Genomic DNA, 56123 nt, shown 5'->3' with positions numbered 1-56123 from the left:
GAGTTCGAAGCGGGTGTACTGGGCGCGCGCCGCCAGCGCGTCCTGGACGGCCTCCGTCACCTCCGGCGGGATCACCGCGTCCGTGCCCGGTACCGCGAGCACCGCCCGGCCCTCGTAGGCCCGCAGGGCCGTGAGAGCGGAGGAGTTCCGCCAGCTGCCGGGCGTACGGATGATCTCGCTGAACCTTCCGTCGCTGCTCCCGAAGGGCACGTCATGGGCCTCCGACGCGTACACGGCGGGCGCGCACAGGCCCACGGCGGCCACTCGCGGGCCGTAGTGCCGTACGAGATCCGCGACCGTCTGCCCGCTCATGCTGAACCCCACCAGGACCAGCGGGTCGTCCGCCGGAGCGTGCGCGTCGAGCACCGCCACCGCCTGCTCGAACCGCCGGCGCAGGCTCAACTCCGCGAGCGCGCCGGTGCTTTCGCCGTGCCCGGAGAAGTCGAAGGCCAGGGCGCGGCAGCCGTGCGCGGCGGCCTCGGTGAGCAGCGGCAGCAGCCGCTCCTTGCTGCCGTTGCCCGCGCCGTGCAGGAGGACGACGGTGGCCCGTCCGGGACCGCCGCCGTACAGACCGCTGAGGCGTTCACCGTCGTACTCGTGAGTGAAGGAGATCGGCTGAGTGAAGGGGATCGGCTCGCTCATGACGCCCATTCACTCACGGAAATCGGGATGCACTCCGAGTGACCGCGTCCCTACGCTGGATTCACGCCGATCACACATCCACGCGAACGGAGGACCGTCATGGGCACCGTCGTCCTGTCCGGGACCGCCGTCCTGGTGATCCTCGGATTCGGAAACCACACCTGGTGGCTCGCCGCCGTCGCCGTGCTCTTCCTGTACGTGCGGTACGGGCGGGGCGAAACCCCGTCCGCCGGGGGAGGACAGCCGGGCGCGCCCACCACCTACCAGGCCTACCGCGAGCGCCGTGACCGTCAGGCCAGGTGGGAGCGCCGCTACCGGCGCGAGCGGCCTTTCGAGTCCCGGCGTCAGGAGCGCGAGAAGAGCAGGTGAGCAGCGGAGCCCCCGGTCACAGGCCGGGGGCTCCCCACACCGGGAACCAGCGGCTCAGGTCCTGCTCGATCCTGAGGTCGTTCGCGAGCGCGGCCCTCACCTGCAACTCCAGCGCGCTGTCCCGGCGTTCGCCGGCGCCGGGCAGGGGCGCGAAGGGGTAGAAGGTGCCGCGCTTGTAGAGGTAGACGAGGGCCAGGCGCCGTTCCCGCTCGTCCTGGAACACGGCGAGGGAGCACAGCAGCTGCGGCCCGAAGCCGTTGACCTCCATCGAGCTGTTCACCGCGTGCAGGTCGTTGACCAGCTGGGGCAGCTGGTCGGGGGTCCGCCGGGAGAACAGCCAGGAATAGCCGTAGCCGTCCTGGGTGAACTCCACCGGAGGGCCGCTGCGGTCCGCGTCCGCGTCGAGCAGCGCCTGGACCTCCCGGTGGGTCTGTTCAAAGGCCGCGCCCTCGACCGTGGCGAAGCACACCGCGCCGTCGCCGGTCGGCGTGAACCCGGCCGCGGCCTGGAGCGTCACGGCCGCCGACGGCAGCGCGAACAGCTGGTCCAGGTCGGGCGCGACGGGCTTCGTACGCCCGAGCAGGATGTCCAGCAGCCCCAAGGTTCAGCCCGCCTTCCGCAGCCGTCTCACGTGTTCAGCCCGCCTTTCCGGGAGCGGCCGCCTCACCCAGCTCCGCGGAGATCCGCCCGAGCTGCTCCAGCCGCTGCTCCAGCGTCGGGTGGGTGGAGAAGAAGCGCTCGATGCCGGGCTCCTTGCCCGTCGCCGGGGTGAAGTAGAAGGCGTTGAAGGCCTGGGCCGTGCGCAGGTCCTCGGTCGGGATCCGGGCGATGTCCCCGGAGACCTTGGTGAGCGCCGACGCCAGCGCCGAGGGCCGGCCGGTCAGCAGCGCTGCCGCCCGGTCCGCCGCCAGCTCCCGGTACCGGGACAGGGCCCGGATCAGCAGGAAGCTGATCGCGTACACGGCCGCCGAGACCCCCATCACGACCGCGAAGACGACAGCGGTGTTCTGGTCCCTGCGGCCGCCGAAGAGCTGTGAGTAGAAGGCGAACCGGACGATCAGTCCCGCGATGACCCCGAGGAACGACGCGATCGTGATCACGGCGACGTCCTTGTGCGCCACGTGCGACAGCTCGTGCGCGAGCACGCCCTCCAGCTCGGCGGGCTCCAGGCGCCGCAGCAGCCCCGTGGTCACACAGACCACGGCGTGGTCGGGATTGCGCCCGGTCGCGAACGCGTTCGGCATGTCCATGCTGGAGACGGCGACCACCGGCTTCGGCATGTCCGCGATCGCGCACAGCCGGTCGACCACCGCGTGCAGCTCGGGATACTCCTCGCGCTCCACGACCTGCCCGTGCATGGCGAACATCGCGATCCGGTCGGAGAACCAGAACTGCGCCACGAACATCGCCCCGACCAGGACCACGACCAGCAGCCAGGACTTCAGCAGCACGATCAACGCGGCGACGAAGGCCACGTACAGCAGCCCGAGCAGGAACATGGTGACCGTCATCCGCACGGTCAGACGCCGATCGCTCCTAAAGCGGCTCTGCATCTTGCATCACCCCGCAGTCAGGCACTCGTCCCGATGTCCAGTGTGCACCTGCTCAATCCCATAAGGAGGTCGCGAGCAGACCTAGGGGCAGCAAAGGCTTCCTGTGAGTTCGGGGGTCTCAGCCCAGGTGGGCGCGGGCCCGGCCGAGCAGCTCAGCGACCTCGGCGTCCGCTCCCCACCACCGGACCCGCCGCACGGTCAGCTCTGCCCGTGTGCGCAGCCGCTCGTCCGCGTCACCGAGCAGCGCCACGGCCGCCCGCAGCCGTACGACGCCTCCGTGCGCGTCCAGCAGCCGGTACGCCGACACCCGTACCCAGCGCGGCCGCTCCGGCGCCAGCCGCTCCGCCAGCCATGCCTCGGGCAGCAGTCCGGCCGATGGGAGCAGGGCGAGGGTGGCCTCGCCGACGACCCCGGGCGCCGGATCGTCCAGCAGCCGCCGCATCCGCGGCAGGTCCGTCACGTCCAGTGTCCGCAGCCCGGTCACCGCCCTGGCCCGCACGCCGGGCAGTGGGTGGTCCAGCAGCGGCCACAGCAGGGCGGCGTCCGCGCGGGTCCCGCACTCCGCGAGCCCGATCGCGGCACCCGGCGGCAGCGCCGGGTCACCGGGGTCGGCGCACCGCTCCCGGTACCAGGGCAGCGGATCGGTCCCGTACTGCCGTACGACATACCGGGCACAGGCCCGCACCAGCGCGGACCGGTCCGCCAAAAACCCCATGGCCCGCTCGGGCCGCTCCAGGCGCCGCAGCGCGGTCACCCCGGCGGACCGGGCCCGAGGACTGCGGGCGCCGAGCAGTGCCCCCAGCACCTCCTCCGTGTCCCCTTCCCCCACGGCGGCCAGCGCGGCCTCGGCGCACAGGCTCTGGACGACGGCGTCGTCGTCCCGGGCGGCCGCGCGGGCCAGCTCGGCGGGGGAGAGCCGCCTCTCCTCGACGGCGAGGCCGTACGCGAAGCGGCGTACCGGGCGGTCGGGGGAGGCGAGGAGGGGCGCCAGTTGCTCGCCTGGCGCCCGCCGCAGCACCTCGCCCAGCAGGCCGAGGGCGAAGTCGCCCCGGTGGCGGTCGGCGAGGCGCCGGACCAGCGGGGCGAGCCGCGCGGCCGCCTCCGCATCCGCGTCCAGCGCCTCGACGAGCCGCTTCCTGGCCAGCTCCCGCACCGGCTGCGCCCAGTCGGCACACCGCACGGCCACCAGCGGCAGCAGCGCCGGTAGTCCGGCGACCCGCCCCAGCCCCCGGAGCCGGATCCGGCCGTCCCGGTGGCACAGGGCCAGCGCGAGCTGACCCTCGGTGAGCGGGCCGTCGGCGCGCAGGGCGGCCGTCAGCGAACGGCCGCCGGCTGTCTCCTCCCAGGCGGGGACGACGTACGGAGGGAAGTACCACTCGTCCGCCCGCACCTGCTCGTCCAGCCACAGCCAGGCGCTCGGGTCGCTCGGGTCGATCACGTCCCGCAGCACCGAGCCCTCGGCCAGCCGTTGCGCGGCCCGAGTCCCCTCCCGCATCCCTTTGCCCCCGATGCTCCTAGTAGGGAGAACGCATCTGCGCGTACCCGAGCAGCACTATCACCGCCGCCACGCAGCCCAGCACCACGGCCGTCGACACCCACGACGACCGCCGTGGCCCCACCGGGTCCGGGTCGGCGCGGAACGGCGCCGGGTCCGGCGGGTTCTCCTTCCAGCGGGCGGCGAGCATCCGGGCCCGTGCGGAGGGCTCCTTGTGCTCGGCAGAGTTCGCCCATCTGTGATCGAACTCGTGCTCCCAGTCGTCCTGTTCGGTCATCCCCGTTCAACCTCTCTCGTCGGACAGAACCAGGAGGATGATCCCCCGAGAATAGGAGACATGGGAAGCGGCAAAGGTTGCCCGGGATGCTGGGTGGTCGCCGGGCGGCTAGCATTTTCGGTGAGAGCCGCACCGCAGGGTGTCCGACGTCGTCTGCCCTGCATCTCCCACTGGTCGTGCGGCACCCCCTACCCGCGCCGGACTCTGCACTCCCTGGTCGCGGCCATCCGTCTCGTGCCCGGAAAGCCGCACGAGGGGTGGAAGGAAGGTGGATCCATGAATGCACATCGTGCGCGGCGTCTCGCCGCAGTGTCCGCCGTCGGCGTCCTGATGATCGGCGGAGCCGCGATCAGCACGGCAGGTACCGCGTCGGCAGCCACCCCGAACCAGGTGTCCACCAACCGTGGCTGCAACAACTGGCGGGGCGACTGCTTCAACCGCAACGGCTTCTTCGGCTTCAACAACGGTTTCGGCTTCAACAACGGGTTCAACACCCCCGTCGTGGTCGTCGTCGTGAGCTGACGGCCGCGGCCGGAAGGACAGGAAGGACGCGGGCCGCAAACAACGGCCGAGGGCCGCCGCCGGGAGCGTTCCCGGTGGCGGCCCTCACACGCTGTGGGCAGCGTCGATCACACGTCGAAGTACAGCTCGAACTCGTGCGGGTGCGGACGCAGCTGCAGCGGCGCGATCTCGTTGGTGCGCTTGAAGTCGATCCACGTCTCGATCAGGTCCGGCGTGAACACGTCGCCCTGGAGGAGGAACTCGTGGTCGGCCTCCAGCGAGTCGAGGACGGCAGGCAGCGAGGTCGGGACCTGGGCCACGTTCGCGTGCTCCTCGGGAGCCAGCTCGTAGAGGTCCTTGTCGATCGGCTCGGCGGGCTCGATCTTGTTCTTGATGCCGTCCAGGCCCGCGAGGAGCAGGGCGGAGAAGGCGAGGTACGGGTTGCCGGAGGAGTCGGGCGCGCGGAACTCGACGCGCTTGGCCTTCGGGTTGGAGCCCGTGATCGGGATACGCATCGCGGCCGAGCGGTTGCGCTGCGAGTACACCAGGTTGATCGGCGCCTCGAAGCCCGGGACCAGACGGTGGTAGGAGTTCACCGTCGGGTTGGTGAAGGCCAGCAGCGACGGGGCGTGCTTGAGGATGCCGCCGATGTAGTAGCGGGCGGTGTCCGACAGGCCCGCGTAGCCGGCCTCGTCGTAGAACAGCGGGTCGCCGTTGCTCCACAGCGACTGGTGCACGTGCATGCCCGAGCCGTTGTCACCGAAGATCGGCTTCGGCATGAAGGTCGCGGTCTTGCCGTTGCGCCAGGCCACGTTCTTCACGATGTACTTGAAGAGCTGGAGGTCGTCGGCCGCGGCGAGCAGCGTGTTGAACTTGTAGTTGATCTCGGCCTGGCCGGCGGTGCCCACCTCGTGGTGCTGGCGCTCGACCTTCAGGCCGTTCTTCTCCAGCTCCAGGGAGATCTCGGCGCGCAGGTCGGCGAAGTGGTCGACCGGCGGGACCGGGAAGTAGCCGCCCTTGTAGCGGACCTTGTAACCACGGTTGTCCTCGATGGCGCCGGTGTTCCAGGCGCCCGCCTCGGAGTCGATGTGGTAGAAGGACTCGTTCGCGCTGGTCGCGAAGCGGACGGAGTCGAAGACGTAGAACTCGGCCTCGGGACCGAAGTACGCGGTGTCGGCGATACCGGTCGACGCGAGGTAGGCCTCGGCCTTCTTGGCCACGTTGCGCGGGTCACGGGAGTACTGCTCGCCCGTGATCGGGTCGTGGATGAAGAAGTTGATGTTGAGGGTCTTGTCGCGGCGGAACGGGTCCACACGGGCCGTGGAGAGGTCGGCGCGCAGGGCCATGTCGGACTCGTGGATGGCCTGGAAACCACGGATCGACGATCCGTCGAAGGCCAGCTCCTCGTCCGGGTCGAACGCCTCGACGGGCACCGTGAAGTGCTGCATGACGCCCGGCAGGTCGCAGAACCTGACGTCGACGAACTTGACGTCCTCGTCCGCGATGAACTTCTTGGCCTCGTCGGCGTTCTGGAACATCCAGCTCCTCCTACTCCCGACCGTCCCGCCGGGGTGGTAGATCGTTCGTGCGGCCAGTGCGGTGGCACACGCTGCCTTCGACCCTAGGGACGGGTGATTTCTCGGGCGTGACCCGTTTGTTTCGCAGAAGTTAACCGGCCACGGTTCCACCGTAGCCCCGACACACCCCTGTGCGCCCTGCCCGATTCCGGGCGCGTACCGTGGACGGGTGGACAACAGGCAAGCAATGGGATCGTGGCTCTCCGGGCCGCGCGCGGCCATGGAAGAAGCCGGCGCCGACTTCGGATACCGGGGCGAGCAGCTCGGCCTCCCGGAGGACGGACCGAACTCGATCGCACGGCCCGGCAGGCGTCTCGGCGCCCTGGCCGTGGACTGGGGCCTGTGCGTGTTGATCGCATACGGCCTGATCACGCACGGCAACAGCCCCGCCACCAGCAACTGGGCCCTGCTCATCTTCTTCGTGATGAGCGGCCTCACGGTCGGCACGATCGGCTTCACCCCGGGCAAGCGCCTCTTCGGCATCCGGGTCGTGGCTCTGGAGACCGGCACGGTCAACCCGCTGCGCGCCCTGCTGCGCACGGTCCTGCTGTGCCTGGCGATCCCCGCCCTGATCTGGGACCGGGACGGCCGCGGCCTGCACGACCGGATCGCGAAGACCGTGGAAGTCCGCAGCTGAACCTCGTACGACGAAGCTGAACCTCGTACGACGAAGACCCTCGTACGACGAAGGGGGCGCCCGACCACTGGTCGGGCGCCCCCTTTCTCGTACGAGGAGGACGGGCTAGCGGGCCTTCGGTCCGCCCTTCGGCATCCGCATGCCCTTCGGCATCGGACCCTTCGGCAGCGGCATGTTGCTCATCAGGTCGCCCATGGCGCGCAGCCGGTCGTTGGTGGCGGTCACCTGGGGGCCGGTCAGCACGCGCGGGTACTTCAGCATGGTCGTGCGCAGCTTCTTCAGCTCGATCTGGCCCTCGCCGTTGCCCACGATCACGTCGTGCACCGGCACGTCCGCCACGATGCGGTTCATCTTCTTCTTCTCGGCGGCCAGCAGGCTCTTCACCCGGTTCGGGTTGCCCTCGGCGACCAGCACGATGCCGGCCTTGCCGACCGCGCGGTGCACCACGTCCTGGCTGCGGTTCATCGCCACCGCCGGAGTCGTCGTCCAGCCCCGGCCGATGTTGTCCAGCACGGCCGCGGCGGCGCCCGGCTGGCCCTCCATCTGCCCGAACGCGGCACGCTCGGCGCGGCGGCCGAAAACGACCGCCGTCGCCAGGAAGGCCAGCAGCAGGCCCAGGATGCCGAGATAGACCGGGTGCCCGATCAGGAAGCCGATCGCGAGGAAGACACCGAGGGTGCCGATACCGACGGCCGCCAGCACAAGACCGATCTTCTTGTCGGCCTTGCGGGTCATCTTGTAGGTAAGGGCGATCTGCTTCAGTCGCCCTGCGTTCGCGGCGTCCGCCGCGGTTTCCTTCCTCGCCATGCCACGAAGTCTACGTGCCCCCGGGAGTGCCCACGACGGCAGTGCCCGGCGAAGAAAGGTTTCAGGAGCGGGTGGCGGCCTGCTCGAGCACGCGCTGCGCCTCGACCCGGTCCTTGGCGCGTCGGCGGTCCTCCAGCACGGAGGTCCAGGCGTTGCGGCGGGCGGTGCGCTGGCCGCCGCTCATGAGCAGGGACTCCACGGCGCGGAGCGCGTCGGTGAAGGACGGAATGGCGGTGGCGCGGACGGGCGCGGCCTGCATGATCGAGGTCCCCCCTCGGTCGGGTATACGTCGCGTGATATCAGGGTCACTGATTGGTGTTACCAGGGCGTGACCGACCGGTCAAACGCCGATGAAGCCTTGATACAGAGCGCCGAAACACTGACGCGGCCCTGACGGTCGCCCTCATCAGCAAGGACGGTCAGGACCGCGTCGACTCGGCCATTACTGGCCAGTAATAGCTTGTGCGTGAATTCACACAGCCTGGGTCGCGATGGGGCCGCCACCCGGCTGCGGAGCAGCGGACTGACGCTGTTCCATCGCCATCTGGTACAGCCGCCCGGCGCGGTACGAGGACCGGACCAGCGGACCGGACATCACACCGGAGAAGCCGATCTGCTCGGCCTCCTCCTTCAGCTCCACGAACTCCTGCGGCTTCACCCAGCGCTCCACCGGGTGGTGGCGCACGGAGGGGCGCAGGTACTGGGTGATGGTGACCAGCTCGCAGCCCGCCTCGTGCAGCTGCCTGAGTGCCTCGCTGACCTCCTCGCGGGTCTCGCCCATGCCGAGGATCAGGTTGGACTTGGTGACCAGGCCGAAGTCGCGGGCCTCGGTGATGACCTTCAGCGAGCGCTCGTAGCGGAAGCCGGGGCGGATCCGCTTGAAGATCCGCGGCACGGTCTCGACGTTGTGCGCGAAGACCTCGGGACGGGACGAGAAGACCTCGGCCAGCTGCTCGGGGATCGCGTTGAAGTCGGGGGCCAGCAGCTCGACCTTGGTCCGGCCGGCCTCGCGCCCGGCGGTCTGCTGGTGGATCTGGCGCACGGTCTCGGCGTACAGCCAGGCGCCGCCGTCCTCCAGGTCGTCGCGGGCGACGCCGGTGATGGTGGCGTAGTTCAGGTCCATGGTGACCACGGACTCGCCGACGCGGCGCGGCTCGTCACGGTCGAGGGCCTCGGGCTTGCCGGTGTCGATCTGGCAGAAGTCGCAGCGCCGGGTGCACTGGTCGCCGCCGATGAGGAAGGTCGCCTCGCGGTCCTCCCAGCACTCGTAGATGTTCGGGCAGCCGGCTTCCTGACAGACGGTGTGCAGGCCCTCGCTCTTCACGAGCTTCTGCATCGCCGTGTACTCGGGGCCCATTTTCGCCCGGGTCTTGATCCACTCGGGCTTGCGCTCGATGGGGGTCTGGCTGTTGCGGACCTCCAGGCGCAGCATCTTGCGTCCGTCGGGTGCGACTGCGGACACGACCGGCTCCCTGCTGATTGCTGAGACGTAGTCGTCTGATTGCTCAGACGTAGTCTTCGATTCTTCGGCGTACACCAGCGTACGCCCGTATTAACTGAGCCCTACGCGTGAGGCCAACCTCACCGCCATGGGGCGCATTCCCCGATCAGGCGGATGCCTTCTCGATCACCCTCGGCTTCAGTTCCGCGTTCTCCAGGATGTCCTTCAGGTGGCGCTCCACCACCGGCAGGACCTCCTCGATGGTGATGTCCCGGCCCAGCTCGTTGGCCAGGGAGGCGACCCCCGCGTCCCGGATCCCGCACGGGATGATCCGGTCGAACCACTTGTTGTCCGGGTTCACATTGAGCGCGAAGCCGTGCATCGTGACACCCTTGGCGACGCGGATGCCGATCGCGGCGATCTTGCGGTCCTCGCGGCGCTGGCCGGCGTTGGAGGGGGCGTACTCCGGGCCGTTCAGGCGGGGGTCGAACTCCTCGTCCTGGAGCCGCGGGTCGAAGTCGAGGGAGAGTCCGCCTAGGGCCGGGCGCTGCTCGACCGGGTCGCCGAGCACCCACACACCGCTGCGGCCCTCGACCCGGGTGGTCTCCACGCCGAACTCGGTGCAGGTGCGGATGAGCGCCTCCTCGAGGCGGCGCACATGGGCGACGACGTCCACCGGGCGGGGCAGCTTCTGGATCGGGTAGCCCACCAGCTGACCGGGGCCGTGCCAGGTGATCTTGCCGCCGCGGTCCACGTCGATGACCGGGGTGCCGTCCAGCGGACGCTCGCTGTCCTCGGTCCGGCGGCCCGCCGTGTACACCGGGGGGTGCTCCAGGAGCAGCACGGTGTCGGGGGTCTCGTCGGCGAACCGGGCCGCGTGCACCCGGCGCTGCTCGTCCCACGCCTCCTGGTACTCGACGGCGTCCGCGCCGAACCCCATGTGGACGAACCGCAACTCACTCACGGCAAGCGCCTCCCTCAGCGATGGGTGTGTCAGGCACGTAACGCGCCCACGCCACTGTACGTCCGCCCGGCGTACGTCAGCCCTGGGGGCAATCCTCACACGATCGGATGAATGCACGGCAAAGCATGTGATCGTCTACTCACTCTCCGCTACATTCGCGCCGTCCAGCAGGCCATAAGGGCTGCTCACAGGCAATCCCGGCACTTCAGGCGCCGGAAGGCAGGAGACCGCACCGCAGATGACGGACCGACCCGCGCAGCGCACCCCCAACCGCCAGCTCGCCGCGCTCATCGCAGAAGCGGGATTCTCCAACGCGGGTCTGGCCCGTCGCGTCGACCAGCTCGGTCTGGAGCACGGGCTGGACCTCAGATACGACAAGACCTCGGTCACCCGCTGGCTGCGCGGACAGCAGCCCCGGGGCACCACGCCCGCCCTGATCGCCGAGGTGTTCACACGCCGGCTCGGACGCCGGCTCACGGCCCAGGATCTCGGCCTGGACGCCTGTGCGCCGGTGTACGCCGGGCTCGAGTTCGCGGCCACCCCCGAGGAGGCCGTCGACATCGTCAGCGGGCTGTGGCGCAAGGACTCCGGCAGCCACGCCGAGCTGCGCAAGATCGCCTTCACCCCGGCGGGTCTGGTCGTGCCCAGCCGGGACTGGCTGATCGGCAAGGCCGACGACAGGGTGGCCCGGGAGCCGGCACCCCGGGTGCCCGCCCAGAGCCGCCCCGCCGCCCGGGAGCGGCCGGAGGCCGTACCGGCGCCGCCCCGGCCCCGCGGGCACGCCGCCCGCGCCCCCGGCCACAAGGTCACCGGCGGCGACATCGCCGCGCTGCGCTCGGTCGGCGAGCTGTTCCGCACCCTCGACGACGCCTACGGCGGCGGCCACGCCCGGCAGGCCCTCGTGCGCTACCTGGAGCACGAGTGCGAGCCGATGCTGCGCGGCGCCTACGACGAACAGACCGGCCGGCGCCTGTTCGCCGCGGCCGCCGACCTCACCAGGCTCGCCGGCTGGACCTCGTACGACATCGCCGCGCACGGACTCGCCCAGCGCTACTTCGTGCAGGCCCTGCGCCTGGCCCAGGCGGCCGGTGACCGGTCCTACGGCTCCTACGTGCTGGTCACCATGAGCCGACAGGCCGTCTACCTCGGGCACGGCAGGGAGGCCGTGCAGCTGGCGCGGGTGGCCCAGCAGGGGGTCGGCACCGGCGCACCGCCGGTCGTGCAGGCGCTGCTGCACGCCTCCGAGGCCCGCGCGCACGGGGTGCTCGGGGAGGTGCGGGCGTGCACCGGGGCGCTGGTGCGGGCCGAGCGCGCCCTGGAGGCGGCCCGGCCCGGCGACGACGTGCCGTACTGGGCCCGGTTCTTCGACGAGGCGCAGCTCGCCGACGAACTCGGGCACTGCCACCGCGACCTGCAGCAGTTCCGGGCCGCCGCCCAGCACGCGGAGCGCTCCCTCCAGCTGCGCGCCCCCTCCTACGCCCGCAGCCGCCTGTTCTGCCGGGTCGTCCTCGCCACCGCCCGGCTCGGCCTCGGCGAACTCGACCAGGCCTGCACACTGGCCGCCGAGGCCGCCGGCCAGGCGGCGGAAATGCGGAGCGCTCGCGCGATCGAGTACGTGAAGGACTTCGAACGCAGGCTGGAGCCGTATCGGGACGCGGCACCGGTGCGGGGGTATCGGGAGAAGGTGGCGGCGTTGGGGTGAGCCCTCAGGCCGCCTGTGGCAGCGTGGGTGCCGGATCCGCGCGGTGCATCGGCCCTGCCGCTCCCAGGTCCGCCAGGATCGCCGCCGCGGCCCGGTGGGCCGAGTGCAGGGCGCCCTGGACGGTGCTGGTGTCGCGGTGGTCGCCGCAGACGTAGAGGCCGGCCAGCAGGCGTACCGGGCGGCGCAGGTCGTGCGGGGGGCGCATCGTCGGTACCGCCTGGGGGGTGTGGTGCACGGCGAGCGTCTCCCAGCGGCGCGTCGAGGTGCCGTAGAGCCGCGAGAGGTGGATGCGGACTGCGGTGTCGACGCCGTCGGGCGGGGTGCCCAGCACGGTCGACGAGATCAGCACGCGGCCGGCCGGCGCGCGGCTCGGGTCGACGTTGCTGAGCACCGCCGTGTGCGCGACCGGTCCGCCGCGGTCGGCGTCCAGCAGCAGCGACGTGCCCGTCGTGAGGACCGCGGCCGGCTCGTCCGTGGTGTGGTGAACGACCGTCACCGGATGGAAGTCCGGCACCCTGAGCCCCGGCAGCAGCTCGGCCGCGGCCCGCGCGTCGGTCGCCAGCAGCACCGCACGGCAGCGGATCTCGCCGTGCTCGGCCGTGGTCACCGAGGTCGTGGACACGGAGGTGACCCGAACCCCGGTGCGCACGGTGCCGGGCGGCAGCGCGCCGGCCAGCAGCTCCGGCAGCACCTCCGCGCCGCCCTCCGGCACGCACAGCCGGCCGCTCGCGAAGGAGTGCAGCGCCAGGTCGGCGCACCGGCTGGACGTGGTCAGCTCCGGGTCGCACAGCAGCGCGGCGAGCAGCGGACGCAGGAAGCCGTCGATGGTCCGGGCGGGCACCCCGCGGGCCGCGAGCGCCTGTGCGGCGGGCAGTTCGGGCCGGGACAGCAGGCGTTCGACGGGAGTGGCGGCGATCCGGCCCAGGGCGGTGCCCAGGCGGGCCTGGTCGACCGCGCCGCCCACCGGCGCACCGGATCGGCCCGGTGCGGCCGCCGAGCCTCTGGGGGCGCTCGCCAGGGCGCGCACCACATGGAGTGCGCCCCTTGCGCTCCCTCCGGTCGCCGGTGCGCCCGCGCGGTGGGTATGTCCGTCGCGGTGCAGCAGCACGCCCGGCGCGAAGCGGCGCAGGGTGAGTGAGCCGAGCCCCGGAGTGCGCCGGAGCTCGGGATAGGACGTGGACAGCAGCTGTCCGATGCGATCGAGCCGGAAGCCGTCGACCTTCTCGGTCGACATGCGGCCGCCCACGTAAGGGGCGGCCTCCAGGACTACGGTCGTTACTCCTGCGCTGGTGAGCCGATGAGCCGCCGAGAGTCCGGCGGTTCCGGCTCCCACGATGACGACGTCCACCTGGTACGCGGGCTCAAGCACGAGGCCCCTCCTGTGGTTGCGCGGCCGGTGGAGACGTCATGCCCCCAACAGGCTCCAGGGATACCCGAGTTCGGATCGAGGTTAGGGCCGTGATCGGTCGGGAACAGTCGCGCATCAACAGGGCACGGTCGCACGGCGGTCGCATACGGTCACAAGAGGTCGCAGGAGAACCCAGGAGCTTCTTGACGTCATGTCAGGCCGCGTGCACGGCGTCCTCTCCGGCCGCGCGCACGGCGTCCTCTCCGGCCGCACGCACGGCGCCCTCTCAGGCCGCCCGGATCGCGTCGTCGATCCCCGGGAACGCAAAGGTGAACCCCGACTCCAGCAGCCGCTTCGGCACCACCCGCAGACTGCCCAGCACCTCCCCGGCCATCTCGCCCAGCACCGCCCGCAGCACCGGCGCCGGGACGGCGAACAGCGTCGGCCGGTGCAGCACCCGCCCCATCGCCTCGGTGATCTCACGGTTCGTCAGCGGCTGGGGCGCGGTCAGGTTGAACGGCCCGGACAGCGTGTCCTGGTCGATCAGATACCGGATCGCGGCGACCTCGTCGTGCAGCGCGACATACGACCAGTACTGGCGTCCGTCGCCCATCCGCCCCCCGAGCCCCGCCTTGAACAGCGGGAACAGCCGCCCCCAGGCCCCGCCGCCCCGCGCGACCACCAGACCCGTGCGCACGAACACCGTCCGCACGCCCGCCTCCTGCACGGGCTCCGCCGCCTCCTCCCACTCCACGCACAGCGACGGCAGGAACCCGTCCCCGGGCGGCGCGTCCTCGTCCACGGCCCGGTCGCCCGTGTCGCCGTAGATGCCGATCGCGCTGCCGTTCACGAAGACTCGCGGCGGGATGTCCAGCGAGGCCACCGCCTCCGCCAGCGCCGCCGTGCCGAGCACCCGGCTGTCCCGGACCAGCCGCTTGTACTCCGGTGTCCAGCGCCGGTCGCCGATCCCCGCCCCCGCGAGGTTCACCACCGCGTCGCAGCCGACCAGCCCGGCCGCGTCCACCTGCTGCCGCTCGGGGTCCCAGCGGACCTCGCTCCCGTCCCGGGGCGCACGGCGGACCAGGCGCACCACCTCGTGCCCGTCCGCGGTCAGGGACCGCACCAGGGCGCTGCCGATGAGACCCGACGCACCGGCCACGGCGATTCTTGAACGTTCCATGACCTCAGCATGCGCCGCCGGTCTGCAGGATGCGCGTAAAAACGCGTGGGTCGGCGTCATCCGCCGTCATAGGGTGGCCGTCATGCCGGAGCCGTCCATACGCATCGCCCTGCCGGCCGACGACGAGGAGCTGACCTTCCTCGACAAGGTCACGTGGTCCACCCTGCACGCGGTCACGCCGGAGCCGCAGCCGCCGTACGACCCCTTCTTCAGCGAGCGGCACAGCCCCGAGGACACGCTCGTCGCCGAACTCGACGGACGCATCGTCGGTTATGTCCGCCTCGGCTTCCCGACCTCGCTCGCCGTGAACGCGCACGTACGGCAGATCCAGGGACTCGCCGTCCATGACGACGCCCGCGGCAGGGGCATCGGCCGGGCGCTGATCCGGGCCGCGATCGAGGAGGCGCGCAGCCGCGGCGCACGCCGCATCACCCTGCGCGTGCTCGGGCACAACACTCTGGCGCGCGGGCTCTACGAGTCCGAGGGGTTCGTGGTCGAGGGCGTCCAGCCGGAGGAGTTCCTGCTCGACGGCGTGTTCGTCGACGACGTGCTCATGGGCCGTGCCCTGTGAGCCGCCCTACGACGTGACCAGTTGGCCCGTGTCCACCGGCGCCGTCGCCGTGGCCGCGTGTCCGGCGTCGCTCGCCACCTCGGCCGCCGTCAGCACGTACCCCGTCTCGGCGTCCGAGGTGGAGCGGGCGAAGACCACACCGAACACCCGCCCGTCGGTGGTCAGCAGCGGGCCGCCGGAGTTGCCCGGCCGGACCGTCGAGCGGATCGAGTAGATCTCCCGGGTGACCGTGTGGTTGTTGTAGATGTTCTGCCCGGTCGCCCGCACCCGGTTCGCCACCGTCGCCGCCTGCAGGTTCAGGTTGCCGTCCTGCGGATAGCCCGCGACCACCGCCGAGTCGCCGCGCGCGGCGCTCCGGTCGAACCGCAGCACCGGGGCGCGCAGTTCGGGCACGTACAGCACCGCCACGTCCCGGTCGGGGTCGAAGAGCACCACCCGGGCCTCGTACGACCGCCCGACCCCGCCCACCCGCACGCTCGGGTGGTCGATGCCCGCCACCACGTGGGCGTTCGTCATCACGTGCCGCGACGCGTACACGAAGCCGCTGCCCTCCCGGCCCTCGGTGCCGGAGGCGCCCTCGATCTTCACCGTGCTCCGCTTGGCGGCCTCGGTCGCGGCCGGCGTGACACTGTCGCCCGTGGGCCGGGGCACCTGGGCCGTCGACTCGTTCTCGAACGGGTTGAAGACCTGCGGGAAGCCCGCCTCGGTCAGCGCGGACGTCGCCCGCGAGAACCACACGGGGGTCGTCTCCGGCATCGTCTGCTGCACCGCGCCCAGCAACGCCGAGTTCCGTATGGCCGTCGTCAGGGTCTGCGACGAGGACGCGCCCAGCACGCTCGCCGCGACCCAGGCCACGATCAGCACCGCGACCGAGTTGGCCGCGGCACCCCCTATGCCGTCCGCGACCCGCAGCGGGCCCCGGCCCTCCCGGTCCAGCTCCCGCCGCAGCCGCAGCGCCAGCCGGCCCGCCAGCTCGTGCCCCACCACCCCCGGGACCAGCACCGTCAGCACCGCCAGCACCGTCGCGGCCGACGAGCCGCGCGCCGCCATGCCGGTCACCCACGGCAGCACCCACACACCGACGACCGCGCCGCCCACGAACCCCGCCAGGGACACACATCCGGCCACCAGCCCGCGCCGGTAACCGGACGCCGCGTAGACGAGGATCACCAGTGCGAGCACCAGGTCGAGCAGGTCCACGGAGCCGCCTTTCTCTCGGACCCCCTAATACGGCCGGGGCGGGCCCGATGATCAGTCACGTTCGTGCGAGAGCGGCCACCGGACGGCGAACCGGCCACGTGTGCGTATATCCCCAGAAACGTCCTCCACCAGGACGATGGTTCCACCGGGTGGCACAGCACACATCGCGAGCCCGGCGGACCGGCCCGACAGTGGGCTCATGCCTGTCTTCCGAAGATCGCGAGGGACACGGAAGCGGCGGGCCGTGCGCGTGCCCAGTTCCGTACTGGTGCTGCTGGGCTGTCTGCCCGGCCTGACCGCCGTCCTCACGCTGGTCCTGTTCGCCCGCGGCGTCGAGCGCCCCGTCGAGGTCCGGATCGGCCGGCCCGCCGCGGACCGGCCCCAGCAGGCCCACCGCGCCCCCCGGCCGCTGATCGTGCCCCGTGCCGCCTGGCTGGACAGCACCGCGGCCACGCACAGCCAGCCGCCCCCGCGCTACGACGACAAGGTGGTCGCCGTCTTCGTCCACCACACCGACTCGCCCAACCACTACGACTGCGCCGAGGCGCCCCGCATCATCCGCGACCTCTACGCCGGCCAGACCGGCCCCCGCAGCTGGGACGACATCGGCTACAACTTCCTCGTCGACCGCTGCGGCACCATCTACGAAGGCCGCGCCGGAGGAGTCGACCGGCCCGTCACCGGCGCCCACACCCAGGGCTTCAACCACCGCACCACCGGCATCGCCGCCCTCGGCACCTTCACCGCAGGCGTCGCCGTGCCGCAGGCCATGACCGACGCGATCGCCACCCTCGCCGCCTGGAAGCTCGGCCTCGCCGACGTCGACCCGCGCTCCCGCACCCGCCTGGTCTCCAGCAACGGCCTCAGCCGCTACAAGGCCGGCAGCACCGTCACCCTGCCCGCCGTGGCCGGCCACAACGACGGCTTCATGACCAGCTGCCCGGGCGCCGCCCTGTCCGCCAGGCTCCCGGAGATCAGGCAGACTGCCGCCCGCCTGCAGGGCCGCGTCCCCGCCGGACCCGTGCCCACAGGAACGCCACAGGCGACTCACCGCACCCCCTGAGGTCGCCGCCCTACCGTCGAGGCACGCACTCAGCGGGAGATGCGCCGACTGGAGGTGGGGACACGATGAGCGCTCGTACGCGGCAGCAGGACGAGCAGGCCCGGCAGTCCGGGCCGGCGGGCTCCGTGTGGGCGCGGGCGGTGCGCCGCCCCTGGACCGTCGTCTGCGTGGTCGCGGCGGTCGTGGTCGGACCGGCCGCCGCGACGGCCTCGGCACTCGACCGGGCCAACGCGGCGCCCCCGTTGCACGCGCCCGGAGTCAGCTCTTGAAACGCGCCGAAAGCTTGGGATACAGCTCGGCGAGGGCCGCCTCGTTCTCGAAGTCGATCGGGGTGCCCTCCGGTTCGTCGCTCGTGGACGCGATGCCGAGGTCCGGGGCGACGGTGCCGGTGAGCTGCTCGTACGCCTCGTCCGCCGCGTACCCCAGCTCCTCGCCGTCGCCGTCGATCTCCTCGTCGAAGTCCTCCAGCAGCTCCGCCAGCGAGTCCGGGCTGTGCAGGGCGCCCTCGAAGACCTCCCGGCCCTGGCCGATGAGCCAGCAGCGGAAGTAGTCGAACGCGTCGTCGCTGGCCCCGCCCAGCAGCACCCAGGCGGCGCCCCACAGGTCCCAGTGGTAGGCGCGGTTGTAGCGGGACTCGAAGTGCCGGGCGAAGTCCAGGACCGTCTCCGGGTCCAGCTGGAGCAGCCGGTCCACGAGCAGGTCGGCCTGCTCCTCGGGGTCGCCCTCGGCGGCCTCGCGGGTGGTGTCGATCAGCTCCCAGAACTCCGACTCTTCCATCACGGGTCCAGCATCGGGCCTGAGCCGGTGGGGCGCACGCGGAGTGGGGCGGATCGTTACCTCCCGTACAGAGCGCCGAGGCGTACGGCATCGCGCAGGAACCGCTCCCGCAGACTCTCCGGCGCCAGCACCTCGACCTCCGGTCCCAGCGCCGTCAGCTGGGTGTGCGCGACCTCCTCCGACTCCACCGGCAGGGTCACCGCCACCCACCCCTCCCCGTCCGGGGCACCCGAGCCCGCCAACGCCTCCCGAGCGGAAGCGGGATCGACGGCGTACGGAAGTCTTCGCACCCCGGCCTGCGACAGCCGTACGACGACCTCGGCGTGCAGGATCGACCGGGCGAACCGCTCGGCCTGCTCGGCCCAGTAGCGGGGCAGGTCGAACTCCGGGTCACGGCTGAAGCGCTCGTCGCGGGCCTCGGCGGCGTCGAACCGGTCGATCCGGTACGTCCGGAAGGCGCCGCCGTCGCCCACCCGCGCACACAGGTACCAGACACCCGCCTTCAGCACGAGCCCGTACGGCTCCAGATCTCGCTCGACAACCGCGGCAGCTTCATTGGCGCTCCGCCTCCGGGGCGCCTCAGCCGGTGCCGCGCCGGGGCGCCGGTAGACGGACCCGATCCGCCGGTCGTCCCACACCGCCTCGGCGATCACGGGCAGCAGCGCGGGTGTCTCCGGCTCCCGGAACCAGGCGGGCGCGTCCAGATGGAACCGCTGGGCCGCGCTGTCCGGGGCGTCCCGCAGACAGGGCAGCAGGGCCGCGGAGACCTTCAGCCGGGCCGCGGAGGCCACGTCGTCCAGCCCCATCTCCCGCAGCGCCCCCGGCACCCCGCTCAGGAACAGGGCCTCGGCCTCGCTGCGCGCCAGCCCCGTCAGCCGCGTGCGGTACCCGCCGATCAGCCGGTACCCGCCGGCCCGCCCCCGGTCGGCGTACACGGGCACCCCGGCCTCCGACAGCGCCTGCGCGTCCCGCGTGACCGTCCGCTCCGACACCTCCAGCTCCCGGGCCAGCTCGGCGGCGGTCATGGAGGGGCGGGACTGGAGGAGAAGCACCATCTTGATGAGCCGGGCCGCACGCATGCGTCTCATGATGCCGAGGGCCACTGACAAAGAAGGGGTACGGCAGCTTGCCGTACCCCTTCTCAGGACTCAGGTGACTACAGCCCGTACTTCTCCCGGGCTTCCTTCACCGCGGTCGCCTTGACCTCGCCGCGCTTGGCGAGCTGGGCCAGGGCCGCGACGACGATCGACTGGGCGTCGACGCCGAAGTGGCGGCGGGCCGCCTCGCGGGTGTCGGACAGGCCGAAGCCGTCGGCGCCCAGCGAGGACCAGTCCTGCTCGACCCACTGCGCGATCTGGTCCGGGACCTGGCGCATGTAGTCGGAGACGGCCAGGACCGGGCCCTCGGCGCCCTGCAGCGCCTGGCGGACGTACGGCACCCGCTCCTCGCCGCGCAGCAGGGCCGCGTCGGCCTCCATCGCGTCGCGGCGCAGCTCGGACCAGGAGGTCGCGGACCACACGTCGGCGGCCACGCCCCACTCCTCGGCGAGCAGCTGCTGCGCCTCAAGGGCCCAGTGGATCGCCGTGCCGGAGCCGAGCAGCTGGATGCGCGGGGCGTTGGCCGGGGCGGTCACGCCCGCGGACTCCGCCGTGTTGAAGCGGTACAGACCCTTGACGATGCCCTCGTCGATACCGAGCCCGGCCGGCTTGGCCGGCTGCGGCAGCGGCTCGTTGTAGACCGTCAGGTAGTAGAAGACGTTCTGGTCCTCGCCCGGCTTGGCCTCGCCGTACATTCGGCGCAGACCCTCACGGACGAGCACCGCGATCTCGTAGGCGAAGGCGGGGTCGTAGGTGAGCGCGGCCGGGTTGGTGGCGGCGATCACGGGGGAGTGGCCGTCGGCGTGCTGGAGGCCCTCGCCCGTCAGGGTCGTACGGCCTGCCGTCGCGCCGACGAGGAAGCCGCGGCCGAGCTGGTCGCCGAGCTGCCACATCTGGTCGGCCGTGCGCTGCCAGCCGAACATCGAGTAGAAGATGTAGAAGGGGATCATCGCTTCGCCGTGCGTGGCGTACGCGCTGGACGCGGCGATGAAGTCGGCCATCGAACCGGCCTCGGTGATCCCCTCGTTGAGGATCTGGCCGTTCTTGGCCTCCTTGTAGTACATCAGCTGGTCGCGGTCGACCGGCTCGTACGTCTGGCCCTTGGGCGAGTAGATGCCCAGGGACGGGAAGAGGCTCTCCATGCCGAAGGTGCGCGCCTCGTCGGGGACGATCGGCACCCAGCGCTTACCGGTCTCCTTGTCGCGGACCAGGTCCTTGACCAGGCGGACGAAGGCCATCGTGGTGGCCACGTTCTGGGAGCCGGAGCCCTTGTCGAAGGAGGCGAAGGCCTTCTCGGCGGGGGCGGGCAGCGGGGCCAGCGCGTGCGTGCGGCGGGCCGGGGCCGGGCCGCCGAGGGCCGCTCGGCGCTCCTGGAGGTAGCGGACCTCGGGGGAGTCCGCGCCCGGGTGGCCGTAGGGCACCTGGCCGTCGGCGAAGTCGCTGTCCTTGATCGGCAGGCCGAGCAGGTCCCGCATCGTCTTGAACTCGTCCACCGTCAGCTTCTTCATCTGGTGGTTGGCGTTCTTCGACGCGAAGCCCTCGCCGAGGGTGTGGCCCTTGACCGTCTGGGCCAGGATCACGGTCGGCGCGCCCTTGTGCTCGACGGCGGCCTTGTACGCGGCGTAGACCTTGCGGGCCTCGTGACCACCGCGGGAGAGGTGGAAGCACTCGAGGATCTTGTCGTCGCTCAGCAGCTTCGCCATCTCGACGAGCGCCGGGTCCTTGCCGAAGAAGTCGGCGCGGATGTAGGCGGCGTCGCGGGTCTGGTACGTCTGGATCTGCGCGTCCGGTACCTCGCGCAGGCGGCGTACCAGCGCGCCGGTGGTGTCGAGCTGGAACAGCTCGTCCCAGGCCGAGCCCCACAGCGTCTTGATGACGTTCCAGCCGGCGCCGCGGAACTGGGCCTCCAGCTCCTGCACGATCTTGAAGTTGGCGCGGACCGGGCCGTCGAGGCGCTGCAGGTTGCAGTTGATGACGAAGGTGAGGTTGTCCAGCTCCTCACGGGCGGCGAGCGCGAGGGCCGCCGTCGACTCCGGCTCGTCCATCTCGCCGTCGCCGAGGAACGCCCACACGTGCGAGGCGGAGACGTCCTTGATGCCGCGGTTGGTGAGGTACCGGTTGAAGCGCGCCTGGTAGATCGCGGAGAGCGGGCCGAGGCCCATCGACACCGTCGGGAACTCCCACAGCCAGGGCAGGCGGCGCGGGTGCGGGTAGGAGGGCAGGCCGTTGCCGCCGGACTCCTGGCGGAAGTTGTCGAGGTGGCCCTCGTTCAGCCGGCCGTCCAGGAAGGCGCGGGCGTAGATGCCGGGGGAGGCGTGGCCCTGGATGTAGAGCTGGTCGCCGGACCCGTCGGCCTCCTTGCCCTGGAAGAAGTGGTTGAAGCCCGTCTCGTAGAGCCAGGCCGCGGAGGCGAAGGTGGCGATGTGGCCGCCGACGCCGTACTTCGAGCCGCGGGTCACCATGGCGGCCGCGTTCCAGCGGTTCCACGCGGTGATCCGGGCCTCCATCGCCTCGTCACCGGGAACGGTCGGCTCGGCGGCGGTGGGGATGGTGTTGACGTAGTCGGTCTCGAGGAGCTTCGGCAGCGCGATGCCGCCCGCCTCGGCGCGCTCCAGCGTGCGCCGCATCAGGTAGGCGGCGCGGTGCGGCCCGGCCTCCCTGGCGACGGCGTCCAGGGAGGCCCGCCATTCGGCGGTCTCCTCGGGGTCGCGGTCGGGGAGCTGGTCGAGCGCGCTCGGCTGGATGGCGTTGGGGTCGGTCATGTCGCCGCCTTCCTCAGTCGAAGGGGGTTCCCTCATCGGTAAGGGTTCGGGGGTGCCCTAGGTCTTTGGCAGGACAGGGCTAGGACTTCGGTGGAAGTCCGTCGGCGACTGTAACTCCCTGATCGATGATCGATCAAAGCCTTGAGGGGTAAAACTTCTCGATTACGAGAAAGTAGGCACCCGGTGCCTTCGGTGATGGCACCGGGTGACGCTGAAGCGCCTTGTTTTCGCAGGTGGGGCGGCGTATGAGCGGAGGTGCGCTCTACTGAATCAAGCCCGCGGCGCGCAGCCGAGCACGTGGGCCTTCACCAGCTCCGCGATCCTCGGATCCCGGCGCTTGAAGGCCTGCACCAGCTCCTCGTGCTCCTCCGCGTACGACTGCTGCACCGTGCCCAGCCAGCGGATGGAGAGGGCCGTGAAGACCTCGATGCCCAGGCCCTCCCAGGTGTGGAGCAGCACCGAGTTGTGCGCGGCGCGCACGAGTTCGCGGTGGAAGCCGACCGTGTGGCGGACCTGGGCCGTGCCGTCGGCGTTGCGGTCGGCCTCGTACAGGGCGAGGACGTGGGGCTCCAGGGCCGAGCAGTCCTCCGCGAGGCGGTCGGCCGCCAGCTCCGCCGCGATGGCCTCCAGACCGGCTCGGACCGGGTAGCTCTCCTCCAGGTCGGCCGCCGTCAGGCTGCGTACGCGGACGCCCTTGTTCGGCGCCGACTCGATCAGCCGCAGCGACTCCAGCTCGCGCAGCGCTTCACGCACCGGGGTCTGGCTGACCTCCAGCTCGGTGGCGATCCGTCGCTCCACGATGCGCTCGCCCGGCTGCCAGCGACCGCTGACGATTCCCTCCACGATGTGCTCGCGGATCTGTTCGCGCAGCGAGTGGATGACGGGCGCGGTCATGGAGGCTCCTTCGGGAGGGCTGACGTTTAGACAATACGGCGGGTTCGCTCCGTGGGCAGGGCGTGTGGGGGTGCTTTTGTGCAGGTGAGACGAGCCTTACACGCCGAGCATCCCGACAAACACGAACACCCCGTCCGGAAAGCTCCGGACGGGGTGTCGTACTGCCGTGCAGCGCAGGCGCCTTACAGGCCGAGCTCGACCTCGAACTCGCCCGCCTCCAGGATCGCCTTGACCGCCGTCAGGTAACGGGCCGCGTCGGCGCCGTCGACCAGGCGGTGGTCGTAGGAGAGGGTCAGGTAGGTCATGTCGCGGACGCCGATGACCGTGCCCTCCTCGGTCTCGATGACGGCCGGACGCTTGACCGTGGCACCGATGCCGAGGATCGCGACCTGGTTCGGCGGCACGATGATCGTGTCGAACAGCGCGCCACGCGAACCGGTGTTGGAGATGGTGAAGGTCGCGCCGGACAGCTCGTCCGGGGTGATCTTGTTGGCGCGGACCTTGCCCGCCAGGTCGGCCGTGGCCTTGGCGATGCCGGCGATGTTCAGGTCGCCCGCACCCTTGATGACCGGGGTCATCAGGCCCTTCTCCGAGTCCACCGCGATACCGATGTTCTCGGTGTCGAAGTAGCTGATCGTGCCCTCGGCCTCGTTGATCCGGGCGTTGATGACCGGGTGGGCCTTCAGCGCCTGGGCGGCGGCCTTGACGAAGAACGGCATCGGGGAGAGCTTGACGCCCTCGCGGGCGGCGAAGGAGTCCTTCGCCTTGCCGCGCAGCTTCATCAGGCGGGTGACGTCGACCTCGACGACCGACGACAGCTGGGCCTGCTCGTGCAGCGCCTTGACCATGTTGTCGCCGATGACCTTGCGGATGCGGGGCATCTTGACGGTCTGGCCACGCAGCGGGGAGACCTCCAGCGCCGGGGCCTTCTTGGCGGCGGCCGGAGCGGCGGCCGGAGCCGGAGCAGCGGCGGCGGCCTTCGCGGCCTCGGCGGCGGCGATGACGTCCTGCTTGCGGATGCGGCCGCCGACGCCGGTGCCCTTGACGGTGGCCAGGTCGACGCCGTTCTCGGCGGCGAGCTTGCGCACCAGCGGGGTGACGTAGGCGCCCTCGTCGGTCGGCTGGGCGGCGGCCGGAGCGGCCGGAGCCGGGGTGACCGGGGCCGGAGCCACCGGCGCGGGGGCCGGGGCGGCCGGAGCCGGGGCGGCGGCGACCGGGGCGGGCGCGGGCGCCGGAGCGGCCGGGGCCACGGGGGCGGCCGGAGCCGGAGCCGGGGCCGGAGCAGCGGGGGCCGGAGCCGGGGCGGCGGGGGCCGGGGCCGGGGCGGCGGGGGCCGGGGCGGCGGCCGGAGCCGCACCCGCGGCGCCGATGACGGCGAGCTTGGCGCCGACCTCGGCGGTCTCGTCCTCGCCGACCACGATCTCCAGGAGCACGCCGGAGGCGGGCGCCGGGATCTCGGTGTCGACCTTGTCCGTGGAGACCTCGAGCAGCGGCTCGTCGGCCTCGACGGAGTCACCGACCGACTTCAGCCAGCGGGTGACGGTGCCCTCGGTGACGGACTCACCGAGCGCGGGCAGGACCACGTCCGTGCCGGTGGCGCCACCGGCCGGGGCGGCAGCGGGGGCGGGGGCCGGTGCGGCCGGGGCCGCGGGGGCCTCGGCGACCGGCGCCGGGGCGGGCTCGGCGACCGGGGCCGCAGCCTCGGCGGCCGCGGGGGCCGGAGCGGCAGCGGGCGCACCCGTGCCGTCGTCGATGACCGCCAGCTCGGCGCCGACCTCGACGGTCTCGTCCTCGGCGACCTTGATGGAGGCCAGCACGCCGGCGGCGGGCGAGGGGATCTCGGTGTCGACCTTGTCGGTCGACACCTCGAGCAGCGGCTCGTCGGCCTCGACGCGCTCGCCTTCGGCCTTCAGCCAGCGGGTGACAGTGCCCTCGGTGACGCTCTCACCGAGCGCCGGAAGGGTTACGGAAACCGCCATGGTTTCGGTTTCTCCTTACGAATTTGCGGAAGTCTGTGTCGTCGCGCCCGTGGACCGAAGGCTCAGTCGTGGGAGTGCAGGGGCTTGCCGGCGAGCGCCAGGTGCGCCTCGCCCATCGCCTCGTTCTGCGTCGGGTGGGCGTGGATGAGCTGGGCGACCTCGGCCGGCAGCGCCTCCCAGTTGTAGATCAGCTGGGCCTCGCCGACCTGCTCACCCATGCGGTCGCCGACCATGTGGACGCCGACCACGGCACCGTCCTTCACCTGGACGAGCTTGATCTCGCCCGCGGTGTTCAGGATCTTGCTCTTGCCGTTGCCCGCCAGGTTGTACTTCAGAGCGACGACCTTGTCCGCGCCGTAGATCTCCTTGGCCTTGGCCTCGGTGATACCGACGGAGGCGACCTCCGGGTGGCAGTACGTCACCCGCGGGACACCGTCGTAGTCGATCGGAACGACCTTCAGACCGGCCAGACGCTCCGCCACCAGGATGCCCTCGGCGAAGCCGACGTGCGCGAGCTGGAGGGTCGGGACGAGGTCACCGACGGCGGAGATGGTCGGAACGTTGGTGCGCATGTACTCGTCGACCAGGACGTAGCCCCGGTCCATGGCGACACCCTGCTCCTCGTAGCCGATGCCCTGGGAGACCGGACCGCGGCCGACGGCGACGAGGAGGACCTCGGCCTCGAACTCCTTGCCGTCCGCGAGGGTGACCTTCACACCGTCCTGGGTGTACTCGGCCTTCTGGAAGAAGGTGCCCAGGTTGAACTTGATGCCGCGCTTGCGGAACGCGCGCTCAAGAAGCTTGGAGGAGTTCTCGTCCTCGACCGGGACGAGGTGCTTGAGGCCCTCGATGACCGTGACGTCCGAGCCGAAGGACTTCCACGCCGAGGCGAACTCGACACCGATGACACCGCCGCCGAGGATGATCGCGGACTTGGGCACGCGGTCCAGGACGAGGGCGTGGTCGGACGAGATGATCCGGTTGCCGTCGATCGCCAGGCCCGGCAGCGACTTCGGCACGGAGCCGGTCGCCAGCAGGACGTGGCGGCCCTGGACGCGCCGGCCGTTCACGTCGACGGAGGTCGGGGAGGACAGACGGCCCTCACCCTCGATGTAGGTCACCTTGCGGGAGGCGATCAGGCCCTGCAGACCCTTGTACAGGCCGGCGATGACACCGTCCTTGTACTTGTGGACGGCCGGGACGTCGATGCCCTCGAAGGTGGCCTTGACGCCGAACTGCTCGCTCTCGCGAGCCTGGTCGGCGATCTCGCCCGCGTGCAGCAGGGCCTTGGTGGGGATGCAACCCCGGTGCAGGCAGGTGCCGCCGACCTTGTCCTTCTCGATCAGGGCGACGTCCAGGCCCAGCTGCGCCCCGCGCAGGGCCGCGGCGTAACCACCGCTACCACCGCCGAGGATCACTAGGTCGAAAACGGTGCTGGCGTCGTTCGCCACGTCACGTCCTCCATGCATGTGCGCCTTACGCCGATCTCCGATGACCGGCGGGCGGCTGGTGTCCGGCCGCTTGATGCTTCGGCCCTTCGGTGGGGGCCCTGTCCTGCCGGGCTCCATCTTTGCACTTGTTCGAGGCGGACGAGACGCCGGGCCGGGGTGTGACACATCGCACTGGTGGCGAGCAACAGGACAAAACGGCTCCGGAGTGAAGAACACCCCGGAGCCGTTACGGCAAAGGAATCAACCTCAGCCGAGGTCACCCGCCGCGGTGAGCTCCGCGAGCCGCACCAGCGTCCGCACCCCGCTGCCCGTACCACCCTTCGGCGTGTAACCGAATGCACCGCCCTCGTTGAAGGCCGGCCCGGCGATGTCCAGGTGCGCCCAGGTGATGCCCTCGCCGACGAACTCCTTCAGGAACAGACCGGCGACCAGCCCGCCGCCCATCCGCTCACCCATGTTCGCGAGGTCGGCGACGGGGGAGTCCATCCCCTTGCGCAGGTGCTCCGGCAGCGGCATCGGCCACGCCGGCTCGCCGACCTCCTCCGCGGCCTCGTACACCGCCGTGCGGAAGGCGTCGTCGTTGGCCATGACCCCGAACGTCCGGTGGCCCAGCGCCAGCACCATCGCGCCGGTCAGCGTGGCCACGTCCACGATCGCGTCCGGCTTCTCCAGCGAGGCCGCCCACAGCGCGTCGGCCAGGACCAGCCGGCCCTCGGCGTCGGTGTTGAGCACCTCGACGGTCTTGCCGCTGAACATGCGCAGCACGTCACCGGGGCGCACGGCGGAGCCGGAGGGCATGTTCTCGGCCAGCGCCAGCCAGCCGGTGATGTTGACCTCCAGGCCGAGGCGGGCGGCGGCGACGACCGCGGCGAACACGGCGGCGGCACCGCTCATGTCGCATTTCATCGTCTCGTTGTGACCGGCCGGCTTCAGCGAGATGCCGCCCGAGTCGTAGGTGATGCCCTTGCCGACGAAGGCCAGGTGCTTCTCCGCGTTCGGGTGCGTGTACGACAGCTTGACCAGGCGCGGGGTCGCGACCGAACCGCCGCCGACGCCCATGATGCCGCCGTAGCCGCCCTTGACCAGGGCCTTGTCGTCGAGCACCTGCACCTTGAGGCCGTGCTCCTTGGCCGCGGCCTGCACCTGGGCGGCGAAGGCCGCCGGGGTGAGGTCGTTCGGCGGCATGTTGATCAGGTCACGGGAGCGGTTCAGCTCCTCGGCGACCGCGACGGCGCGGGCCACGGCGCTCTTGTGGGCCGCGTCCCGCGGCTTGCCGCCGAGCAGCGCGGCCTCGGCCAGCGGCGCCTTGCCGTTCTTGGCCTTGGCGTCCTTGCCGGAGTCCTTGTACGCGTCGAAGGCGTAGGCGCCGAGCAGGACGCCCTCCCCGATCGCGCCGACGGCGCCCGCGTCGTCGATGGGCAGCGCGAACACGGCCTTCTTGGACCCGGCGAGCGTACGGGCGGCCAGGCCGGCGGCCTTGCGCAGCGCCTCGGCGTCGTAACCGGCGTCCTTCTCGGGCTCCGCGCCCAGGCCCACCGCCACCACGAGCGGCGCCTTGAAGCCGGCCGGGGCGGGCAGTTTCGTCAGCTCGCCCTCGGCACCCGAGGCACCGAGGGTCTCCAGGACGCCGGCCAGCCTGCCGTCGTACGCGTTGTCCACGGCGTCGGCGCCGGGCGCGACGACGGGTCCCTTGGCGCCCTTGGCGACACCGATCACGATCGCGTCGGCCCGGAGGCCGGGCGCCGCGGCGGTGCTGAGAGTCAGAGCAGTCACGGTGGTGAAATCTCGCTTCCGATGTGAAGTTGCTGTGGCCGATGAGGGGTGGGTCGACCGGGCCCGAGAGCCGACCCTAGGTCCAGGCCTGGGGGCATGTGGCAACCGGGGCCTTCACCCTGTCGGCGAACACCCGTGACGAGACTACGCGCGTGCGACCGTTCGCTCATGCCTGCGGGTGTTCACCTGTGCGTGGCGTCGTAGCCACTTCTCACCCCCGGACGTCGGTGAGCTGAGCCACTCTCATCGGGTTCCGACGGGCCGGCTGCCCGCAGATTCGCATGATTTCCGCTGATCTTCCACGGTTTCGCCGCGGAGGATCCCCTGGAGACGGCCCTGGAGCCGTGCGGAATACCCACGGCATTCCGCAGGCCGAGGACGTGCGGAGCAACTCGCCCTCTCTGCGGGAGAGTTGCGGCTCCGCTGCCCAGCCCCGCACCGGCTGCACCTAGGGGGTGTCTTCTGGATCATGCCGGCGACGCGGGGTCTGGCACGCACATCTGCCGCGTTGTCGTCGGTTGCCGACGCTCCGCGTCGACGCCCTCCTCCGCCTTGCAGCTGCACGCACCAGACCCCGCTCGGGTCGGCCGGTAAGGCACCGCTTCTTCCGCCGGCCTGATCCAGAAGACACCCCCTAGCGGCCCAGCGACAGCACCACGAGCGCGGCCGTCGCCGCCGTCTCCGCGAGGGCGCCGAAGACGTCCCCGGTGACACCGCCGAAGCGGCGGGTGCAGCGGCGCAGCAGGAGTTCCGCGGTGGCGAGGGACAGCAGGACCGCGGCCGCCGCGCGGAGGGCGCCGTACGGGCCCTGGGCCGTACCCCAGGCGGCCGAGACGATCGTGAAGGCTGCCGTGACGGCCAGCGCGCCCGGTACCGGCACCACGCCGGCGACCGCCGCCCCGAGACCCTCCGGACGGGCCGCGGGCACCCCGGTGCGCGCGGCCAGGGTGAGCGCGAGCCGCGCCGCGACCGCCGAGGTCACCGCCGCGGCGGCGCCCCGCACCCAGGAGTCGGCGTAGAGCTGCGCCAGCACGGCGACCTGGGCCAGCAGCACCAGGACGAGGGTCAGCACCCCGAACGGCCCGATGTCCGACTGCTTCATGATCCGCAGCGCGTCCTCCGCGGGCTTGCCGCTGCCGAGCCCGTCCGCCGTGTCCGCGAGCCCGTCGAGGTGCAGACCGCGGGTCAGCGCGGCCGGCACGGCGACGGAGGCGACGGCGGCGAGCAACGGGCCGGCACCCAGCAGGAGCAGCAGCAGCCCGAGCCCCGCCGCGCAGCAGCCGACGACCAGTCCGACGACCGGGGCGTTCAGCATGCCCTCGCGGGCGGCCTCCCTGTCCCACCGGTGCACCCGGACGGGCAGCACGGAGAGCGTGCCGAAGGCGAAGCGGAGGCCGTCGAGAGGGGAGGACTTGAGCACCGGCGCAGGTTACCGGGCCGTCGCCGGGCTCCCCACCGGGGCCGGGACTAAAGTGCGCACATGGGGCACTGGTGGGAGCGGAACATCCTGGAGCCGGGGAAGCTCCCGCTGCTGCTGGCCCTGGCCGCCTTCGTCGTCACCTTCCTCGTCACGCGGGTGATCGTCCGGCTGATCCGGGCCGGCAGGGGCCCCTTCGGCAACGTCGAGGCGGGCGGGCTGCACATCCATCACGTGGTCCCCGGGGTCGTCCTCACCGTCGCCGGCGGCTTCGGCGCCGTCGCCAGCGGGTCGTCGCAGGGCGCGGGCATGGCCATCTCCGCGGTCGTCTTCGGCATGGGGGTGGGGCTCGTCCTGGACGAGTTCGCGCTGATCCTGCACCTCGACGACGTCTACTGGACCGAGGAGGGCCGGCAGAGTGTCGAGGTCGTCGTGCTCACCGCCGCCCTCGTCGGCCTGCTGCTCGCCGGGTTCGCGCCGTTCGGCGTCAACGACCTGTCCGCGGAGGAACTCCAGGACCGGGGCACGGTCATCGCCAACATCGCGGGGAACTTCCTCCTCTCCCTGATCGCCCTGAGCAAGGGCAAGATGCGGGTCGCGATCTTCGGCGTGATCGTGCCGCTGGTCGCGCTGGTCGGTGCCGTCCGCCTGGCCCGCCCGGACTCGCCCTGGGCCCGTCGTTTCTACGGCCGCCGCCCCCGCGCCCGAGCCAGGGCGATCCTGCGCGCCTACCGCCACGACCGCCGCTGGGCCGGTCCCCGCCGCACCCTTCAGGACTGGATCGGCGGCAAGCCCGACCCGCGCCCGGTCCGCCTGCCCGACCGCCACTGACCGGGCCGCGGCAGCCGCCCGTACCGGTGCCGCACCGCCGCCACCAGGCACAGCGTCCCCACACCCATCAGCGCGGCCAGGTGCTCCTTGCCCGCCAGGTTCTCCTTGAGCAGCACCTCGACCACCATCGACAGCGTCACCGCGCCCGCCGTCGCATAGGCGCCGTACCGCCAGCTCACATAGACGGCGAGCCCCACCACGGCCGCCGACGGACCGGTGTCCACGACCTGCGCGTCCGTCCAGGGCAGACCGAACGGGGCATGGGCGCCGAGCGTGACGCCCACGCGCGCGTACAGCGTCCCGGCGAGCGTGGCCACGTACGCGATGGCCAGCGTCCGCCACCAGCCCAGACACACCTCGGCGATGCCGAACACGAACAGGATCTGCGCGAGCGCCCCCCACACGGGCAGGTCCAGCGCCGGGACGAACAGCGACAGGGGAGTGCGCAGCAGCGCCGGCCCCAGCGGGTCCTCCGCCCGTACGGCCCCCGTGTTCTGCACGATCTGGTAGCCCCACGGCCGGTTCTGCACGAACTGCAGCAGCGCGGTCAGGCACACCACCCCGAGCGTCATGGGGATCGCCCGCCAGCGGCGCTTGAGCAGGGGCTCGCGCACGGTGACGTACAGCAGCCCCCACTCGGCTCGGGCCCAGTGGGCGAGCGTCCTCATCAAACGTTCCTCATCGGTGCGTGTCCAGGTGCCTGCGGTGCAGGCCCCCCAGGAAGCCCTCCGCACGCGCCGACGCGAGGCCGATGCGCGGCAGGTCCGCGCTCTTCTCGAAGAGCAGGAACCGCGGCTCCCAGATGGGCCGGTACTTGGCGTTGGCGCGGTACAGCGACTCGATCTGCCACCAGCGGGAGAAGAAGCTGAGCAGCGACCGCCACAGCCTCAGCACCGGTCCGGCACCGAGGCGCGCCCCACGTTCGAAGACCGATCGGAACATGGCGAAGTTGAGTGAGACCTGGGTGATCTCGATCTCGTGGGCCCGGCGGAGCAGCTCGATGACCATGAACTCGATCAGCCCGTTGGCAGAACCATCGACGTCTCGGCCCCGCCGCATCAGGTCCAGCGACAGCCCGTGCGGCCCCCAGGGGACGAAGGAGAGCAGCGCGCGCAGCTTCCCGTCGGCGTCCGTGCACTCCAGCATCACGCACCGGCCGTCCTCGGGATCCCCGAGCCGCCCCAGCGCCATGCTGAACCCGCGCTCGGTCGCCCCGTCCCGCCAGTCGTCGGCGCGCTCCAGGAGGTACGCCATCTCGTCCGCCGGGATGTCCGCGTGCCGCCGGATGCGCACCCGGTACCCGGCCCGCTTCACCCGGTTGTACGCCTGGCGCACGGTGCGCATCGCGCGTCCCTCCAGCGTGAACTCGGCCACCTCCACGAGCGCTTCGTCACCGAGTTCCAGCGCGTCCAGGCCGTGCCGGGCGTAGACCGTCCCTGCTTCCTCGCTCGCCCCCATCACCGCCGGGATCCACCCGTGCGCCCGCGCCTCCACCAGCCAGGGCGCGATCGCCCCGGGCCACGCCTCCGGATCGCCCAGCGGATCCCCGGAGGCCAGGCTCACCCCGCCGACGACGCGGTAGGCGACGGCCGCCTTCCCGGTCGGCGACCACACCACGCTCTTCTCCCGGCGCAGCGCGAAGTAGCCGAGCGAGTCCCGCTCGCCGTGCCGCTCCAGCAGCGCCCGCAGCCGCTTCTCGTCGTCCTCGGTGAGCGGGTCGACGGCACGCCGGGAACGGAAGGCGGCGTAGAACACGGCGAGGACGAGCAGCGTGCTGAGCACGTTGATCGCCACGTTGGCCCAGTTGGGCGGTTCGATACCGGGGAAGCGGGACTCCTCGGCCGCCACCGACACCAGCCGCAGGGTGCCGTAGTGCCAGCGCTCCAGGAACGTCGAACGGGCCGCGTCCGGCGCCGTGTTGGTGACCGTGATCAGCAGCCCGGCGAGCAGCGAGGCGGCCAGCCCGCCGCCGACGGCGACGGTCGCGGCGAGCCGCGGGTTGGAGCGGTCACCCTTGGCGTAGAACTCCCGGCGTCCGACCAGCAGCGCGCCGACGAAGGCGGCCGTCAGCCCCAGGGAGACCCAGTTCTGCGCGTACCGCCGGATGTCCGGGAACGCCATGGCGAACGCGAACAGGGCCAGGAACGAGCCGCTCAGCACCAGGTTCAGGATCCACGCGGCCCGTTTGCGCCGGCGCATGGTGATCGCCAGGAACGCGGTGAACACGCCCGAGGCGAAGCCGGCCGTCAGCAGGTACGGCGTGAAGTAGTTCTCCTGGTTGTGCCGGCGCACGTCCTGGCCCAGTGTGACCCAGACCGCGCTGAGGAAGTTGATGAAGGCGACGGCCCGCAGGTACCAGACGGCGAAGGCGGCGCCCCGACGGGAGGCCCCGCCGGCCCGCCGCTCCGGCTCGGCATGCTGCTCCACGGCAATTCGGGCATCTCCCATGGGGGAGGATCATATGGGGGCCGCCCCGGCGAACCATTCTTTTCCGGATGCGGACTACTCCTTCTCCTCCGCCGCCTCCTTCTCGGGAAGCTCCGCGGCCAGCGCCGCCGCGGCCTGGACCAGCGGGAGCGACAGCAGCGCGCCCACGCCCTCGCCGACCTTCACGCCCTGCTCCAGCAGCGGCTCCAGCGCCATCCGGTCCAGCGCCTTCGCCTGGCCCGGCTCCCCGCTGTCGTGCCCGGCCAGCCACCAGTCCGGTGCCCGGAACGCCACCCGCTGGGCGACCAGCGCGCACGCGGCGGCCACCACACCGTCCAGGATCACCGGCAACTTCCGCACCGCGCACTGCAGCAGGAACCCGGTCATCGCGGCCAGATCGGCCCCGCCCACGGTCGCGAGCAGCTGCAACTGGTCCCCGAGCACCGGCCGCGCCCGCCGCAGCGCGTCCCGGATCGCCGCACACTTGCGCATCCACGCCAGGTCGTCGATGGCGAGCCCGCCCCGCCCGGTCACCACGGACGCGTCGGTCCCGCACAGCGCCGCGACCAGCACCGCGGCCGCCGTGGTCCCGCCGACGCTCACATCGCCGAGCACCACCAGGTCCGTGCCCGAGTCGGCCTCCTCGTCGGCGACCGCCACACCCGCCCGGAAGGCCGCCTCGGCCTCGTCAGCGGTCAGCGCGTCCTCGACGTCGATGCGACCGCTGCCGCGCCGCACCCGGTGCCGTACGACCTCCTCCGGGAAGGCCTCCGGCGGGCAGTCCAGAGCCATGTCCACGATCCGCACGGGCACGTCGAGCCGGCGCGCGAGCACCGACACCGGGGCGGCGCCCTCCAGCACCGCCCGCACCAGCTCCTCGGCACTGCCCGCGGGCCGTGCGGAGACGCCGAGTTCGGCGATGCCGTGATCGCCCGCGAAGAGAACCACCCGCGGCCGTTCGACCGGCCGTACCGGAACCGCGCCCTGTGCGGCGGCCAGCCACTCGCCCAGCTCGTCCAGGCGCCCGAGCGACCCGGGCGGCACGATCTGGCGCTCCCGGCGGGCCTCGGCGTCACGGCGCACGCCCCCGTCCGGGCGCTCGATCAGATCGGTGAAGTCGTCCAGATTAAGGCTGCTCATTCGCCGAACAGTACCGCCCGTGAACGAACACCTCCGCGCCACACCGCCACCCCATGGTCACGACGTCTTTGCACCCGGGAGGGGTATCCCATACGTTCCGGTTTGCAGCGGATTGTCGCACAGGGAGCCGCCCATGCAGCCCTCGCCCCCCACCCCTCAGGTCATCGAGCCGCGCGACCCCTTCCAGGAGCCGCGCCGCGAGGACTGCCCCTGGTGCGGCTCCCGTGGGCTGCGGACCCGGCTGCGCGCCCCCGACCCGCTGCGGCACCGGCCGGGCACGTTCGTCCTCGACGAGTGCGGCGACTGCGCGCACGTCTTCCAGAACCCCCGGCTCACGGCGGAGGGGTTCGCCTTCTACCACCGGGACGTCTACGAGACGCAACTGGAGGAGTTCGCCGAGCGCTTCCTCTCCGACCGTGCGGTCCGCCGCAGGCACCGCGCCGCCGCCTTCGCGCTGTCGGCGCTGCGCGAACCGGAGAGCTGGCTGGACGTGGGCACCGGGCACGCCGGCTTCCCGGAGGCGGCGAAGGAGTTCTTCCCGTACACCAGCTTCGACGGCCTGGACCCGACGGCCCGCGTGGAACAGGCCCTGATGGAGGGCCGGGTGGAGGAGGCCCACCGCGGCTGTCTGACCACCCCGGGGCTGGCGGCCCGCCTGCGCTCCCGCTACGACGTGGTCAGCATGTTCCACCACCTGGGACACGCCCCGGACCCACGCGCCGAACTACGCGCCGCGCTCACCGTGTTGCGCCCCGGCGGCCACCTCGTCGTCGAAGTCCCCGACCCGCACAGTGCGTTCGCCGGCCTCCTCGGCACGTGGTGGCTCCCCTACGGCCAGCCCCGCCATCTCCACCTGCCGCCCCTGCCCAACCTCCGAGCCGAACTGGAGTCCCAGGGCTGCACGATCCTCGTCACCGATCGCAGGGCACCCCACGTCCCCTACGACCTCTCGGCGGCCCTCTCCCTGACCCTGGCCCACCTCCACCCCCTCCTGAGGGCCATGGCCGCCCCGGCACTCGACGTGACCGCGATCCTGGACCACGTGCTGGCCCCCCTGGCCCCGCACCTCCGCCTCTCCAACGCATACCGCCTGGTGGCCCGCAAGGAAGCCGCGGCCGTCACCTGACGCTCACCCCCGCAGCACCACGGCCTGCCCCGCCACCACCAACAGCACCTGCTCGCACTCCGTCGCGAACGCCGAGTTCAGGCGCCCGAGTTCATCCCGGTACCGCCGCCCGGACGCGGTGGCCGGCACGATCCCCGACCCCACCTCGTTGGACACCGCCACCACGGTCCGGCGAGTGGCCCGCACCGCGTCCGTCAGCTCCCGCACCCGCTCGCGCAGCGCCTTCTCCCCGCCCCCGGCCCACTCCGCGTCGTCCCACGCCCCCACGGCGTCCATGGCGTCCGTCAGCCACAGCGAGAGACAGTCGATCAGCACCGGCGGCCCGTCCACACCCAGCAGCGGCACCAGATCGGTCGTCTCCGTCGTACGCCACGACCCCGGCCGCCGCTCCCGGTGCACGGCCACCCGCTCCGCCCACTCGGTGTCCCCGCCCCGCGTCCCGCCCGTCGCGACGTACAGCACCTCCGGGAAGGACTCCAGCCGCCGCTCGGCCTCCACGGACTTGCCCGAGCGCGCCCCGCCCAGCACCAGCGTCCGGCGCGGTACGTCCGGCACGTCCTCGTACACCCCGACCAGCAGCGTCGTACCGTCCGGCACCGCCCGCGCCCCGGCCGCCGCGAGCCGTCGCCGCAACTCCGCGCCCTGCGGCACGTCGTGGTCGAGATGGACGGCGACGACGTCCGTGGTCGGCCCCACCGAACCGACCGCCCGCAGCCGGGCCAGCGCGTCCGGGCGCCCCACGACATCGGCGAGGACCATCTGGTACGTCTCCGCCGGCGCCCCCTCAAGACCGGCCGGTGCCCCGCCCGGCGGCAGGTACAGCAGCCGCTGCCCGTCCGGCCCGGTCACCGCGTACCCGGTGCCGCCCGCGTCCATCGCCACGGCCCGCACCCGATGCCCCGTCAGCAGCGCCAACTCCCGCCCGTCCGGCACCCGCCCGGGCTGCGGCAGCCCGGCCGGCACCTCCACCGCCGGACCGTCGTGCGGATGCGACAGCAGCACCTGCCGTACCCCGCCCAGCGAATGCCCCGACCGCGCGGCCGTGAAGGCCACCCCGGGCGTCAGGTCGAGGAGCAGCGTCCCGTCCACGAGCAGCGCGGTGGCCGCCCGCGCGTCCGGCCCGAGCGCCGTCGCACAGACGGCACAGGGACAGTCGGGGCGGGGCAGTCCCGCGGGGGCACCGGTACCGAGCAGAGTCACTTCCACGAGACCGATTTTCACCTGTCGCAGCAGGTGCCGCTCATCTGCAGCACCCTAAGGGGCGCGGGGAACTGCGCGCCCAGCCCCCACCGGCCTGCACTTGTCTGGACTACCGCAGGTGATCTAACGGCCAACCCAGCGGAGCGAATACGCTTCGGGGGCAGGAGTTGGATCAAAGGGAGGCCCACATGACGGCATGGACGTGGCGGTTCGAGCAGGCCGACGGGACGGAGGTCCAGCCCGCGGTGCAGCCGGAGGAGTTCACCACGCAGGGGGATGCCGAGTCCTGGATCGGCGAGCACTGGAAGGCGCTGAAGGAGGGCGGCGCGGACCAGGTGCGGCTGTTCGAGGAGACCACCGAGATCTACGGCCCGATGAGCCTGCACGCCGACGCGTCGTAACCCGATCGGGGGTGAGGAGGGGCCGCCCTCCTCACACCTCGCCCAGCCTCGCTCAGCCCCGTACCCCGCACAGATGCAGCAGCGCCGCGATCCCCCGGTACGGATCCGTCCGCCCGGCCCGCTCCTCGGCGGCCAGCAGTGTCTCCAGGTCGTCCGGGATCCGCGCGTCGTCCGCCGCCGTGTCGGTGAAGACCCGTACGCCGTACCAGGCGTGCAGCGGGGCGCCGATGCCGGCGAGCGTGGCGGTGAGCGCCGAGAGGCGGTCCGCCCGCACCTCAAGGCCGAGGCGGTTGCGATAGGCGGTGGTGTCGAAGGCGGCCAGCGCGCCCGCCCAGTCCCCGGACAGGCCCGGCCGCACGGCGAGCGCGTCGCCGTTGCGCACCAGCAGGGACAGCAGCCCGCCCGGCGCGAGCATCCGGGCCAGACCCGCCACCAGCGGGTCGGGCTCCTCGACGTACATCAGGACCCCGTGGCACAGCACCACGTCGAAGCTGCCCGGCAGGAAGTGCACGCCGGTGTCCCGGCCGTCCCCCTGCACCAGCCGGACCCGCTCGCGGATGCCGTCCGGCTCACCGGCGAGCGCCTCGCGCGCGGCCGCGATCATCGTCGCGTCCTGCTCGACTCCGGTCACCTGGTGGCCGAGCCGGGCCAGCCGCAGCGCCTGGGTGCCCTGGCCCATCCCCACGTCGAGCACCCGCAGCCGCTGCCCGACCGGGAACCGCCCGGCTATCTGCTCGTCGAGCTGCCGGGCCACCAGCTCCTGTCGTACGACATCACGCAGCCCGCCCAGCTTGTTCAGCCAGGCGTCGGCCGCGCCCCCGGTGAAAGCCTCTGCGCTCAGGGCCGCTCTCCGCGCTTGACCTGCGGCTTCGGCAGCCGGAGCCGGCGCATCTGGAGGGAGCGCATCAGGGCGTAGGCGACGGCGCCCCGGCGGTTCTGGTCGGGGAAGCGCTCGGCCAGCCGCTTCTTCAGCCGGAAGCCGCTGACGGCCGCGTCGAGCACGATCAGCACGATCACGATCAGCCACAGCAGCAGCGCGATGTTCTGGATCGCCGGCACCCGCACCACGCTGAGCACCAGGATGACCACGGCCAGCGGCAGGAAGAACTCCGCCACGTTGAACCGTGAGTCGACCCAGTCGCGCGCGAACCTGCGCACCGGGCCCTTGTCCCGGGCGGGCAGATAACGCTCGTCGCCACCGGCGAGCGCCTGGCGCTGCCGTTCGAGCGCCTGCCGGCGCTCCTCGCGCTGACGCTTGGCGGCGTCCTTGCGCGTCGTCGGCGTGTTGGCGACGCTGCGGCGCTGGGACTGGGCCTCACTGCGCTTGGGCGTGGGCCTGCCCTTCGGGGCCTGCGGGTCACGGGGCTGCTTGGAGTCGGTCACCTGCGCCTTGTCGGCGAGGGCCTTCTCTTCCTTGGCACGGCTACGGAACACAAAACCCAAGGGTACGGGCTTCCCCGGCATGGACCCCAGTCGACCGGGGAACGATCCGGCAACACCGGACGTCTGTAGGGGGACAGAGGGGACGTTGCAGACGCTTCATCCGGCCGTCACCGAAGGGTCCGAAGGAGCCCATCCGGAGGTCCACCTACTCCTCACGCCGGAGCGGTACCGTCCGCAGTCGTTCTTGGGGATGAGCGCATCACTCCCCGAACAGTGCGGTAATGGAGTCAGGGCCCGTACTGTGGGTTCTGTCGCAGGATCTGTGAGCTGGAGTCCGTCAGAAGGGGGCGCGCGAAGCCCATGAGCGGTGTCATGAAGCGTATGGGGATGATCTTCCGCGCGAAGGCGAACAAAGCCCTTGACCGGGCCGAGGACCCGCGCGAGACCCTCGATTACTCGTACCAGAAGCAGCTGGAGCTGCTGCAGAAGGTGCGCCGCGGCGTAGCCGACGTGGCGACCTCCCGCAAGCGCCTGGAACTGCAGCTCAACCAGTTGCAGCAGCAGTCCTCCAAGCTGGAGGACCAGGGCCGCAAGGCGCTCGCGCTCGGCCGCGAGGACCTGGCCCGGGAGGCGCTCTCCCGGCGTGCCGCCCTCCAGCAGCAGGTCACGGACCTCGAGACGCAGCACGCGACCCTCCAGGGCGAGGAGGAGAAGCTCACCCTGGCGGCCCAGCGCCTGCAGGCCAAGGTGGACGCCTTCCGTACGAAGAAGGAGACCATCAAGGCCACCTACACCGCCGCCCAGGCCCAGACCCGCATCGGCGAGGCCTTCACCGGCATCTCCGAGGAGATGGGCGACGTCGGCCTGGCCATCCAGCGCGCCGAGGACAAGACCGCCCAGCTCCAGGCCCGGGCCGGCGCCATCGACGAGCTGCTCGCCTCCGGCGCCCTGGACGACCCCACCGGCATGGCCAAGGACGACCTCCAGGCCGAGCTGGACCGGATCTCCGGTGGTACGGATGTAGAGCTGGAACTGCAGCGCATGAAGGCGGAGCTGGCCGGAGGCTCGCCGCAGCAGGCGATCGAGGGCGGCACCGGCCAGGGGCAGTCCCAGCAGCAGCCGCAGGACACCCCGCGCTTCGACAAGCAGTAGCCGGGGGCCGGGACCCCGAGCCGAGGAGGCCGACGTGATCGTACGGATCATGGGGGAGGGCCAGGTCAAGCTGGACGACGCCCACCTCACCGAGCTGAACAAGCTGGACGACGACCTGCTGGCCGAGATGGAGAGCGGCGACGACGCGGGCTTCCGCCGCACGCTCACCGCTCTCCTCGACGCCGTCCGCCGCCTCGGCACCCCGCTGCCGGACGATTCCCTGGAACCCTCGGAGCTGATCCTTCCGTCCTCCGACTCGACACTCGCGGAGGTCCGGGAGCTGCTGAGCGACGACGGACTGATCCCGGGCTGACCCTGGCCCGGGTCAGCGGCGGCGCCGTCGTCGGTGATCAGCGCCCCGGCAGCGGGCGTCTCACTGCTGACCCGTGCCGCAATGCCCCGTACTGTGCACTGGGTGAGCACTCTCGAACGCGCCCGGTGCAGTCTGACGGCGCACCCCCTCGCGCTGGACGCGGCGATCGCGGCGGGCGTGCTGATGTGCATGGTCGCCGGTTCCTTCGTGGACCCCCGCGGGGGGAACGGCGCCACCTGGGGCGTCCACAGCCCTGCCCCGCTCAGCCTGCTCCTGATGACCCTCAGCGCCGCCGCGCTCGTCTTCCGCCGCCGCGCGCCCAAGACGGTCCTCGCCGTCACCGGCACCCTCTCCGTCATCGAGTGCGTCACCGGCGACCCGCGCACCCCGGTCGCGATGTCCGCCGTGGTCGCCCTCTACACCGTCGCCTCGGCCACCGACCGCACCACCACCTGGCGCGTCGGCCTGCTCACCATGACCGTGCTGACCGCCGCCGCCATGCTCGGCGGCCCCCTGCCCTGGTACGCGCAGGAGAACCTGGGCGTGCTCGCCTGGACCGGCATCGGCGCCACCGCCGGGGACGCGGTGCGCAGCCGCCGCGCGGTCGTCCAGGCCATGCGGGAGCGCGCCGAGCGGGCCGAGCGCACCCGCGAGGAGGAGGCCCGCCGCCGGGTCGCCGAGGAGCGGCTGCGGATCGCCCGCGATCTGCACGACGTCGTCGCCCACCACATCGCGCTGGTCAACGTGCAGGCCGGTGTCGCCTCCCACGTCATGGACAAGCGGCCCGACCAGGCCAAGGAGGCCCTCGCTCATGTCCGCGAGGCCAGCCGCTCCGCTCTGGGCGAATTGCGCGCCACCGTCGGCCTGCTCCGCCAGTCCGGCGACCCCGAGGCCCCCACCGAGCCCGCACCCGGCCTCAGCCGTCTCGAAGACCTCGCCGGCACCTTCCGCAGCGCCGGACTCCCCGTCGAGGTGGCCCGCACCGACCACGGCACCGAGCTTCCGGCCGCCGTCGACCTGGCCGCCTACCGGATCGTCCAGGAGGCCCTGACCAACGTGCAGAAGCACGCGGGCACCGACGCCACGGCCGAGGTCAGCGTCGTACGCGTCGGACCGAACATCGAGGTCACCGTCCTGGACGACGGCTCGGGCGCGAGCGCCGAACCCGGGACGGGCGGCGGGCACGGGCTGCTCGGCATGCGCGAGCGGGTCACCGCCCTGCGCGGCACCCTCACCACCGGACCCCGCTACGGCGGCGGTTTCCGCGTCCATGCGATCCTGCCGGTCAAGACCCGTACGACGGCACCGGGAGAGCCCGCATGACGATCCGTGTCCTGCTCGCCGACGACCAGGCACTGCTGCGCAGCGCGTTCCGGGTGCTGGTCGACTCCGAGCCCGACATGGAGGTCGTCGGGGAGGCCTCCGACGGCGCCGAGGCGGTCCGGCTGGCCAAGGAGCACGGCGCCGACGTCGTCCTCATGGACATCCGGATGCCCGGCACCGACGGCCTCGCCGCCACCCGCCTGATCAGCGCCGACCCGTCGCTGGCCCACGTCCGCGTGGTCATCCTGACCACCTTCGAGGTCGACGACTACGTGGTCCAGTCCCTGCGCGCCGGGGCCTCCGGCTTCCTCGGCAAGGGCAGCGAGCCCGAGGAGCTGCTGAACGCCATCCGCCTCGCCGCGGGCGGCGAGGCGCTGCTGTCCCCGGCCGCCACCAAGGGCCTGATCGCCCGCTTCCTCGCCCAGGGCGACGGCGACGAGGGCCGCGACCCCGCCCGCTCGGAGCGCCTCGACGCGCTCACCGGCCGGGAGCGGGAGGTGCTCGTGCAGGTCGCCGGCGGCCACTCCAACGACGAGATCGCCGAACGCCTCGAAGTCAGCCCGCTGACGGTGAAGACGCACGTCAACCGGGCCATGGCCAAGCTGGGCGCCCGGGACAGGGCCCAGCTCGTCGTCATCGCCTACGAGTCGGGACTGGTACGTCCGAGGATGGACTGATCTCCACCCGCGCGTACTGCGCGCGGAGTAGGGCCCGGATAAGGAACGGGACCTGGGGCCTACGGATTCGCCCTCGGGCATGGCTCAGGGTGTTGGGGTGGGCGCTCACATGCGCGCCCCGCAGCAGCTTCTGCCGCTCACTGAAGAGAGACCCTGACCCATGTCCTGGCTGTCGAGATTCAGCCTCGCGCAACGGGCCCTGATCGGCCTGATGTCGCTCATCGCGCTCGTCTTCGGGCTGATCGCGATACCCCAGATCAAGCAGCAACTGCTGCCCACCATCGAACTTCCCATGGTGTCGGTCATCGCGCCGTACCAGGGCGCCGCACCGGACGTCGTCGAGAAGCAGATCGTCGAGCCCATCGAGGACAACCTCCAGGGCGTCGACGGCATCACCGGTGTCACCTCCACCGCCGGCGAGGGCAACGCCGTGATCATGGCGTCCTTCGACTACGGCAACGACACCAAGCGGCTCGTCTCCGACGTCCAGCAGGCCGTCAACCGGGCCCGGGCCCAGCTGCCGGACGACGTCGACCCGCAGGTCGTCGCCGGCTCCACGGACGACATGCCGACCGTGGTGCTCGCCGTCACCTCGGGCAAGGACCAGCAGGCCCTCGCCGACCAGCTCGACAAGACGGTCGTACCGGCCCTGAAGGACATCGACGGCGTCGGCCGCGTCCAGGTCACCGGCGTCCGCGACCTCCAGGTCGCCGTCACCCCGAACGACGCCAAGCTCGCGCGGGCGGGCCTCACCTCCGCCGCGCTCGGCCAGGCCCTGCAGGCGGGCGGCGCGACCGTCCCGGCCGGCTCCTTCGACGAGGACGGCGCCAACCGCACCGTCCAGGTCGGCGGCGGCTTCACCTCGCTGCAGCAGATCAAGGACCTGATGGTCACCGGTGAGGGCGGCCGGGGGCCCGTACGCCTCGGTGACGTGGCCACCGTGAAGCAGCAGCCGGCCCCGGCCGACTCCATCACCCGCACCGACGGCCGGCCCAGCCTCGCCGTCAACGTGACCATGGACCACGACGGCAGCGCGGTCTCCATCTCGAACGCGGTCGAGGACCAGCTGCCCGGCCTGCGCAAGGACCTCGGTTCCGGCGCCGAGCTCACGGTCGTCAGCGACCAGGGCCCGGCCGTGTCCAAGTCCATCAAGGGCCTGACCACGGAGGGCGCGCTCGGCCTGCTCTTCGCGGTCCTGGTCATCCTGGTCTTCCTGGCCTCGATCCGCTCCACGCTGGTCACGGCGGTGTCCATCCCGCTGTCGGTCGTCCTCGCCCTGATCGTGCTGTGGACCCGCGACCTGTCGCTCAACATGCTCACCCTGGGCGCGCTGACCATCGCCATCGGCCGGGTCGTCGACGACTCGATCGTGGTCCTGGAGAACATCAAGCGGCACCTCGGCTACGGCGAGGAGCGCAAGGAAGCGATCCTGGGCGCGGTGCGCGAGGTGGCCGGCGCGGTCACCTCCTCCACCCTCACCACGGTCGCCGTGTTCCTGCCGATCGGCCTGGTCGGCGGCATGGTGGGCGCCCTGTTCGGCTCGTTCAGCATCACGGTGACGGCGGCCCTGCTGGCCTCCCTCCTCGTCTCGCTGACGGTCGTACCCGTCCTGTCGTACTGGTTCCTGCGCGCCCCCAAGGGCACCCCCGAGGACGCCGAGGAGGCCCGCCGCCGGGCCGAGGAGAAGGAGGCGAAGAGCCGCCTCCAGCGCCTCTACGTCCCCGTCCTGCGCTTCGCCACCCGCCGCCGCCTCACCAGCGTGCTGATCGCGGTGGTCGTCCTGTTCCTCACGTTCGGCATGTCCGGACTGCTGAAGACCAACTTCTTCGACCAGGGCGACCAGGAAGTCCTCACCGTCAAGCAGGAGCTGAAGCCCGGCACCAGCCTCGCGGCCACGGACGCGCAGGCCAGGAAGGTCGAGAAGCTGCTCGCCTCCACCGACGGCGTCAAGGACTACCAGGTCACCATCGGATCCTCCGGCTTCATGGCGGCCTTCGGCGGCGGCACCGACACCAACCAGGCGTCGTACCAGGTCATGCTGAAGGACTCGGCGTCCTACGACGATGTGCAGAAGCGCCTGGAGGACGGGCTGAAGAAGCTCGACGGCGTCGGCACGACCACCGTGTCCGCCGGTGACGGCTTCGGCAACCAGGACCTCAAGGTCGTCGTGAAGGCGTCGGACGCGCAGGTGCTCAGCGAGGCCTCCGACCGGGTGCGCTCCACCGTGGCCGGCCTCGACCACGTCACCGACGTCACCAGCGACCTCTCGCAGAGCGTGCCGCGGATCTCGGTCAAGGCCAATTCCAAGGCGGCCGCGGCCGGGTTCGACGACCAGAAGCTGGGCGCCGCGGTCGCGCAGGCCGTGCGCGGTACGACGGCGGCGAAGGCGATCCTCGACGACACCGAGCGCGACGTCGTCGTGAAGTCGGCCGAGCCCGCCACCACCCTGGCCCAGCTGAAGGCGCTGCGCCTCGGCCCGGTGAAGCTCGGTGACATCGCCACCGTCAAGCTGGTCGACGGACCCGTGTCCATGACCCGCATCGACGGCCAGCGCGCCGCCACCATCACGGCCCGGCCGACCGGGGACAACACGGGCGCGGTCAGCACCCAGCTCCAGTCGAAGATCAAGGCCCTGAAGCTCCCGGCGGGTGCCGAGGCGGAGATCGGCGGTGTGTCCTCGGACCAGGACGACGCGTTCAAGAACCTGGGCCTGGCCATGCTGGCGGCCATCGCGATCGTCTTCATGCTGCTGGTGGCGACGTTCCGCTCGCTGGCCCAGCCGCTGATCCTGCTGGTCTCGATCCCGTTCGCGGCGACGGGTGCCATCGGCCTCCTCGTGGCCACCGGCACTCCGATGGGCGTGCCGGCGATGATCGGCATGCTGATGCTGATCGGCATCGTGGTGACCAACGCGATCGTGCTGATCGACCTGATCAACCAGTACCGCAGGCAGGGCCACGGCGTCGTCGAGGCCGTGATCGAGGGTGGCCGTCACCGGCTCCGCCCGATCCTCATGACGGCCCTGGCGACGATCTTCGCCCTGCTCCCGATGGCCCTCGGGGTCACCGGCGAGGGCGGCTTCATCGCCCAGCCGCTGGCGGTGGTCGTGATCGGCGGCCTGATCTCGTCCACGCTGCTCACCCTGCTGCTCGTCCCGACGCTCTACGCGATGCTGGAGCTGCGCAAGGAGCGCCGCGCGAAGAAGCGGGCGGCGAAGCGGCAGAACCGCGAGTCCGAGGTGCTGGAACCGGCCGGCGTCTGAACACCGCCGGCTCCCGGACACCACTGAGGCCCGGCCCCCCTTCCCGGGAGCCGGGCCTCAGCCCTGTCGTGGAGAGCCCTACGGCAGGGCCAGCATCCGCTCCAGCGCCAGCTTGGCGAATGCCTCCGTCTCCTGGTCGACCTCGATGCGGTTGACCAGGTTGCCCTCGGCCAGGGACTCCAGGGCCCAGACCAGGTGCGGCAGGTCGATGCGGTTCATGGTCGAGCAGAAGCAGACCGTCTTGTCGAGGAAGACGATCTCCTTGCCCTCGGGAGCGAAACGGTTCGCCAGGCGGCGGACCAGGTTCAGCTCGGTGCCGATGGCCCACTTGGAGCCGGCGGGAGCGGCCTCCAGGGCCTTGATGATGTACTCCGTCGAGCCGACGTAGTCCGCCGCGGCCACGACCTCGTGCTTGCACTCGGGGTGGACCAGGACGTTCACGCCCGGGATGCGCTCGCGCACGTCGTTGACCGAGTCCAGGCTGAAGCGGCCGTGGACCGAGCAGTGGCCGCGCCACAGGATCATCTTCGCGGCCCGCAGCTCGTCGGCCGTCAGGCCGCCGTTCGGCTTGTGCGGGTTGTAGACCACGCAGTCGTCCAGGGTCATGCCCATGTCCCGCACCGCGGTGTTGCGGCCGAGGTGCTGGTCGGGCAGGAACAGGACCTTCTCACCCTGCTCGAAGGCCCAGTCCAGGGCGCGCTTGGCGTTCGACGAGGTGCAGATGGTGCCGCCGTGCTTGCCGGTGAACGCCTTGATGTCGGCCGAGGAGTTCATGTACGAGACCGGCACGACCTGCTCGGCGATGCCCGCCTCGGTCAGCACGTCCCAGCACTCGGCGACCTGCTCGGCCGTGGCCATGTCGGCCATCGAGCAGCCGGCGGCCAGGTCCGGCAGGACGACCTTCTGGTCGTCGGACGTCAGGATGTCCGCCGACTCGGCCATGAAGTGCACACCGCAGAAGACGATGTACTCGGCCTCCGGGCGCGCGGCCGCGTCCCGGGCCAGCTTGAAGGAGTCGCCCGTGACGTCGGCGAACTGGATGACCTCGTCGCGCTGGTAGTGGTGGCCGAGCACGAAGACCTTGTCGCCGAGCTTCTCCTTGGCCGCGCGGGCGCGCTCGACCAGGTCGGGGTCGGACGGCGAGGGCAGGTCGCCGGGACACTCGACGCCCCGCTCGCTCTTCGGGTCGGCCTCTCGGCCGAGAAGCAGGAGGGCGAGCGGGGACGGCTGTACGTCGAGCTCCGGGGTCTGGGCGGTGGTCACGTCACGCACCCTTTCTACTTTTCGTCTAACTGACGCTATCTATCATAACTGGTTCACGTCACTTTGACGACGGCCATAGCGTCGATGTGACGTGAATCCCGCCCGGGTCCCTCAGGTCCCTCTTCGGGCTGCTGTCCGCCCTCTCGGGCATGTGCGAGCATGAAGTCGGAAGGAAAAACGCGACCACGCGAACGCCCGGCCCGGAATGAATCCGCGGAAACGCCGGTTGCACTGGTCGGCAAGCAGTCTCCGTACAACCCGGGAGAGATGTAGATGTCCGTATCGGACGAGACCACCACCGTCAGCGACGGCATCATCCTGACCGACGCGGCCGCGTCCAAGGTCAAGGCCCTGCTCGACCAGGAAGGCCGTGACGACCTCGCCCTGCGCGTCGCCGTCCAGCCCGGCGGCTGCTCCGGCCTGCGCTACCAGCTCTTCTTCGACGAGCGCTCGCTCGACGGCGACGTGGAGAAGGACTTCGGCGGGGTCAAGGTCGTCACCGACCGCATGAGCGCTCCCTACCTGGGCGGCGCCACCGTCGACTTCGTGGACACGATCGAGAAGCAGGGCTTCACGATCGACAACCCGAACGCGACCGGCTCCTGCGCCTGCGGCGACTCCTTCAGCTAAGCCGCGTCCGCAGCCTGACGGCTGAGCCGGTCACAGCCTGACGACGAAGGCGGCGACCCCCTCCGAGGGGCCGCCGCCTTCGTGTGTCCAGGGGGTGCTAGCGGGCCTGCGGCCGCAGCGCTCCGGCCTTCGCCTTCGGGATCTGCGCCCCGTCCGGGCCGACCACCTTCCGGCCGTCCAGCGGCGCGTCCAGCCGTACGGTCTTCACGTACATCCTGGCCATTGCGACGCAGACCTTGTCCGGCCAGACCTTCTCGGTCACCGTGACCGTCACCCGGCCCGCGCTCTCCTTCGCCGACGCCTTGTAGTCGGCGCACACCCCGCCCGAGAAGCTCACGGTCAGCTCGCGGCCGTCGGCGGTGTAGCCGTCGACCTTCACGTCATGCGTCTTCGGCGCCGAGGACGGCGAGGTCGGCGAGGTCGGCTCCGGGGCCGGTGCCGAGGCCGACGGCGAGGTCAGGTACTTCGGGTCCAGCGCCGGATACGTGACCGTGAAGGCGCCCCGCGCCGCCGTACCCCGGACCTCGAACAGCCAGGACGGCACCAGCGTCTGCCGCCCGGCGACCGAGTGCGCGGCCAGCCCGAACACCGCCTTCTCGACGGTGACCTTGGGCCCCCGGGACGCCGTCGCGGACGTGCCGCACGGCTGCTCCAGCCGGTTCTTCAGCGGGACGGGACTCGCGCAGCCGCCGATGCCCATCCGGTGCCCGTGCTTCTGCGCGGAGTTCATCAGCGCCAGCGTCTTCTCCGCGCCGAGCACGGGGTACGTGTCCCCCTTGGCGGGCGCCACCAGCAGCCCGTGGCCCCCGACGACGTCACCCTGCTTGTCGACGATCAGGCCGGTCGTCCAGCCGTACGTGGGCAGCCCGCCCACCACCGGATCGGCGTTGACCACCCGCTGGGCGCCCATGATCTGGCTCGCGTCGACCTTCGCGTCGTCCTGCCCCAGCGCCTTCAGCACCGGCGCCGCCGCCTTCTCGGCGACCGCCACGCTCACCGGCTCGCCCGCCGGAGCGCCCGGGTCCTGCGCGCACACGGTGACCTTCCGGCAGTTGTCCGTGCCGGGCGCGTACCGGCTGAAGGTCCAGCTGCCCGGGGCGTCCTTGGTCACCTGGAGCGTCGGCCCGGAGCCGTCCTTGCCGCCGACCCGCCAGCTCGGCCCCTCGGGCACCGGCGTGCCGTCGATCCCGAGGGCCTTGGCCAGCCGGGCCACGTCGTCCTTGCCGACCTCGCCCTTCGGCGCGTACACCGGCGCCGAACCCGGACCGTCGGCCAGCTTCCCCGCGGCCACGTACGTCGCCCCGTACGGATCGGGCTCACCCGGCGCGATGTCGCCCGTACCGCCCTGCGCCCAGCCGTCCAGGACGAGGGGCGGGGGAGTGCCGCCACCGCCGGACCCGCCGGCGCCCGTACGGCCGTCCGAACCATGGTTCGCGGCGAGGATCGCACCCCCGCCCCCGACCAGCAGGACGGCCGCCGCGACCGAGACGACGACCAGGGGAGAGCGCCGCCGCCCGGGCCGCTCGCCGGCGCCGGCATCACCCACCTCGCTGACCTCGCTGACCTCGCCGACCTCATCGGTCTCCGAGGCCTGGGGTGCCTTCGAGGCCTGGGGTTCCTTCGGGACCGGGGAGTCCTTCGAGGCCGCCGAAGCCCCGGGCTCCTCGGCGTTCTCGACGTTCTCGGCATTCTCGGTCGCGTCGGAGACCGCGGAGACCTCGGGCTCCTCCGAATTCTCAGGCCGCTCGGTGTTCACCGCATCGCTCCTCGCTGGATCGTGTCCCACGCCCCCGGCACGGGGGACGGCGATGGGACGAGCGAGGGGGGCGTGCGGTTCCCGCAGTACGCCCCGGGCGTCAGTCGCCGTAGTCCGACATGGCGTCCAGCAGCCGGGCCGACTTCTTCGGCACGGTCACCCCATGGATCAGCGACGGTGGCACCGGGCGGGAGTCGGCGTGCGTGGGAACCGTCCAGTGCGGGGCCATCCGGGCGCAGTCCCCGCGCAGCGAGGCGAGGTCGTCCTCGAGATCGGCCGGAGCGGAGAAGTGGACCTTGAGGTTCGTCATGATGGCACCGTATGCATGCCGAGCCTCGCGAAGAAAGATCTACTATCGGGTAGTTTTGCCAGCTTCAGCGGCTGCCCATGAGCGGGTAGCGTGAACTGTCAATCCAGCCTCCCGCAGGAGAATGCCTGTCGTGCGCATTGCAGTCACCGGCTCCATCGCCACCGACCACCTCATGACCTTCCCCGGCCGCTTCGCCGACCAGTTCGTCGCGGACCAGCTGCACACGGTCTCGCTCTCCTTCCTGGTCGACAACCTGGACGTGCGACGGGGCGGCGTCGGCGCGAACATCGCCTTCGGCATGGGTCAGCTCGGGACCAAGCCCATCCTCGTCGGGGCCGCCGGCTTCGACTTCGACCAGTACCGAGCCTGGCTGGACCGCCATGGCGTGGACACCGACTCGGTCCGCATCTCCGAGACCCTGCACACCGCCCGCTTCGTGTGCACCACCGACGCAGACCACAACCAGATCGGCTCCTTCTACACCGGCGCGATGAGCGAGGCCCGCCTCATCGAGCTGAAGACGGTCGCCGACCGCGTCGGCAGCCTCGACCTGGTCCTGATCGGCGCCGACGACCCGGAGGCGATGCTCCGCCACACGGAGGAGTGCCGCTCCCGGAGCATCCCCTTCGCCGCCGACTTCTCCCAGCAGATCGCCCGTATGGAGGGCGAGGAGATCCGGATACTGCTGGACGGGGCGACCTACCTCTTCTCCAACGAGTACGAGAAGGGGCTCATCGAGTCCAAGACCGGCTGGAGCGACGCCGAGATCCTGTCCAAGGTCGGCCACCGCGTCACCACGCTCGGCTCGCGGGGCGTGCGCATCGAGCGGGCCGGCGAGGACCCGATCGAGGTGGGCTGCGCGGAGGAGGAGCGCAAGGCCGACCCCACGGGTGTCGGCGACGCCTTCCGCGCCGGCTTCCTCTCCGGCCTGGCCTGGGGTGTCTCCCTGGAGCGCGCGGCGCAGGTCGGCTGCATGCTGGCGACTCTCGTCATCGAGACGGTGGGGACGCAGGAGTACCAGCTGCGCCGGGGGCACTTCATGGACCGGTTCACCAAGGCGTACGGGGACGAGGCTGCCGAGGAAGTCCGGGCTCACCTGGGCTGACGGCTGCCTTTCCGAGGGGGGCCCGGCCCCCCTCGGCCCTCTTCAGCTCAGCCGGCGGACCACATAGGCCGAGCCCTTCTCGGCCGGCTCCTCGCCCACGTACTCCTGCCCCCGCATCTCGCACCACGCGGGAATGTCCAGCCGGGCCGCCTCGTCGTCCGAGAGAACGCGCACCGTGCCGCCCACCGGCACGTCCCCGAACACCTTGGCCAGCTCGATGACCGGGATCGGGCACCGCTTGCCGAGCGAGTCGACGACCAGTTCCTGAGCCCGGACCACGGTCACGGCCGCCGGAGCGGGCGCCCCCAGCTTCTCCCGCACCCCGGCCACGGTTCCCGGCAGCACCGCCAGGAACCGCTCCACGTCCTCCTCGGCCACCCCGGACGGCAGCGACACCCGCACGTTGCCCTCGCTCAGCACCCCCATCGCCTTCAGCACATGGCTGGGCGTCAGCGTGCTGCTCGTGCAGGACGAGCCGGACGAGACGGAGAAACCCTCCCGGTCCAACTCGTGCAGCAGGGCCTCTCCGTCGACGTAGAGACAGGAGAAGGTGACGATCCCCGGCAGCCGCCGTTCCGGATGGCCGACCACCTCGACATCCGGCACCAGCTGCGGCACCCGCAGCCGGATCCGCTCCGTCAGCTCCCGCAGTCGTACCGCTTCCTGGTCCGCCTCCGCCCGTACCGCACGCAGGGAGGCCACGGCCGCGACGATGGCCGGGAGGTTCTCGAACCCGGCGGCGCGACCCGACTCGCGCTCGTCCACGGGAGCTTGCGGCGCGAACCGCACCCCCTTCTTCACGACGAGCAGCCCCACCCCCGAGGGCCCGCCCCACTTGTGGGCGCTCGCCGCCAGCAGCGACCAGTCACCTTCGACCGGCCCCCACCCCAGCGACTGGGCGGCGTCCACGAGCAGCGGCACCCCCGCCGCCCGGCACACCTCGGCCACCTCGGCCACCGGCTGTACGGTCCCGACCTCATGGTTGGCCGACTGCAGACAGGCCAGTGCGGTGTCCTGCCGCAGCGCGGCCGCGAAGTCCGACGGCGCGACGGCGCCCGCCCGATCGACGGCCACCGTGCTCACCGAGCCGCCCTCCGCCTCAAACGCCTCAGCCGAATGGAGTACCGAGGAGTGTTCGACGGCGGACACGATCAGGTGGCGTCCCACCCGACGCCGCCCGGCCAACGCCCCCGCGACACCGGTGTGTACGGCCCGCGTCCCGGACGGCGTGAACACCACCTCGTCCGCCCGGCACCCCACCGCCTCGGCCGCCGCCTCCCGAGCCGCGTCGAGCAACATCCGCGCCCTGCGCCCCTCCCGATACAACCGAGCAGGATCGGCCCACCCCTCATCCAAAGAGGCCAACAACGCCTGACGAGCTACGGGATGAAGGGGAGCGGCGGAAGCAGCGTCAAAGTAGGACACCCCTCAACGTTAAAACTTTCCCGGGGACAGCCAACCTGAAGGGGCGCGGGACGTGTCCATATGCGGCTCCGCCGGGGGCGCGATCAGCCACAAACTGCCCGCACCCGCCAAATCAGCGAACCACCCGAGCTACTAGGCACCCCTCCCCGCGAACCCTCGGAGAGCGTCGGCTAGGGTTTGGTCCGCATAAACATCCAAACCCCTGCCCGACGCAGGGCGGCGACCGACCAGCGAGAAGGCCGCAGCCGAACCGCGCGGGCGAGACTCTCGGGAAGGCGCTACGTGAGTCCCAACGGCTCCGACCGCTCGCCGCGGCGCCCGATGCGGCGGAAGCTGCTGCAGGCACTGACCGCGGGCCTGGTCCTGGCGACCGCAACCGGTTGCACATACAAGGACTTCCCCCGCCTTGGCATGCCCACCCCGGTCACGGAAGAGGCTCCGCGGATCCTCTCCCTGTGGCAGGGCTCCTGGGCGGCCGCGCTGGCCACCGGTGTGCTGGTGTGGGGCCTGATCCTGTGGAGTGCTTTCTTCCACCGGCGCAGCCGCACCAAGGTCGAGGTACCTCCGCAGACTCGGTACAACATGCCGATCGAGGCCCTGTACACGGTGGTCCCGATCATCATCATCTCGGTGCTCTTCTACTTCACGGCCCGGGACGAGACGAAGCTCCTCAGCCTCGACAAGAAGCCCGACGTCACGGTCAACGTGGTCGGCTTCCAGTGGAGCTGGGGCTTCAACTACATCGCGGACGTACCCGGTTCCCCCGGCGACGCCAAGACGTCCAAGGAACTGCTCGCCATTCCGGACCGGTTCCGCAAGGAGTTCCCGGCGAACGCCGGCGGTGTCTACGACGTCGGTACGCCGGGCACGAAGAACCCTCAGACCGGTAACCCCGGCCCGACCCTCTGGCTTCCCGAGGGCAAGACGGTCCGCTTCATCCTCACCTCGCGTGACGTCATCCACTCCTTCTGGGTGGTGCCGTTCCTGATGAAGCAGGACGTGATCCCGGGCCACACCAACGCCTTCCAGGTTGTTCCCAACCATCAGGGCACTTTCCTGGGCAAGTGCGCCGAGCTCTGCGGCGTCGACCACTCCCGGATGCTGTTCAACGTGAAGGTCGTCTCCCCCGAGCGCTACGAGCAGCACCTCAAGGACCTCGCCAAGAAGGGGCAGACCGGTTACGTTCCCGCCGGCATCGCGCAGACGCCGCACGAGAAGAACCGGGAGACGAACAACCTGTGAGCATCCTCAACGAACCCCAGGGTGCCGCGGCAGCTGAGGACTCGTACGAGAACGAGCTGCCGGTCAGGCGCAAGCAGCCCGGCAATGTCGTGGTGAAGTGGCTGACGACCACCGACCACAAGACCATTGGAACGCTGTATCTGACGACGTCGTTCGCGTTCTTCCTCATCGGTGGCGTCATGGCGCTGCTCATGCGCGCCGAGCTGGCCCGTCCGGGCCTGCAGTTCATGTCGAACGAGCAGTTCAACCAGGCGTTCACGATGCACGGCACGATCATGCTGCTGATGTTCGCGACGCCGCTGTTCGCCGGTTTCACGAACTGGATCATGCCGCTGCAGATCGGTGCGCCGGACGTGGCGTTTCCGCGGCTGAACATGTTCGCCTACTGGCTGTACCTGTTCGGCTCGACCATCGCGGTGGGCGGCTTCATCACCCCGCAGGGTGCGGCCGACTTCGGCTGGTTCGCCTACTCCCCGCTGTCGGACGCGGTCCGCTCGCCGGGCATCGGCGCCGACATGTGGATCATGGGCCTGGCCTTCTCCGGCTTCGGCACCATCCTCGGCGCGGTCAACTTCATCACCACGATCATCTGCATGCGTGCACCGGGCATGACCATGTTCCGCATGCCGATCTTCGTGTGGAACGTGCTGCTGACCGCCGTCCTGGTCCTGCTCGCCTTCCCGGTCCTGGCCGCCGCGCTGTTCGCCCTGGAGGCGGACCGTAAATTCGGCGCCCACGTGTTCGACGCGGCAAACGGCGGAGCCCTGCTCTGGCAGCACCTCTTCTGGTTCTTCGGCCATCCGGAGGTGTACATCATCGCGCTGCCGTTCTTCGGCATCATCTCCGAGGTCATCCCGGTCTTCTCCCGCAAGCCGATGTTCGGCTACATGGGTCTGATCGCGGCCACCATCGCGATCGCCGGTCTGTCCGTGACGGTGTGGGCGCACCACATGTACGTCACCGGCGGTGTGCTGCTGCCGTTCTTCTCCTTCATGACCTTCCTGATCGCCGTCCCGACCGGTGTGAAGTTCTTCAACTGGATCGGCACCATGTGGAAGGGCTCGCTGTCCTTCGAGACGCCGATGCTGTGGGCGACCGGCTTCCTGATCACCTTCACGTTCGGTGGTCTGACCGGTGTCATCCTGGCCTCGCCCCCGATGGACTTCCACGTCTCCGACTCGTACTTCGTGGTGGCCCACTTCCACTACGTGGTCTTCGGTACGGTCGTCTTCGCGATGTTCTCCGGCTTCCACTTCTGGTGGCCGAAGATGACGGGCAAGATGCTGGACGAGCGGCTCGGCAAGATCACCTTCTGGACGCTGTTCATCGGCTTCCACGGCACCTTCCTGGTCCAGCACTGGCTGGGCGCCGAGGGCATGCCGCGCCGTTACGCCGACTACCTGGCGGCCGACGGCTTCACCACCCTGAACACGATCTCGACCATCAGCTCGTTCCTGCTGGGCCTGTCGATCCTGCCGTTCCTCTACAACGTGTGGAAGACGGCCAAGTACGGCAAGCCGGTCGGCGTGGACGACCCGTGGGGCTACGGCCGTTCGCTCGAGTGGGCGACCTCCTGCCCGCCGCCGCGGCACAACTTCCTCACCCTGCCGCGGATCCGCAGCGAATCCCCGGCGTTCGACCTGCACCACCCCGAGATCGCCGCCCTCGAGCAGCTTGAGTACGCCGGTCACGGCAGCGCCATCGCGGGCAGCAAGGAGGCCGGCAAGTGAAGATCCAGGGTCGGATGTTCATCTGGCTGAGCTTCTTCATCCTGATCATGGCCGTCGTGTACGGCGTGTGGTCGAAGGAGCCGGCCGGTACCACGGCGCTCTTCCTGTCCTTCGGCCTGCTCATCATGGCCGGCTTCTACCTGGGCTTCACCGCCCGGCGGGTCGACGCGGGTGCGCAGGACGACAAGGAGGCGGACGTCGCGGACGACGCGGGCGAGCTGGGCTTCTTCAGCCCGCACAGCTGGCAGCCGCTCTCCCTCGCCTTCGGTGGCGCGCTGGCCTTCCTCGGTGTCGCGGTCGGCTGGTGGCTGCTGTACTTCGGCGCACCGTTCATCCTGGTCGGCCTGTTCGGCTGGGTGTTCGAGTACTACCACGGTGAGAACCGCACCCAGTAGCACGCAGTAGCGCACCGGGAGCCCGGACACTCCGTCAGGAGGGTCCGGGCTCCTGCTTTTGCCGCAGTCTGTCCCTCGTACGAGGTACGTGGCGCGCAAATGGTGCTTTTATCTCATAGCGTGATCATATGAATCAAACTCCGCGTACCTGCACCGTCGTCAGCTGCACCCTGCTGGTGGCCGCCCTCGGCGCGGGCGTCACCGGCTGCGGTTCGGACGGCAACCCCCTGTCGGCCAAGCCGTACGACGCAGCGGACCAGATCTCCTTCAACGGCCCCACCGGCGCAGGCAAGCGGGCCGACCCGGACAAGCCCCTGGAGATCACCACCAGCACCGACGACGGCCGGATCACGGACGTCACCGCCTACGACGCCACAGGGCGCTTCGTGGCGGGCGAACTCGCCGCCGACGGCAGCCGTTGGCACAGCACCTCCCCGCTGGCCGCCAACGCCCACTACACGGTCGCGGTGAGCACGGAGGACGAGGACGGCGCGCCCGGCCGCAAGGTCCTCCGCTTCGACACCAGCAAGCCCTCGACCACCAAGAACCTGAACGTCACGTTCGGGCCCGACTCGGGCCAGTACGGCGTCGGACAGCCCATCACCGCCCAACTCGACCACGAGGTCAAGGACAAGGCGCAGCGAGCCGTCGTGGAGCGCGCCCTCAGGGTGGACTCCACCCCGGCCGTCCAGGGCTCCTGGTACTGGGTGAGCGACAAGGAACTCCACTACCGCCCCAAGGAGTACTGGCCCACGCACGCCACCATCCAGGTGCACAGCAACCTCGACGGCGTGAAGATCAGCGACCGTCTCTGGGGCGGCAAGTCCAAGGCGCTGAAGATCACCACCGGTGACCGGATCGAGGCCGTCACGGACGCCGCGGCGCACCAGCTGACGTACTACAAGAACGGCCAGGAGGTCCAGTCGATCCCGGTCACCACCGGCAAGCCCGGCTTCGAGACCCGCAACGGGGTCAAGGTCGTACTGGCCAAGCAGTACTTCGTACGGATGCGCGGCACCACGGTCGGCATCGCCGAGGGCACCTCCGACTCGTACGACCTGCCGGTCTACTACGCCACCCGGGTCACCTGGTCGGGCGAGTACGTGCACGCCGCGCCCTGGTCAGTGGGCTCCCAGGGCTACGAGAACGTCAGCCACGGCTGCACCGGCATGAGCACATCGAACGCCGAGTGGTTCTTCGGCAACATCCACGAGGGCGACATCGTCAAGGTCGTCAACTCCAACGGCAACCCGATGGAGCCCTTCGGCAACGGCTTCGGGGACTGGAACGTCGACTGGAAGAAGTGGCGCACAGGCAGCGCCCTCATCAACGGCACCCCGGACGGCCCTGCTCCCCAGGATGCGCTGCGCCTGCAGCCAACGGCCGTGTGAGCAGTCAAGGGGCGCGGGGTTGTGTCGATGCAAGACCTCGCGCCCCCACCCCGCTAGGCGCTCAGCAACCGCTTCTGACGGAGCAGACCGGCCAAGGCCGAGGCGAACTCCACCGGATCCACCGGCGAGGTGACCGCCGCATCGGCCCGACTCCACGTAGCGAG

Annotated in this window: 53 protein-coding genes (2 of these 53 running past the window's edge); 21 read left to right on the top strand and 32 right to left on the bottom strand. The window is 71.2% G+C overall.

Features of this window, described 5'->3' with window-relative positions; all coding sequences use genetic code 11:
* Positions 1–651: the 5' end (the start) of an alpha/beta fold hydrolase gene (locus ACFYZZ_RS33350; protein ID WP_389183991.1), read on the bottom strand. The gene continues 1014 nt to the left of window position 1, outside the view; the window shows 651 of its 1665 coding nt (coding positions 1–651); it begins with the start codon at positions 649–651; its stop codon lies off the left edge, out of view.
* 90 nt (positions 652–741) lie between these two features.
* On the opposite strand from ACFYZZ_RS33350, the gene ACFYZZ_RS33345 reads away from it, so the two are divergent.
* A complete protein-coding gene (locus ACFYZZ_RS33345; protein ID WP_389183988.1) occupies positions 742–1011 on the top strand; it encodes a hypothetical protein in 270 nt (89 codons plus the stop codon).
* A 16-nt stretch (positions 1012–1027) separates the two neighbouring features.
* Here ACFYZZ_RS33345 and ACFYZZ_RS33340 read toward each other — a convergent pair whose 3' ends face one another.
* The 4 genes from ACFYZZ_RS33340 to ACFYZZ_RS33325 all read right to left on the bottom strand — a co-directional run bounded on the left by ACFYZZ_RS33340 (position 1028) and on the right by ACFYZZ_RS33325 (position 4336).
* On the bottom strand, positions 1028–1612 hold the full coding sequence (locus ACFYZZ_RS33340) for a hypothetical protein (protein ID WP_389183985.1): 585 nt from the start codon (positions 1610–1612) through the stop codon (positions 1028–1030).
* A gap of 34 nt (positions 1613–1646) precedes the next feature.
* Positions 1647–2564: a zinc metalloprotease HtpX gene (gene htpX / locus ACFYZZ_RS33335; protein WP_389183983.1), complete on the bottom strand. Its 918-nt coding sequence runs from the start codon at positions 2562–2564 to the stop codon at positions 1647–1649.
* A 118-nt stretch (positions 2565–2682) separates the two neighbouring features.
* Complete coding sequence (locus ACFYZZ_RS33330; protein ID WP_389183980.1) at positions 2683–4059, bottom strand: hypothetical protein; 1377 nt, start codon at positions 4057–4059, stop codon at positions 2683–2685.
* Positions 4060–4078: 19 nt separating this feature from the next.
* A complete protein-coding gene (locus ACFYZZ_RS33325) occupies positions 4079–4336 on the bottom strand; it encodes a hypothetical protein (protein WP_389183977.1) in 258 nt (85 codons plus the stop codon).
* Between the two features lie 276 nt (positions 4337–4612).
* Between ACFYZZ_RS33325 and ACFYZZ_RS33320 the strand changes: the two genes are divergently transcribed.
* Entirely contained in the window at positions 4613–4858 is a 246-nt protein-coding gene (locus ACFYZZ_RS33320) for a hypothetical protein (protein WP_389183974.1), read from the top strand.
* A 107-nt stretch (positions 4859–4965) separates the two neighbouring features.
* Here the strand turns inward: ACFYZZ_RS33320 and glnA are convergent, their stop codons facing one another.
* Complete coding sequence (gene glnA / locus ACFYZZ_RS33315) at positions 4966–6375, bottom strand: type I glutamate--ammonia ligase (protein WP_389183971.1); 1410 nt, start codon at positions 6373–6375, stop codon at positions 4966–4968.
* 208 nt (positions 6376–6583) lie between these two features.
* On the opposite strand from glnA, the gene ACFYZZ_RS33310 reads away from it, so the two are divergent.
* Entirely contained in the window at positions 6584–7051 is a 468-nt protein-coding gene (locus ACFYZZ_RS33310; protein ID WP_389183968.1) for an RDD family protein, read from the top strand.
* 105 nt (positions 7052–7156) lie between these two features.
* Here ACFYZZ_RS33310 and ACFYZZ_RS33305 read toward each other — a convergent pair whose 3' ends face one another.
* The 4 genes from ACFYZZ_RS33305 to lipB form a co-directional block, all read right to left on the bottom strand.
* Positions 7157–7858, bottom strand: a complete 702-nt coding sequence (locus tag ACFYZZ_RS33305) for a DUF4191 domain-containing protein (protein WP_389183965.1) — start codon at positions 7856–7858, stop codon at positions 7157–7159.
* A gap of 61 nt (positions 7859–7919) precedes the next feature.
* Complete coding sequence (locus tag ACFYZZ_RS33300) at positions 7920–8117, bottom strand: hypothetical protein (RefSeq protein WP_386574392.1); 198 nt, start codon at positions 8115–8117, stop codon at positions 7920–7922.
* A gap of 213 nt (positions 8118–8330) precedes the next feature.
* Entirely contained in the window at positions 8331–9320 is a 990-nt protein-coding gene (lipA, locus tag ACFYZZ_RS33295) for a lipoyl synthase (protein WP_389183962.1), read from the bottom strand.
* Positions 9321–9465: 145 nt separating this feature from the next.
* Positions 9466–10263, bottom strand: a complete 798-nt coding sequence (lipB, locus tag ACFYZZ_RS33290) for a lipoyl(octanoyl) transferase LipB (protein ID WP_389183959.1) — start codon at positions 10261–10263, stop codon at positions 9466–9468.
* Between the two features lie 238 nt (positions 10264–10501).
* Here lipB and ACFYZZ_RS33285 point away from each other — a divergent pair, with 238 nt between their 5' ends.
* Positions 10502–11965: a regulator gene (locus ACFYZZ_RS33285; protein WP_389183956.1), complete on the top strand. Its 1464-nt coding sequence runs from the start codon at positions 10502–10504 to the stop codon at positions 11963–11965.
* 4 nt (positions 11966–11969) lie between these two features.
* On the opposite strand, the gene ACFYZZ_RS33280 is transcribed toward ACFYZZ_RS33285, so the two are convergent.
* Both ACFYZZ_RS33280 and ACFYZZ_RS33275 read right to left on the bottom strand, forming a co-directional pair.
* Positions 11970–13334, bottom strand: a complete 1365-nt coding sequence (locus ACFYZZ_RS33280; protein WP_389183953.1) for an NAD(P)/FAD-dependent oxidoreductase — start codon at positions 13332–13334, stop codon at positions 11970–11972.
* Positions 13335–13599: 265 nt separating this feature from the next.
* A complete protein-coding gene (locus ACFYZZ_RS33275) occupies positions 13600–14493 on the bottom strand; it encodes a TIGR01777 family oxidoreductase (RefSeq protein ID WP_389183951.1) in 894 nt (297 codons plus the stop codon).
* A gap of 82 nt (positions 14494–14575) precedes the next feature.
* On the opposite strand from ACFYZZ_RS33275, the gene ACFYZZ_RS33270 reads away from it, so the two are divergent.
* Positions 14576–15064, top strand: coding sequence for a GNAT family N-acetyltransferase (locus ACFYZZ_RS33270; RefSeq protein ID WP_389183948.1), 489 nt, complete (start codon positions 14576–14578; stop codon positions 15062–15064).
* Between the two features lie 6 nt (positions 15065–15070).
* Here ACFYZZ_RS33270 and ACFYZZ_RS33265 read toward each other — a convergent pair whose 3' ends face one another.
* Positions 15071–16264 carry a MarP family serine protease gene (locus ACFYZZ_RS33265; protein WP_389183945.1) on the bottom strand — a complete coding sequence of 398 codons (1194 nt, stop codon included), beginning with the start codon at positions 16262–16264 and terminating at the stop codon, positions 15071–15073.
* Between the two features lie 136 nt (positions 16265–16400).
* Here ACFYZZ_RS33265 and ACFYZZ_RS33260 point away from each other — a divergent pair, with 136 nt between their 5' ends.
* Together ACFYZZ_RS33260 and ACFYZZ_RS33255 are read left to right on the top strand one after the other, a co-directional pair.
* Entirely contained in the window at positions 16401–17327 is a 927-nt protein-coding gene (locus ACFYZZ_RS33260; protein ID WP_389183942.1) for a peptidoglycan recognition protein, read from the top strand.
* Between the two features lie 65 nt (positions 17328–17392).
* Positions 17393–17596, top strand: coding sequence for a hypothetical protein (locus ACFYZZ_RS33255; protein WP_389183940.1), 204 nt, complete (start codon positions 17393–17395; stop codon positions 17594–17596).
* Here the strand turns inward: ACFYZZ_RS33255 and ACFYZZ_RS33250 are convergent.
* The 8 genes from ACFYZZ_RS33250 to ACFYZZ_RS33215 all read right to left on the bottom strand — a co-directional run bounded on the left by ACFYZZ_RS33250 (position 17586) and on the right by ACFYZZ_RS33215 (position 29480).
* A complete protein-coding gene (locus tag ACFYZZ_RS33250; RefSeq protein ID WP_389184274.1) occupies positions 17586–18104 on the bottom strand; it encodes a DUF4240 domain-containing protein in 519 nt (172 codons plus the stop codon). The genes ACFYZZ_RS33255 and ACFYZZ_RS33250 overlap by 11 nt on opposite strands.
* A gap of 56 nt (positions 18105–18160) precedes the next feature.
* Positions 18161–19183: a helix-turn-helix transcriptional regulator gene (locus ACFYZZ_RS33245; RefSeq protein WP_389184271.1), complete on the bottom strand. Its 1023-nt coding sequence runs from the start codon at positions 19181–19183 to the stop codon at positions 18161–18163.
* 77 nt (positions 19184–19260) lie between these two features.
* The gene (gene aceE / locus ACFYZZ_RS33240) at positions 19261–21963 is read right to left on the bottom strand and encodes a pyruvate dehydrogenase (acetyl-transferring), homodimeric type (RefSeq protein WP_389183937.1); all 2703 of its coding nucleotides are present in this window, start codon (positions 21961–21963) and stop codon (positions 19261–19263) included.
* 270 nt (positions 21964–22233) lie between these two features.
* Positions 22234–22857, bottom strand: a complete 624-nt coding sequence (locus ACFYZZ_RS33235) for a GntR family transcriptional regulator (RefSeq protein WP_389183934.1) — start codon at positions 22855–22857, stop codon at positions 22234–22236.
* 182 nt (positions 22858–23039) lie between these two features.
* On the bottom strand, positions 23040–24836 hold the full coding sequence (gene sucB / locus ACFYZZ_RS33230) for a 2-oxoglutarate dehydrogenase, E2 component, dihydrolipoamide succinyltransferase (RefSeq protein ID WP_389183931.1): 1797 nt from the start codon (positions 24834–24836) through the stop codon (positions 23040–23042).
* A 62-nt stretch (positions 24837–24898) separates the two neighbouring features.
* A complete protein-coding gene (gene lpdA, locus ACFYZZ_RS33225; protein WP_389183928.1) occupies positions 24899–26287 on the bottom strand; it encodes a dihydrolipoyl dehydrogenase in 1389 nt (462 codons plus the stop codon).
* Positions 26288–26533: 246 nt separating this feature from the next.
* Positions 26534–28060 carry a leucyl aminopeptidase gene (locus tag ACFYZZ_RS33220; RefSeq protein ID WP_389183925.1) on the bottom strand — a complete coding sequence of 509 codons (1527 nt, stop codon included), beginning with the start codon at positions 28058–28060 and terminating at the stop codon, positions 26534–26536.
* A gap of 634 nt (positions 28061–28694) precedes the next feature.
* The gene (locus ACFYZZ_RS33215; RefSeq protein WP_389183922.1) at positions 28695–29480 is read right to left on the bottom strand and encodes an adenosylcobinamide-GDP ribazoletransferase; all 786 of its coding nucleotides are present in this window, start codon (positions 29478–29480) and stop codon (positions 28695–28697) included.
* A 60-nt stretch (positions 29481–29540) separates the two neighbouring features.
* On the opposite strand from ACFYZZ_RS33215, the gene ACFYZZ_RS33210 reads away from it, so the two are divergent.
* Positions 29541–30308: a hypothetical protein gene (locus ACFYZZ_RS33210; protein WP_389183920.1), complete on the top strand. Its 768-nt coding sequence runs from the start codon at positions 29541–29543 to the stop codon at positions 30306–30308.
* On the opposite strand, the gene ACFYZZ_RS33205 is transcribed toward ACFYZZ_RS33210, so the two are convergent.
* The 3 genes from ACFYZZ_RS33205 to cobT are packed head-to-tail and all read right to left on the bottom strand — an operon-like array spanning position 30248 to position 33875.
* Entirely contained in the window at positions 30248–30976 is a 729-nt protein-coding gene (locus tag ACFYZZ_RS33205; RefSeq protein WP_389183917.1) for a hypothetical protein, read from the bottom strand. The two genes, ACFYZZ_RS33210 and ACFYZZ_RS33205, sit on opposite strands and share 61 nt — an antisense overlap.
* A gap of 10 nt (positions 30977–30986) precedes the next feature.
* Positions 30987–32756 carry a phosphatidylglycerol lysyltransferase domain-containing protein gene (locus tag ACFYZZ_RS33200; protein ID WP_389183914.1) on the bottom strand — a complete coding sequence of 590 codons (1770 nt, stop codon included), beginning with the start codon at positions 32754–32756 and terminating at the stop codon, positions 30987–30989.
* A gap of 54 nt (positions 32757–32810) precedes the next feature.
* Positions 32811–33875, bottom strand: coding sequence for a nicotinate-nucleotide--dimethylbenzimidazole phosphoribosyltransferase (gene cobT, locus ACFYZZ_RS33195; protein WP_389183911.1), 1065 nt, complete (start codon positions 33873–33875; stop codon positions 32811–32813).
* A 133-nt stretch (positions 33876–34008) separates the two neighbouring features.
* Here cobT and ACFYZZ_RS33190 point away from each other — a divergent pair, with 133 nt between their 5' ends.
* Positions 34009–35001 carry a class I SAM-dependent methyltransferase gene (locus ACFYZZ_RS33190; RefSeq protein WP_389183908.1) on the top strand — a complete coding sequence of 331 codons (993 nt, stop codon included), beginning with the start codon at positions 34009–34011 and terminating at the stop codon, positions 34999–35001.
* Positions 35002–35004: 3 nt separating this feature from the next.
* On the opposite strand, the gene ACFYZZ_RS33185 is transcribed toward ACFYZZ_RS33190, so the two are convergent.
* Entirely contained in the window at positions 35005–36207 is a 1203-nt protein-coding gene (locus ACFYZZ_RS33185; RefSeq protein WP_389183906.1) for a bifunctional adenosylcobinamide kinase/adenosylcobinamide-phosphate guanylyltransferase, read from the bottom strand.
* A 182-nt stretch (positions 36208–36389) separates the two neighbouring features.
* On the opposite strand from ACFYZZ_RS33185, the gene ACFYZZ_RS33180 reads away from it, so the two are divergent.
* On the top strand, positions 36390–36602 hold the full coding sequence (locus tag ACFYZZ_RS33180) for a hypothetical protein (protein ID WP_386574368.1): 213 nt from the start codon (positions 36390–36392) through the stop codon (positions 36600–36602).
* Between the two features lie 52 nt (positions 36603–36654).
* Here ACFYZZ_RS33180 and ACFYZZ_RS33175 read toward each other — a convergent pair whose 3' ends face one another.
* The gene (locus tag ACFYZZ_RS33175) at positions 36655–37356 is read right to left on the bottom strand and encodes a class I SAM-dependent methyltransferase (RefSeq protein WP_389183903.1); all 702 of its coding nucleotides are present in this window, start codon (positions 37354–37356) and stop codon (positions 36655–36657) included.
* An 83-nt stretch (positions 37357–37439) separates the two neighbouring features.
* Positions 37440–38066: a DUF3043 domain-containing protein gene (locus ACFYZZ_RS33170; RefSeq protein WP_389183900.1), complete on the bottom strand. Its 627-nt coding sequence runs from the start codon at positions 38064–38066 to the stop codon at positions 37440–37442.
* 279 nt (positions 38067–38345) lie between these two features.
* On the opposite strand from ACFYZZ_RS33170, the gene ACFYZZ_RS33165 reads away from it, so the two are divergent.
* The 5 genes from ACFYZZ_RS33165 (at position 38346) to ACFYZZ_RS33145 (ending at position 44712) form a co-directional block, all read left to right on the top strand.
* Positions 38346–39137, top strand: a complete 792-nt coding sequence (locus tag ACFYZZ_RS33165) for a PspA/IM30 family protein (protein ID WP_386574365.1) — start codon at positions 38346–38348, stop codon at positions 39135–39137.
* A gap of 34 nt (positions 39138–39171) precedes the next feature.
* Positions 39172–39450 carry a hypothetical protein gene (locus tag ACFYZZ_RS33160; RefSeq protein WP_389183897.1) on the top strand — a complete coding sequence of 93 codons (279 nt, stop codon included), beginning with the start codon at positions 39172–39174 and terminating at the stop codon, positions 39448–39450.
* 102 nt (positions 39451–39552) lie between these two features.
* The gene (locus ACFYZZ_RS33155) at positions 39553–40773 is read left to right on the top strand and encodes a sensor histidine kinase (RefSeq protein ID WP_389183894.1); all 1221 of its coding nucleotides are present in this window, start codon (positions 39553–39555) and stop codon (positions 40771–40773) included.
* Complete coding sequence (locus ACFYZZ_RS33150; protein WP_389183891.1) at positions 40770–41450, top strand: response regulator; 681 nt, start codon at positions 40770–40772, stop codon at positions 41448–41450. Before ACFYZZ_RS33155 ends, ACFYZZ_RS33150 begins: the two co-directional genes overlap by 4 nt.
* A gap of 160 nt (positions 41451–41610) precedes the next feature.
* Positions 41611–44712, top strand: coding sequence for an efflux RND transporter permease subunit (locus ACFYZZ_RS33145; protein ID WP_389183888.1), 3102 nt, complete (start codon positions 41611–41613; stop codon positions 44710–44712).
* Between the two features lie 78 nt (positions 44713–44790).
* Here the strand turns inward: ACFYZZ_RS33145 and nadA are convergent, their stop codons facing one another.
* On the bottom strand, positions 44791–45975 hold the full coding sequence (gene nadA / locus ACFYZZ_RS33140; RefSeq protein ID WP_389183885.1) for a quinolinate synthase NadA: 1185 nt from the start codon (positions 45973–45975) through the stop codon (positions 44791–44793).
* 273 nt (positions 45976–46248) lie between these two features.
* Between nadA and ACFYZZ_RS33135 the strand changes: the two genes are divergently transcribed.
* Positions 46249–46605: a HesB/IscA family protein gene (locus ACFYZZ_RS33135; RefSeq protein ID WP_386574359.1), complete on the top strand. Its 357-nt coding sequence runs from the start codon at positions 46249–46251 to the stop codon at positions 46603–46605.
* 97 nt (positions 46606–46702) lie between these two features.
* Here ACFYZZ_RS33135 and ACFYZZ_RS33130 read toward each other — a convergent pair whose 3' ends face one another.
* Both ACFYZZ_RS33130 and ACFYZZ_RS33125 read right to left on the bottom strand, forming a co-directional pair.
* Positions 46703–48361, bottom strand: a complete 1659-nt coding sequence (locus tag ACFYZZ_RS33130) for a hypothetical protein (RefSeq protein ID WP_389183882.1) — start codon at positions 48359–48361, stop codon at positions 46703–46705.
* Between the two features lie 100 nt (positions 48362–48461).
* Positions 48462–48671, bottom strand: coding sequence for a hypothetical protein (locus tag ACFYZZ_RS33125; protein ID WP_389183879.1), 210 nt, complete (start codon positions 48669–48671; stop codon positions 48462–48464).
* A 130-nt stretch (positions 48672–48801) separates the two neighbouring features.
* Here ACFYZZ_RS33125 and ACFYZZ_RS33120 point away from each other — a divergent pair, with 130 nt between their 5' ends.
* Positions 48802–49776: a carbohydrate kinase family protein gene (locus ACFYZZ_RS33120; RefSeq protein WP_389183876.1), complete on the top strand. Its 975-nt coding sequence runs from the start codon at positions 48802–48804 to the stop codon at positions 49774–49776.
* Between the two features lie 42 nt (positions 49777–49818).
* Here ACFYZZ_RS33120 and ACFYZZ_RS33115 read toward each other — a convergent pair whose 3' ends face one another.
* Positions 49819–51201: a cysteine desulfurase/sulfurtransferase TusA family protein gene (locus tag ACFYZZ_RS33115; RefSeq protein ID WP_389183873.1), complete on the bottom strand. Its 1383-nt coding sequence runs from the start codon at positions 51199–51201 to the stop codon at positions 49819–49821.
* 282 nt (positions 51202–51483) lie between these two features.
* Between ACFYZZ_RS33115 and coxB the strand changes: the two genes are divergently transcribed.
* From coxB to ACFYZZ_RS33095, 4 genes are all read left to right on the top strand, one after another.
* Positions 51484–52443: a cytochrome c oxidase subunit II gene (gene coxB, locus ACFYZZ_RS33110; RefSeq protein ID WP_386574352.1), complete on the top strand. Its 960-nt coding sequence runs from the start codon at positions 51484–51486 to the stop codon at positions 52441–52443.
* Positions 52440–54173, top strand: coding sequence for a cytochrome c oxidase subunit I (gene ctaD, locus ACFYZZ_RS33105; RefSeq protein ID WP_389183869.1), 1734 nt, complete (start codon positions 52440–52442; stop codon positions 54171–54173). The genes coxB and ctaD overlap by 4 nt, the downstream gene beginning before the upstream one ends.
* On the top strand, positions 54170–54568 hold the full coding sequence (locus ACFYZZ_RS33100) for a cytochrome c oxidase subunit 4 (protein WP_389183866.1): 399 nt from the start codon (positions 54170–54172) through the stop codon (positions 54566–54568). The genes ctaD and ACFYZZ_RS33100 overlap by 4 nt, the downstream gene beginning before the upstream one ends.
* A gap of 128 nt (positions 54569–54696) precedes the next feature.
* Positions 54697–55959, top strand: coding sequence for an Ig-like domain-containing protein (locus tag ACFYZZ_RS33095; protein ID WP_389183863.1), 1263 nt, complete (start codon positions 54697–54699; stop codon positions 55957–55959).
* Positions 55960–56012: 53 nt separating this feature from the next.
* Here ACFYZZ_RS33095 and ACFYZZ_RS33090 read toward each other — a convergent pair whose 3' ends face one another.
* Positions 56013–56123, bottom strand: partial view of a hypothetical protein gene (locus tag ACFYZZ_RS33090; protein ID WP_389183860.1) — the end only. Its footprint extends 291 nt past the window's final position; only the last 111 of its 402 coding nucleotides appear in the window; its start codon lies off the right edge, out of view; its stop codon occupies positions 56013–56015.

Source organism: Streptomyces sp. NPDC001816 (assembly GCF_042892235.1).
Taxonomy (GTDB): Bacteria; Actinomycetota; Actinomycetes; order Streptomycetales; family Streptomycetaceae; genus Streptomyces.
The sequence above is the reverse complement of the archived record's forward strand: the minus strand, read 5'-3'. Positions and strand labels throughout refer to the sequence as shown.

Bases quoted from the DNA above. Each gene is read 5' to 3' on its own strand.
- ACFYZZ_RS33190 (WP_389183908.1), top strand. From the start codon at position 34,009: ATGCAGCCCTCGCCCCCCACCCCTCAGGTCATCGAGCCGCGCGACCCC.
- ACFYZZ_RS33245 (WP_389184271.1), bottom strand. From the start codon at position 19,183: ATGCGTGCGGCCCGGCTCATCAAGATGGTGCTTCTCCTCCAGTCCCGC.
- ACFYZZ_RS33330 (WP_389183980.1), bottom strand. From the start codon at position 4,059: ATGCGGGAGGGGACTCGGGCCGCGCAACGGCTGGCCGAGGGCTCGGTG.
- ACFYZZ_RS33170 (WP_389183900.1), bottom strand. From the start codon at position 38,066: ATGCCGGGGAAGCCCGTACCCTTGGGTTTTGTGTTCCGTAGCCGTGCC.
- ACFYZZ_RS33305 (WP_389183965.1), bottom strand. From the start codon at position 7,858: ATGGCGAGGAAGGAAACCGCGGCGGACGCCGCGAACGCAGGGCGACTG.
- ACFYZZ_RS33285 (WP_389183956.1), top strand. From the start codon at position 10,502: ATGACGGACCGACCCGCGCAGCGCACCCCCAACCGCCAGCTCGCCGCG.
- ACFYZZ_RS33180 (WP_386574368.1), top strand. From the start codon at position 36,390: ATGACGGCATGGACGTGGCGGTTCGAGCAGGCCGACGGGACGGAGGTC.
- htpX (WP_389183983.1), bottom strand. From the start codon at position 2,564: ATGCAGAGCCGCTTTAGGAGCGATCGGCGTCTGACCGTGCGGATGACG.
- ACFYZZ_RS33300 (WP_386574392.1), bottom strand. From the start codon at position 8,117: ATGCAGGCCGCGCCCGTCCGCGCCACCGCCATTCCGTCCTTCACCGAC.
- ACFYZZ_RS33200 (WP_389183914.1), bottom strand. From the start codon at position 32,756: ATGGGAGATGCCCGAATTGCCGTGGAGCAGCATGCCGAGCCGGAGCGG.
- ACFYZZ_RS33145 (WP_389183888.1), top strand. From the start codon at position 41,611: ATGTCCTGGCTGTCGAGATTCAGCCTCGCGCAACGGGCCCTGATCGGC.
- ACFYZZ_RS33255 (WP_389183940.1), top strand. From the start codon at position 17,393: ATGAGCGCTCGTACGCGGCAGCAGGACGAGCAGGCCCGGCAGTCCGGG.
- ACFYZZ_RS33320 (WP_389183974.1), top strand. From the start codon at position 4,613: ATGAATGCACATCGTGCGCGGCGTCTCGCCGCAGTGTCCGCCGTCGGC.
- ACFYZZ_RS33165 (WP_386574365.1), top strand. From the start codon at position 38,346: ATGAGCGGTGTCATGAAGCGTATGGGGATGATCTTCCGCGCGAAGGCG.
- aceE (WP_389183937.1), bottom strand. From the start codon at position 21,963: ATGACCGACCCCAACGCCATCCAGCCGAGCGCGCTCGACCAGCTCCCC.
- ACFYZZ_RS33150 (WP_389183891.1), top strand. From the start codon at position 40,770: ATGACGATCCGTGTCCTGCTCGCCGACGACCAGGCACTGCTGCGCAGC.
- sucB (WP_389183931.1), bottom strand. From the start codon at position 24,836: ATGGCGGTTTCCGTAACCCTTCCGGCGCTCGGTGAGAGCGTCACCGAG.
- ACFYZZ_RS33210 (WP_389183920.1), top strand. From the start codon at position 29,541: ATGGGGCACTGGTGGGAGCGGAACATCCTGGAGCCGGGGAAGCTCCCG.
- ACFYZZ_RS33125 (WP_389183879.1), bottom strand. From the start codon at position 48,671: ATGACGAACCTCAAGGTCCACTTCTCCGCTCCGGCCGATCTCGAGGAC.
- ACFYZZ_RS33345 (WP_389183988.1), top strand. From the start codon at position 742: ATGGGCACCGTCGTCCTGTCCGGGACCGCCGTCCTGGTGATCCTCGGA.
- ACFYZZ_RS33260 (WP_389183942.1), top strand. From the start codon at position 16,401: ATGGTTCCACCGGGTGGCACAGCACACATCGCGAGCCCGGCGGACCGG.
- ACFYZZ_RS33325 (WP_389183977.1), bottom strand. From the start codon at position 4,336: ATGACCGAACAGGACGACTGGGAGCACGAGTTCGATCACAGATGGGCG.
- ACFYZZ_RS33275 (WP_389183951.1), bottom strand. From the start codon at position 14,493: ATGGAACGTTCAAGAATCGCCGTGGCCGGTGCGTCGGGTCTCATCGGC.
- cobT (WP_389183911.1), bottom strand. From the start codon at position 33,875: ATGAGCAGCCTTAATCTGGACGACTTCACCGATCTGATCGAGCGCCCG.
- ACFYZZ_RS33135 (WP_386574359.1), top strand. From the start codon at position 46,249: ATGTCCGTATCGGACGAGACCACCACCGTCAGCGACGGCATCATCCTG.
- glnA (WP_389183971.1), bottom strand. From the start codon at position 6,375: ATGTTCCAGAACGCCGACGAGGCCAAGAAGTTCATCGCGGACGAGGAC.
- ACFYZZ_RS33250 (WP_389184274.1), bottom strand. From the start codon at position 18,104: ATGGAAGAGTCGGAGTTCTGGGAGCTGATCGACACCACCCGCGAGGCC.
- ACFYZZ_RS33095 (WP_389183863.1), top strand. From the start codon at position 54,697: ATGAATCAAACTCCGCGTACCTGCACCGTCGTCAGCTGCACCCTGCTG.
- ACFYZZ_RS33205 (WP_389183917.1), bottom strand. From the start codon at position 30,976: ATGAGGACGCTCGCCCACTGGGCCCGAGCCGAGTGGGGGCTGCTGTAC.
- ACFYZZ_RS33235 (WP_389183934.1), bottom strand. From the start codon at position 22,857: ATGACCGCGCCCGTCATCCACTCGCTGCGCGAACAGATCCGCGAGCAC.
- ACFYZZ_RS33270 (WP_389183948.1), top strand. From the start codon at position 14,576: ATGCCGGAGCCGTCCATACGCATCGCCCTGCCGGCCGACGACGAGGAG.